A 57,671-nucleotide genomic window follows, 5' to 3' on the forward strand; every position below is an offset into this window, starting at 1 on the left:
GCCATGTCGATCTTGGCACGCAATACCACTTCACCATCAGCAAACTTACCTTCTTTCATATCATTGAAAAGCGCTAAGTTTTCTTCAACGCTGCGATCTCGATAAGGGCTATTTTTACCTGGCTCTTTTAAAGTGCCACGATACTCACGCATTTGCTCGGCATTCAATTCACACACATAGGCTTTACCCACCTCAATCAACTGAACAGCAAAATCGTGCAATTGATCAAAGTAATCTGATGCAAATTTGGGTTCATCTTTCCAAGTGAAACCCAACCATTCGACATCACCTTTAATGGACTCAATGTATTCAACACTTTCCTTTTCAGGATTGGTGTCATCAAAACGTAAGTTACATTGACCTTGATAGCGCTGAGCAATACCGAAGTTAAGACAGATGGACTTGGCATGCCCAATATGAAGGTAGCCATTTGGCTCAGGTGGAAAACGGGTTAATACTTTGCCGCCATGTTTACCTGTTTCGTTATCTTTATCAATGATTTGGGTAATAAAATTACCTGGTTTTGACGTTTCTGACATGTTAACTGCAAGTCCTGATGAATATTCGACTGACGATAAAAAACTTTAACATGCGAGTATATCGTATTTCGTTTTCCATGGGGGATGAGTTATTGAATTTTTTATCTGTAAAAAAATATTTTTTAAGAGATACAGTAACGCGCAATAAAGAAAACCAACACACCAACCACTATGGTTAACAATTGATGCTGACGCCAGATGCCGACTAAAAACGCCGCCACCGCCCCTAACAGCCAAGGGTTATCAAAGTGAAGATCCAATTGCTTATCTGGCATCATCACCATCGGCGTTATAATAGCAGTCAACACCGCTACCGGAACGTATTTAAGCGCTTGTTCAATATACAAGGGCATAGTGACTTTGTGAGCTCTGGCCAACAACACAAAGCGCACACCAAAGGTTACAATGAACATACCAACTATGATCAAAGCCGCTTGACTAAAACTCATGACTCAACCCCTTCAAGAGAGTTTTTCTGATGCTTTGATGGCCGTATTTGCTCCGCCCAAAACCCTACTAACACACCAATAACAGCAGCACTTAACAACCCCAAGTTATTGGGCAAATCAGCCAATATGATGGAAGAAAATCCTGCACTTAACAGACATAACCAAAAGGCGTAGGATTTCAAATAAGGCGTAATAATGCCGATAAAAGTCGCCACCATCGCAAATTCCAAGCCCCATTCACTCATACCAGGAATCAACTCACCGGACAGCACTCCCAAGGCAGTCGTGACATTCCACATCAGGTAAAACGCCAAAAAAGAACCCAAATACGCTTTATAACCACTCTCGTCGTTTAACTTACCTTGAGTGTAAAGAGGCCTTACCGCGGCATAAGTTTCATCAATCAAGCCAAAACCCATAATAAGCCGAATCGAAAATGGCAGATGTTTCACGTATTTCACCAAGTCTGCGGCGTATAATAAATGGCGTAAATTAACGATAAAGGTGGTTGATACAATCACCCAAACAGGAGCATTTAATGCAATGAGCCCTAAGGCTACAAACTGAGCGGAACCAGCAAAGACAATAGCTGACATGGCTAAAGCAAACCAAGGACTCAAGCCATAACTTGACGCCAATGAACCAAATAAAATACCAAAAGGAACACCCCCAACAATCATGGGGATAGACGCCACTATACCCATTTTTACAGAATTCATCGTATTCACTCTTTTCCCTCGAATTGTTTTTCCATATACACATCTGCTCTTTCATAATTCGAGCGCTTAGGTGCCGCCTTTGTCACAAAACCATTTTTTTCATAGAGATGTTGCGCCGCTTTTAAACAAGCGGCCGTTTCTAAAAACACCTTGTTGACCCCATTTTGTTGTGCTTGATCAATGCAATATTGTAAAAGTAACTGTCCTATCCCCTTGCCTTGACAATGATCTGCCACAGCCAATTTCAAGACCTCTGCTACAGAGTTGTCATGCCATTTAATCGCGACAGCACCCACTACGGACTCTTCGCTTAGGTTTTCAATGACACTGCTGCTTACCGTGACCGCAAGATAAACTTCCCCATTGTGCTGCTTCCGCCATTGCTCAGGTTGCGCCAAGATCGCTAAATCGTGATCATTAATTTGATTAGGAAAGTAGCGTGTTAACCAAGCCATATTCAATTGATAAAAGGCGTTAGCATGATGAGGGGAGCTCATCTTAACAATCTTAATGTCAGCCAGCCTATCAATAAGCTGGCCAACCATTCCGTGTGTGAAGACAACCTGCTCCAGCTTTTCCAAAGAAGACATAAAATGTTCACTGGAAAAGCATAGTTGACGTTCCAGTAGTTGTTTCATTTCAAACAGCACAGGCTCTGCTTTCAACATGGCTTGATGACCGAAATCGGACAGCAGTACTACACTGCGCCTTTGGTCTTGTTCATCTACTTCCTTGTCTAACAATCCTTCTTTAAGCAGCTTAGTAATTTGCTTACTGATTGCCGGATGACTCACTTTAAGACGCTCGGCTATTTGTGTAACCGACATACTGCCCTGTTGCTGCAGAAGTCGCAGAATTGGGAAATAAGTTGAAGAAATAGGTACTTCACAAACGCGGTAAATTTCTTGCACCTGAGAAAACAAATAGTCACTTAATCTTTTTAGTCGGCTACCAAGGGTTAATACGCCAAACTCTTCCATACCTTTCACCCTTACTGATTATTTATTTTGCTCTCTTAGCAAGCATTTCAAATTTACGTAACCGGTTACACAATAGTCAATTTACTGGCTATAATCAAGCATCAAAAGAAGCAATAAAAACAAAACCTGATATAATCCGCGCCCAAGTATTACTCAGCCGGGAGCTTTTTATGTCAGACAAAGCCGTCGTGGTTTACTCAGGAGGAATGGATTCTTTTACTGTGTTAAATACAGCCATTCAACAAGGATTAGAGGTTCATGCCATTTCTTTTAATTATGGCCAAAAGCACAGCAAGGAATTGCTTGTGGCAGCGGGAGTTTGCAAGGAACTCAACATCCCTCACAAAGTGGTAGACATTACTGCGATCAACAGTCTCATGGCCAATTCATCATTGACGGGAGATGCTGAGATTCCAGAAGGTCATTACGCCAATGAAAATATGAAGTCTACTGTGGTACCAAATAGAAATATGGTGCTGTTATCTATGGCGATCGCTTATGCCGTGTCATTGGAAGCAAACAAAGTTTTTTATGGTGCCCATTCTGGAGATCATCATATCTATCCAGATTGTCGACCTGAGTTTGTAAAAGCCATGAATGCTGTGGCCAAAATTGCCAACTATCAAGCCGTTGAAATCGTTACGCCATTTTTGCATAACAGTAAAGGCGAAATCCTAAAAGCGGGTTTAGCCATGCAATTGGATTACGCGAAAACTTGGACCTGTTACAATGGCAGAGAAAAGTCTTGTGGTAAATGTGGAGCCTGCAATGAACGCTTGGAAGCTTTTGCTGAACAAGGCGCACAAGACCCATTAACATACGAAATCTAACAAAGCTTAATTTAGTCTGGTTTTTGTTCCACAAATCCCCAGACCTTAAATAAAAGTGATTAACCCTTGCCTCGACTGTTTTCGAGATGTGACAGGTGTAACACATGTACTCTATTAAAGAAGCCTTTTATTCATTACAGGGTGAAGGCGCACACGCTGGTCGTCCAGCACTTTTCTGCCGATTTACAGGCTGCAATTTATGGTCAGGTTTAGAAAAAAACCGACTCTCTTCAGAATGCCAATTCTGTGATACTGACTTTATTGGCACAGATGGACAAAATGGCGGTAAATTTCGACACGCCAGTGACCTTAAAAACCATCTCGACACTTTATGGCCTGATAATCAAGCACACAAATACGTAGTCTTTACTGGTGGCGAGCCAGCTTTACAGCTAGATCAAGTTCTTATCAAAGAAATGAAACAAGCAGGCTATACCATTGCCATAGAAACCAACGGCACATTGACGCTACCCGAGGGAATTGATTGGATATGTGTCAGCCCCAAGACCTCAGCTGATTTAAAGGTGCAAAAAGGCAATGAATTAAAACTGGTTTTCCCTCAAAGCCACTTGCCACCTGAACATTTTGAGCGTTTGGAGTTTGATCATTTTTATCTGCAACCCATGGATCAAAATCACTTAAACCAAAAACTCATTCATACCCCTGACACACAAAGCGCCACTTTAGCTTATTGTTTAGCACATCCGAGGTGGCGTCTTAGCCTACAAACACATAAAATGCTCAACATCGATTAGCTGTCCAATTTCAGACACATATGACAACAAGGAATCTATTATGATTATTTTACACACTAACCACGGCGACATTCAGATCGAATTGGATTACGAAAAAGCGCCAAAGACAGCAAAAAACTTTGAAGAATACGTCACTTCAGGTTTTTATGATGGTGTGATCTTTCACCGCGTCATCAATGGTTTCATGATCCAAGGCGGCGGTTTTGAACCTGGCATGGGCCAAAAAGAAACTCGCGCGTCCATTGAAAATGAAGCAGATAACGGCTTAACAAATGCAGTGGGCACACTTGCTATGGCTCGCACCATGGACCCACACTCGGCTTCAGCGCAGTTCTTCATCAACGTCGCCGACAATAGCTTCCTTAATCACCGCAGCAAAACACCAGACGGTTGGGGTTATGCTGTATTTGGTAAGGTGACGGCCGGTATGGATGTGGTCAATAAGATTAAAGAAGTGAGCACCACTATCAAATCAGGTCATCAAGATGTACCAGTTGATGACGTGGTAATCGAATCGGCTGAATTGGTTTCTAACGTAGACTAATGAAACGTTTCTTCATTTCTGATTTGCATTTAAGTGACAAACGCCCGGATCTTATTCGGGCGTTTGTACAAATGTTGTCGGAACTCAAAACACAATATTCTCCCGCTGAGCTTTATCTACTGGGAGATTTCTATGAAGCTTGGATTGGCGACGATTATCATCCAGATTGGAATCAATCTATCGAGCAAGCGCTTGCAGAGCTTTCAAATGCCGATTGGCAGATCTTCTTTTTGCACGGCAATCGTGATTTCTTAATTGGTAATGCTTGGCTAAAACGTGTTGGTGCCACTCTGCTAGACGAACAAACTCGACTGCAGTTAAGCGAAGGCAATCTACTCTTGTCTCATGGGGATGAATATTGCCTTGCCGATACGGAATACCAGGCATTTCGTCGCACAGTACGTTCCTCAGCTTGGCAACAAGAAATTCTTAGTCTGCCAATAGAACAACGTATTGCTTTGGCTTCACAGTTACGCAATGACAGCAAAAACATGTCCACGGAAAAATCCATGAGCATCATGGATGTTACCGATGACGCAGTCAAAAGTGCACTAACAGAGCATCAATGTAGAGCTATTATTCACGGCCATACCCATCGTCCCGCGGTACATCAAGATGGACAATATGTGCGCTGTGTTCTAGGCGACTGGGATAAGTTTGTTTGGTTCGCAAGCCTTGAGCAAGGTCAATTTGAGCAATCTAGGGCCAAGGTTGACGACTTTTTAGATGAGGGTTTAAAGAGTCTAAAGATGGAACATCGGCTTAATCTGTTTTTCTTATAGTCAGTATCGCTAATGGCGCTAAGCCGCTTGCACAAAAAAGCCAGCAAACAAGCTGGCTTTTATTTTTTTAAAAACAATATTTTACAAATCATCGACCTAACAGCTCCTTAACCCAAGCGGTTTCCTCACTATTACGGGATCTTGTAAACTCTAAATTTCTATGGTGCAACATGGCTACGGCTCTAAAAAACGCATTATTCACCATCACTGGGGACAGCTTAATAGCATGTTCTTGCCACCAAAAATGTTGCGCTTTACTGGTCAACACTTGATACAAGTAATCCAGTTCCATTGAGCCGCGATACATTACATCTAAATCGACGACGGGATCCACCTTGGCGATTTCTAGAGCCAACCAATAGGTGACATCTGGTAAGGTTTCACTTTTTTGCGAACTCATAAGCTTGTTCTCCTAATGAGACAATACTTATAGTTTAGCAGTTAGCCTAGCCATAACTGTTAAAAAGCACGATGGCTTTGTGGCGATTTGTAATTTTACGCTGCTTGTTGAGGCGGCCCACTATGAACACGAAATTCAACATCTGGTTCAGTAATCAACTTGTGCTCTAAATCTCGAAAAAAAGCAACACGATCATCAATCGGTCCATCCGCATACTCTTCTGCCAATGCCAAATAATCTTCAAAGTGACGCGCTTCTGATTTTAACAATGATAGATAAAACTTCGACAATTCATCATCAAGGTGTGGTGCTAACGCGGCAAAACGCTCGCAAGATCGAGCCTCAACAAAAGCACCAATAATTAACGTATCAACTAATCGTGCGGGTTCATGAGTGCGGATATGTTTACGTAAACCATCTGCATAGCGGGATGCCGTCAAATGTTCATAAGCCACATCTCGCTTGCGCATCAATTTATGTACTTGCTCAAAATGCAGCAATTCTTCTCGCGCTAAACGCGACATTTTATGCAACAAGTTATCGCGATCAACGTAACGATACATTAAACTCATGGCCGTTGATGCGGCCTTTTTCTCACAATGAGCGTGATCATTTAGTAATAGTGACTGATTTTCTAAAGCCCAATTCACCCAAGCTTTTGGGGATTGACAAGGAAGAAACTCGACCAGCTCAGGGTACGCAGATAACATTGGTCTACCTTTTTGTGTTAAAAAACGAGATTATACTAGGGAAGGTGCGAATAAAGTAGCGTTAAGCTCGCTTGTAATACCAACACTCTTATTCACACTATCCTTGTCCTTAAAATTCGCCATTTTGGCAGCAAGGTCTTGATTTGGATGTCAATTTTGTAATGAATGAATTTTACCAACCGAATAAATTAAAAATCGGCCAACATGTTGGCGTAGAGCTCGATCCTTACATTCTCAACTATCCTATGGATAGTCATAAAACGACCTGGGTAGCAGATCAAGGTGGTCGACCTTTTGTACTGCGTTTTTATCAAGCTGAAAAAGGCAAGGTAGAAGATTTTTTACAAAATGCCCGTAAGTACGCCAGTATTAAGCATCCAGCTATTACGCCCAATTACCCTCCTTTCTATTCTAATCTGTGGGTTTTCTCTTGCTCTGCTGTATGTGGCGGAGAGAACCTCTACAGCTTTCTTGGTAAGTACCCTGATGGTGCACCGCTCAATGTCGTTATTGGTTTAATGGACAGCATGGCCAAAGCCTTGGATCAGGCGCACAAAAATAACCTCTTCCATGGTCATTTAGACCTCTCCTCCGTTCAAGTGGTGAATGGTATTGGCATCATGACAGGCTTCGGCGCTCATAATTGGATGAAACAGATTGATGAAAAAGAGATGGACAGCCGCTTGTTCCCACCTGAGTATCGCAAAAAAGATCAGAACAAATCTCCTGCCGCCGACCGTTTTGCCTTCATGCGAATTTTAATGGCGGCTTTATTGGGGGAATCCATACTCGACAAAAATTTTGCAGACTTGCCTGAATCGCATCCACAACTAAGCGATTCCACTTGGCAAAAATTAACGAAATGGACAAGGGATAGCGAATCCGCTCGACCTAAATCCCTTACCGAGGTTATTCGATTTATTCGCGCCAACCTATATAAACTTGAAAACGAAGGTGAATCAGCACTAAAAGTCTTTTTGCGTAAGCAAATAAAAAAAATTAATAAAAAAGCCGTGGCTATTGCTTCAGCAGGATTAGTTACTGGAATGTTTGCCATGATATTTTGGCCGCAAAACACACCAGAATCGAATGAAATTACACCAATGGTACAACAAGAAAAACCACAAAACCCTCCCTTCGATGAACTCCCCAAAGTCTTAGAGGAGCCTCTTATTTCTGGTGGCACAGCACCTAAGATTGAAAAAATACCACCTGCGACTTTCTTAATGGGAGACCAAAATCGTTTTGGCGATGATAATGAAAAACCGGTTCATGAAGTAGAAATTCCGAAGGGCTTCTACATCAGTAAATACGAAGTTACCTTTGATCAATATGATAAATTCGCCAAAGCCACTGGCCGTCCTTTACCTCCTGATAATGGTTGGGGCCGAGGCAATCGACCTGTTATTAATGTTAGCTGGTACGATGCCAAAGCTTACACGGCTTGGTTATCGGAACAGACTGGCGAGGAATATCGTCTGCCTACTGAAATTGAGTGGGAATATTCTGCTCGAGCCGATTCTAATACGGCCTTCTGGTATGGCAACCAAGTACAACCTGGTTATAGTGTCTGTGACAGTTGCGGCAGTCAGTGGGACGCTATATCTACTGGACCCGTTGGTAGTCAAGCCAGTAACCCTCTAGGCTTGTTTGACATGCATGGTAATGTGGCTGAATGGGTCGAAGATTGTTATCACGACAACTATGAAGGCGCTCCGACCGAAAACCAAGTTTGGCTGGCCAACCAATGTGACAACCGTGTGTTGCGCGGTGGTTCTTGGTTTGATATTCCACGAGTGGGTCGCAGCGCAACTCGCTATCGAGCCACACCTGATTTAAAAGCCAGTAATTGGGGATTTCGAGTGGTCCGAGTGATTCGAAATATTTGATCTAGGTGGAATTAATCTAAATCAGAATAATTCCACTAAATGTCACCTATTCGAAATTGTTATGGCCTTATATCACTCATGCCACGCTTTTTCCTATACTATATTAGTAGTCATGCATTCAGAGTCAGAATATCAGCATTTTATTTGATGTTAATCTCTCTATGTACCATATCGCGAATAAATGTTCAGAGGTGTTATATGAGCCTGTATCAAGAATACTTGCAAGAAATTGAAGACCGTAAAGGAGAAGGGCTACACCCTAAACCTATTGACAGCGGCGATCTAGTTAAAGAACTAATTGCTCAAATAAAAGACACAAAGCATGAACACAGAGCTGACTCACTTAACTTTTTCGTTTACAACACGCTTCCAGGTACAACCAGTGCCGCTGCGGTTAAAGCTAAATTTTTAAAAGAAATTATCCTAGGCGAAAGTCTTGTTGCTGAAATCACACCAGAATTAGCATTTGAATACCTATCGCACATGAAAGGTGGTCCTTCAGTCGAAGTATTGATTGATCTCGCCCTTGCAAATGACATTACTACTGCCAACTCGGCTGCCGCCGTATTAAAAACCCAAGTCTTCCTCTATGATGCTGACATGAGTCGTCTTGCGGAAGCTTATAAAGCTGGCAATGCCATTGCAAAAGATCTTCTTGAAAGTTACGCACAAGCAGAATTCTTTACTAAGCTGCCTAACATCGAAGAAAAAATCGAAGTGGTTACCTACATTGCTGGCGAAGGAGACATCTCTACTGACCTATTGTCTCCTGGTAATCAAGCTCACTCTCGTGCCGACCGTGAATTACACGGCCGCTGCATGATCTCTCCTGAGGCACAACAAGAAATTGTTGAGCTTAAGGAAAAACACCCAAATGCGAAAGTCATGCTGATTGCTGAGAAAGGGACAATGGGTGTAGGTTCATCACGTATGTCTGGTGTCAACAACGTAGCATTGTGGGCAGGTAAACAAGCAAGCCCATACGTTCCATTCATCAATATTGCACCTGTTGTTGCCGGCACAAATGGCATCTCCCCCATCTTCCTAACAACCGTTGGTGTAACAGGTGGTATTGGTATCGACCTGAAAAACTGGGTTAAGAAAGTTGACTCTGAAGGTAACACAGTAACAGATGAAAACGGTGACCCTGTCCTAGAAGAAGCCTATTCTGTTGCAACAGGCACAGTGCTAACCATAGATACCAAAAAGATGAAACTTTATAACGGAGACAAAGAACTCGTTGACGTTTCTTCATCGTTTACGCCACAAAAAGTTGAGTTTATGAAGGCTGGCGGCTCTTATGCTGTTGTCTTCGGTAAGAAACTGCAAACTTTTGCTGCACAAACATTAGGTATTGAAGCGCCGCAGGTTTACGCGCCTTCTAAAGAAATCTCTATTGAGGGACAAGGCTTAACTGCCGTAGAAAAAATCTTCAATAACAATGCCGTAGGCGTTGCATCTGAGACACCTTTGCACGCGGGTTCAGATGTCCGAGTTAAAGTGAATATTGTTGGTTCGCAAGACACGACTGGTCCTATGACGGCTCAAGAATTGGAAGCCATGGCCGCCTCTGTCATCTCCCCAATCGTTGATGGTGCGTACCAGTCTGGCTGCCATACCGCATCGGTTTGGGACAAAAAAGCACAGACCAACATTCCTAAGCTAATGAGCTTCATGAGTAACTTCGGCTTAATTACTGCACGTGATCCAAAAGGTGTTTACCCACCTATGACCGACGTAATCCACAAAGTATTGAATGACATTACGATTGATGATCGCGCCATCATCATTGGTGGTGACTCTCATACACGTATGTCAAAAGGTGTCGCGTTTGGCGCAGACTCTGGTACGGTTGCCCTTGCGCTAGCAACAGGTGAAGCAGCAATGCCAATTCCAGACTCTGTCAAAGTCACCTTTAAAGGTCACATGAAGAGCTACATGGATTTCCGTGATGTAGTACACGCCACTCAAGCGCAAATGCTTAAGCAATTTGGTGGCGAAAACGTGTTCCAAGGCCGTATCATTGAAGTACACATAGGCACCCTACTTGCTGACCAAGCCTTTACTTTTACAGACTGGACAGCTGAAATGAAAGCGAAAGCTTCCATTTGTATCTCTACTGATGACACCTTGATCGAGTCCTTAGAATTGGCCAAGAGCCGTATTCAAATCATGATCAACAAAGGTATGGATAATGAGGCGCAAACACTTCAAGGTTTGATTGACTTAGCGGACAAGCGTATTGCAGGTATTAAATCTGGTGAACAGCCTGCCCTTGCTCCTGATAACAATGCAAAATACTATGCTGAAGTAGTGATCGATTTGGATCAAATTGCTGAACCTATGATCGCTGACCCAGACGTAAACAACGATGATGTGTCTAAACGCTACACTCACGATGTGATTCGTCCTGTGTCTTTCTATCAAGACAAACCTGTAGATTTAGGGTTCGTTGGCTCTTGTATGGTACACAAGGGGGATATTCAAATCATCGCACAAATGCTGCGTAATATTGAGGCGAAACAAGGCAGTGTGTCTTTCAATGCACCATTGGTAGTAGCTGCTCCAACCTACAACATAGTGGATGAATTAAAAGCAGAAGGCGATTGGGAAGTTTTAGCCAAATACGCTGGCTTTGAATTTGATGACACCAATCCTAAATCTGTTGCTCGCACATCATATGAAAACATCCTATATTTAGAACGCCCAGGATGTAACCTATGCATGGGTAACCAAGAAAAAGCCGCACCAGGTGATACTGTTATCGCCACGTCTACTCGTCTATTCCAAGGACGTGTGGTTGCAGATTCTGCGGAGAAGAAAGGTGAATCCCTACTTGGCTCAACACCTCTAGTTGTTCTGTCAACTGTATTAGGTCGTTTCCCAACAATGGATGAGTACCTGTCCGCTGTAGAAGGCATTGATCTAACCTCTTTTGCTCCACCCGCTGAAGATATGACATCTGAGCCCGAACTCATTGCTGTTAGCAGCAACTAGGATCACTTTTGAACCTGAAAATTTCGCTCATTTGTACTCGTTGTAAATGAGCGAATGAATCAAAAAACCGATGCTAATCTAGTATCGGTTTTTTTGTTGATAGAGCTTATGTTTGTTATAAACTGAATGACGTCTTTGGGGTGGAAAAATGTCCATACTGGCATGACACTTGAGCTTTCTCTAGACATTAAAAAGCCTCGCATTTGCGAGGCTATATTCTTTAAGTGACTGAAGGGTTAAATCACTTCTCTCTCTACGAGTTCATTAAATTCCGCTTGCATTTGCCTCTCGGCAGAGCTCTCGACGTCCTTAGCATTGATGTGATGCAGTCGGCCGGAATGTTTTGCCTTGTGTTTAATTAATTGCTTCTCAAGCTTACTAACAAGCAGGTCAAGGGCAGGTTTCAGTTGCTTATCTGTCTTAACGGTAGCAAATAAGTCATGACCAGGAATGTGAACACTGGCCTCTACAATAAGTTCATGGATCTCATGCTTTTCAGTATTGAGAATCACTTTTATGCTAGTTATCTGATTATTGATACGCGCCAAGTGATCCATTTTTTCTTTGACTACTTGTTGTACTTCTTCACCAGATTGAACATGGTGGCCGCTGATATTCAATGTATACATATAGCATTTTCCTTCTGTTTTGGTCAGACGTTTAATGTGTTTATTATCTATCCTCCTCTTATCTTCCTACTTATTAATCTATGGATGATTGAACCTAAATTCAATCCCCAAAGTGTAAATACTTGCTCAAGATCATGAACAGAAAGGGTGATTTTTCAATCACCCTTTCTTATGAACTTTGCGCCGTTTTTTTGAGCCTCTTCTGCAACCTCTCATTCCAGTGTAGCAGCCCGATCACAAGTCTCCAGATTTTTATGTAACTAAATATTACAATTTGTGATGGACATAAAAAAACGCCACTTTTTAGTGTGGCGTTTAATTGGAAGTAAATCTAACCTATTGAATTAATTATATTAATTCTCAAGCAAAATACGTAGCATACGACGTAATGGCTCTGCCGCACCCCACAACAACTGATCTCCCACCGAGAAAGCACTGATAAATTCAGGCCCCATATTCAGCTTACGAATACGCCCAACTGGAATACCCAAAGTACCAGTGGCAACCGTTGGCGTTAATTGTTCCATTGTTGCTTGCTTATCGTTTGGCACAACGCGAACCCAATCATTATGCTCTGCCAACAAGCCTTCGATATCAGCAACTGGAATGTCTTTATTCAGCTTGATGGTAAAAGCTTGACTATGACAACGCATGGCACCGATACGTACACATAAACCATCAACTGGGATAATGTTAGACGTATTGCCCAAAATCTTATTGGCTTCCGCTTGTGCTTTCCACTCTTCACGGCTTTGACCATTGTCTAGCTGAGCATCAATGTAAGGAATCAAACTTCCCGCTAACGGCACACCAAATTGATCAACAGGCATGTCAGCAGAGCGCATTTTCTCAGCAACCTTGCGATCAATGTCCAAGATGGCACTAGCAGGATCAGCAAGCTCGCTAGCAACAGCACCCTGCAACATACCCATCTGATTAATCAGTTCGCGCATATGGCGTGCACCGCCACCAGAGGCTGCTTGGTAGGTCATGGAGGTCATCCATTCAATATGACCCTTCTCAAACAAGCCGCCTAATGCCAACAACATCAAGCTCACGGTACAGTTACCACCAACAAAAGTCTTAACGCCATCATGCAAACCTTGCTTAATGACATTTTGGTTAACTGGATCAAGCACAATGATAGAATCTTTGTCCATACGCAAAGAGGACGCAGCGTCAATCCAGTAACCTTGCCAACCAGCCTTACGTAACTGAGGGTAAATCTCCTTGGTATAATCACCGCCCTGACAGGTGATAATAATGTCCATCTTCTTCAAGGACTCAATGTCTTTAGCGTCTTGAAGCAATGGAATATCTTTACCAATTTCTGGCCCTTTCTGCCCCGTTTGAGAGGTTGTGAAAAAAACCGGATCAATGTGATCAAAGTCCTTTTCCGCCATCATACGTTGCATCAATACGGAACCTACCATTCCGCGCCAACCGACTAAACCTACAGTATTTTTTGACATGGTTTTATTACCTTTTTTGTGGGGTCACTCATACCAAGAGCAATATCCCGAATGAACGCCTAACTCTTTATGTGTTAAGCCTTTAATGCTGCTAGTACCGCATCGCCCATGGCTTGCGTACTAACCGTTGTGCATCCTTGTGATGCAATATCTGCCGTTCTTAGACCTTGATCTAAAACACTGCTTACTGCTGCTTCAATGGCGTCAGCCGCTTGCTTAGCATTTAACGAATAACGCAACATCATAGCCACAGATAAAATGGTCGCTAATGGGTTGGCAATGCCCTGTCCTGCAATATCAGGCGCAGAACCATGACAAGGCTCATACATACCACGACCTTCTGCGTTTAACGACGCCGACGGCAACATACCGATAGAACCTGTCAACATAGCAGCAGCATCTGAAAGGATATCACCAAACATGTTTCCAGTAACCATTACATCGAACTGTTTTGGCGCCTTAACAAGCTGCATGGCAGCATTATCTACTAGCATGTGACTTAATTCGACATCAGGATACTCTTGCGCCACTTCTTCCATGACTTCTTTCCAAAGAACCGTCACTTCAAGCACATTGGATTTATCAATCGAGCAGACACGCTTGCCACGTTGACGAGCTGCCTCGAATGCAGAACGTGCAATACGACGAATTTCCGATTCACTGTAAACGTAGGTATTAAAACCTTCACGTTCACCATTTTCCAAACTACGGATACCACGAGGTTGACCGAAGTAAATACCGCCTGTGAGCTCACGCACAATCAAGATATCCAGACCAGCAACAATCTCAGGCTTCAAACTTGAGGCTTCTGCCAACTGCGGATATAAGATCGCAGGACGTAAATTGGAGAAAAGCTCTAGATTAGAACGCAAACCCAACAACCCCTTTTCAGGGCGAACGGCCATGTCTAAGCCGTCCCATTTAGGTCCACCTACTGCCCCCAATAAAATGGCATCTGCAGCTTTGGCTTTAGATAACGTCTCTTCTGGAAGAGGCGAACCCGTTTCATCATAAGCCGAACCGCCCACTAGAGCAGATTCATGCTCAATGCCCAGTGAATAACTGTCATTCACTGCATCAAGAACACGAACAGCTTGCTCAACGATTTCTGGACCTATGCCATCACCCGGCAATACCAATACTTTTTTAGACATGTTAAATCCTTACTCTGTAAATTATTGTTCGCGACTCATGAATAACCAAGGAGCCTGCTGCATACGCTTTTCTTCAAAGCGACGAATACGCTCTTCTTCCTGTAAGGTTAAACCAATATCATCCAAACCATTCAGCAAACAATGCTTACGGAAGGGGTCAACCAAAAATTCAAAGGTCGCACCAGAAGGTGAAGTCACCGTTTGGCTTTCTAAATCAATATCAATGGTCGCACCCTCTGTGGCCGTCACTTCAACAAATAACTGATCCACTTCTTCTGCTTGCAAAATAATCGGCAACAAACCGTTTTTAAAACAGTTGTTATAAAAAATATCCGCAAAACTTGGCGCTATGATGGAACGAATCCCATAGTCATCCAACGCCCATGGCGCATGTTCACGACTAGAGCCACAACCAAAGTTTTGACGTGCCAGTAATACACTAGAACCCGCATATCTTGGTTGGTTTAAAACAAAGTCTTCACGTAGAAGACGACCTTCGCATGATTGATCAGGTTGTCCTTCGTCTTCGTAACGCAACTCATCAAAAAGATTCTTACCAAAACCGGTACGTTTGATCGACTTCAAAAATTGTTTCGGGATAATCATATCCGTATCGACGTTTGCCAAATCCAAAGGAGCCGCCAAACCTGTGTGCTTTGTAAATGGACGCATAATTACTCCTAGTGTTTAACCAATTCGCCAACGTCAACAAAGTGACCAGCAATCGCTGCTGCTGCGGCCATCGCAGGACTAACCAAATGCGTACGACCACCAAAGCCTTGGCGACCTTCGAAGTTACGGTTGGAGGTAGAAGCACAGTGTTCGCCATTACCTAACTTATCTGCATTCATCGCCAAACACATAGAACAACCAGGTTCACGCCACTCAAGACCGGCCGCTTCAAAAATTTCATGCAGACCTTCTTTTTCAGCTTGCGCTTTCACCAAACCAGAACCTGGCACCACAATGGCTTGTTTCAAGCTGGATGCGACCTTACGCCCTTTCACTACTTCTGCGGCGATGCGCAAATCTTCAATACGTGAGTTGGTACAAGAGCCAATGAAAACGCGATCCAAAGTCACATCGGCTAACGTGGTCTTGCCTTCCAAGCCCATGTATTTCCAAGCACGAGCGTAACCTTCTTTTTTCACAGGGTCAGTTTGATCTTCAGGGCGTGGAATCGGTTGATCAATGGCAATGACCATTTCAGGAGAGGTTCCCCAAGTCACTTGGGGTTTGATGTCTTCTGATTTGATTACCACCACTTCGTCAAATTTAGCATCCTCATCTGACACCAAATCTTGCCAAGCCGCGACAGCCATTTCCCATTGCTCACCTTTTGGCGCATATGGACGTCCTTTAACGTATTCGATAGTGGTATCATCGACAGCGATCAAACCAACACGAGCACCCGCTTCGATGGCCATGTTACATACCGTCATACGGCCTTCCATTGACAAAGATTGAATGCCAGTACCACCAAATTCGATGGCATAACCTGTACCACCTGCGGTACCTATGGCACCAATGATAGCCAACACCACGTCTTTCGCTGATACCCAAGGAGAAAGCTCACCATCAACACGCACTAGCATATTGCGGCTTTTCTTTTGCACTAGACATTGTGTCGCCAAAACATGCTCGACTTCAGAAGTACCAATACCGTGTGCAAGCGCTCCAAAAGCACCGTGAGTTGAAGTATGAGAATCACCACATACCACAGTCATACCCGGCAATGTCGCACCTTGCTCTGGCCCAACAACGTGCACAATGCCCTGACGAATGTCTTTCATGTTGAATTCAGTGATACCAAATTCAGCGCAGTTTTCATCCAGTGTCGTCACCTGAATTTTCGAAACAGGATCTTCGATACCATCGACGCCTGAAATACGCTCTTTCTTAGTGGTTGGCACATTGTGATCTGGGGTGGCCAAACTGGCAGAAGTACGCCAAGGTTTGCGTCCCGCCATACGTAAGCCTTCGAAAGCCTGTGGTGAAGTCACTTCATGCAATAGCTGCAAGTCGATATATATCAACGCACTGCCATCGTCTCTTTGCTGTACAAGGTGGCTGTCCCACAACTTGTCATATAGGGTTTTACCGACCATAAGTTCTCTCCTAAAAATCTTATTGCGCTATGCTAAAACTTTGGCTTAAATTACTCAAATTCATATTTTTCATATTTTGGATTATTTTTTGGAATGATTGATATTGCTGAACTACTTACCTTTATAAAAGTAGCTGAAACCGCTTCTTTTTCAGAGGCTGCGGATAAGCTTTTTGTCACACAACCTGCCGTCAGCAAACGCATTGCGGCCTTAGAGAACAATCTTGATGTGAAATTATTTGATCGCATTGGTCGACAGGTCCTGCTTACCGAGGCCGGTCAGAACCTGTTGCCCAAAGCACAAAAAATGGCGGAAGACTTAGAAGACATCAAACGCAGTATGACACTGCAAATGCAAGACGTCAGTGGCGAATTGCGTATTTCGACTAGCCATCATGTTGGCTTACACAGATTGCCTAAAAGCTTGAAACACTTTCAGCTAGAATACCCAGCAGCACAATTAGAAATTGATTTCACCCAGTCCGAACAAGCATATCAGCAAGTACTCAAAGGCCATGCCGAGCTCGCTGTCATTACGCTCTCCAACAAAACCCATGAATTACTAGAGGCGATTCCTATCTGGTCTGACCCATTAACTTGTGTCATAAGTAAAGATCACCCCTTAGCGCAAAACACAAATATTAGCCTGATCGACTTGGCTCAATACCCCTGTGTTTTGCCCAATAAAAATACCTTTACCAGACAAATCGCGGAACAAGTATTTGGCAAACAAGACTTGAAACCTCAAGTCCGTATGAATACCAATAATTTAGAAACCCTCGCCATGTTGGTCAGCATTGGATGGGGGTGGTCGCTATTGCCATCCACTATGGTCGACGACAGACTGTGTGTATTGAACTTTCCTGATTTAAATGTAGAACGTAAATTGGGGGTGTTACATCATAAGCAAAAAACACTCAGTCGAGCTGCCAATGCCTTTATTCAGTTATTGAAAACCGACGCGAACATACCTTTATAAAGAATTGGATCAAATTAAATGAATGTCTAATGGCTACGCTGGCTCATTAACATAATCACTAACGCCGCCGCACTGACCATTCCCGCCGCGGTGAAAGCCCATGCGCCGCCCGCCCATTGCCACAAATACCCTGTGAGCACCATCCCCAGCCCACCTCCTAAGCCTATAGCAAAGGCACTATACATCGCCTGACCTTGCCCTGCATAACGCTCTGGAAATAGGCGACGAATTTGCTCAATCGACACCATGTGAAACAAAGCAAAGGTAATGCAATGCAACATTTGCGTAAAAATCAAAATGACCAGTACATCCGCAAACCAACCCACCAAAAACCAGCGAACCATGCCGCAGACAAAACACAGAATCACCAAATGAACCACATCAAAGCGCTTTACTGTGTTACCAAAAAAAAGAAATAAAATGATCTCAATGACCACACCTAACGCCATCAAAAGTCCGATGGCCTCCCCCGAATATCCAGCGTTTTCTAAATGTACTGCAAAGAAAATATTAAAAGGCGCATGGGACATGAAAGCCAAAAAGGCCAAAACAAAAAACAACATGGATTCAGGTGCTTTCAGCAAGGACATAAATGACACATGTTCCTTATTCTGACTGACTTCATAAGCTTGTTCTTTGACAAAGAAAATGGTGACCACAGCTAATGCTAGAAAGGCACACATAGTGGGAATGACGATCCAAGCACCAAATTGTCCAATCAAAAAACCACCCGCTGCGACAGCAACCACATACCCTATAGAGCCTCCTACCCGTAAGCGTGTATAAGGCACATCAAGACGACGAATACTGCGAACAGCCAGTGAGTCTGTCATTGGTAAAAGCGCTGAATAAAATAAAGCCATGCAGCAAGTCAGTAGCCACAGGCTTTCGAATTCCTTGTTCCAGTTAAAAGGCAAAAGAGCAATAAAACAACCAATAACCGCGACCTGTAAAATACGCTTAGGTAACCCCATCTTAGCGGTTAGCCAGCCCCAAAAGTGCGGAATGACAATACCAGATAAGGTAAAAGTGGACATGAGTCGACCAATTTCAGAAGCCGATAAGCCAATCGATTTATAATAAACCGATATGTAAGGCATCATCACACCAATCAAGCAACAAAAGAAAAAATAAAAGAAAAACAATGGCCAAGCTACAGGTCGAGCTTTTTGCGAAAACATCCTAGCTCCAAAATTTGTGATCAATCACAATGATAATTATGCAAAATCCCTAACCATTGAGTATGCTGCATATAGGACAAAAAAGCACGATCCAACCAAAATAATAACAACCCATCAAACTCTCTGTTTATTCTTATACGTAGGTAAAAACAATGGCGACGAATCAAGCGTGGTGGCGTGGTGCGGTGATTTATCAGGTGTATCCTCGTAGTTTTCTGGATACCAATAAAGATGGCATTGGTGATCTGGCTGGGATTACCCAAAAAATGGATTATTTAACCCAGTTAGGAATCGATGCCATTTGGGTATCTCCCTTTTTCACTTCCCCCATGAAAGACTTCGGCTACGATGTGGCAGACTTTTGTGATGTCGATCCCCTTTTCGGCAGCTTAGACGACTTTGATTATTTGATTCAAGCGGCTCATGATAGAAACATTAAAGTCATCATTGATCAGGTTTTAAACCACACATCTGACCAACACCCTTGGTTTATTGAATCCAGACAAAATCACGACAACCCCAAAGCCGATTGGTATGTTTGGGCTGACGCCAAACCTGATGGTACTGTCCCTAATAATTGGCTCTCGGTATTTGGCGGTCCAGCGTGGCGTTGGGACAGTCGTCGTAGACAATACTATTTGCATAATTTCCTCGACAGTCAGCCCGATCTAAATTTTCATAATCCCGATGTAGTAAAAGGGATTCTAGAGTGTGTTGAATTTTGGCTAAAACGTGGTGTAGATGGCTTTCGACTGGACACTGCAAATTATTATTTTCACGATACAAAATTACGTAACAACCCTCCTAAAGAGAAAGTGGAGGAAGGCAGTATTGGTGTACGTTTAGATAACCCCTATGCTTACCAGCTGCACTTATACGATAAATCTCGGCCGGAAAACTTAGCCTTCTTAAAAGTGCTACGTCAGTTATTAGATCAATATCCCAATACCACCACAGTCGGTGAAGTTGGCTGCGACTTTTCTTTAAAAACCATGGCGGCATACAGTCAAGGTGGTGACAAATTGCACATGTGTTACTCCTTTGATTTGCTGACTCATGACAACACTATGACTCATATTCGCCAAACTATGGAAAGCATAGAAACGGGTTTAGCAGATGGTTGGCCTTGCTGGTCTGTTGGCAATCACGATGTTGAACGTGTGGTCACCCGATGGGGAAAAGATCAGCACAGTCTTGAGAAAGCCAAACTCTATATGATACTGCTACTCTCTTTGCGCGGCAGCGTATGCCTTTATCAAGGGGAAGAATTAGGCTTAAACGAAGCAGAGTTAAACTTTGAACAATTGGTAGATCCCTTTGGGATCAATTTTTGGCCAGAATTTAAAGGGCGAGATGGTTGTCGAACCCCAATGCCGTGGAATCAGAATCAGCATGCTGGTTTCAGCCAAGCAGACAGCACTTGGTTGCCTGTTGCCGAATCTCATTACTCGTTAAATGTGGCACAACAAGAACAAGATACAAATTCCTGTTTAGCGGCATACCGAGCTTTCTTAACTTTCCGTAAAACTCGACCTGAGCTGATTGATGGTGACATTAAGTTTCTTCATGCTGACAAACAAAGTTTAGTCTTCATAAGATACAGCAAAACACAATCCAGTATGATCGCCATTAATCTTGGCGATAATGAATTTCACTATGAATCATCTTGGCTTTTGACCCCCATCGACTTGCCTCACTCTTTGCCAGTCGGAAAAGTCAGTAAGCGTAGCCTGACATTACCAGCTTTCAGTTTTGTGATGGCTGAACTTGCTGTCAAGTCATTCACTCCCCATGAGCTTGTTAAAAAAAACGAGGGGGGTGTTTAAAAATAAGCACACCACTCGTTTTTTTATTCCATTTTACAGTAAAAATTATTCTGCCTTGGATTGTTCCATTATCTCTTTATCGTCTGGCCAAGCATTGATGATGGCTTTGACCAATGTGGCCAAGGGAATCGCAAAGAAAATCCCCCAAAATCCCCAAATACCGCCAAAAAACAATACCGCTATGATAATTGCTAACGGATGCAAGTTAACCGCTTCAGAAAAAAGCAAGGGTACCAATACATTACCGTCCAAAGCCTGAACGACAAGATAGGCAATGACCACATAAAGAAATTCGTTTTGCGTACCAAATTGATAGAAAGCAACCAAGACTACAGGAATGGTCACCGCTGCCGCGCCAATATAAGGAATCAAAACTGATAAACCAACTAATAACGCCAATAATTCAGCGTACCTTAAACCAAATAATAGGAACACCACATACGTCACTACACCCACGACAATCATTTCAATGAATTTGCCACGAATGTAATTGGCAATCTGTTCATTCATTTCATGAGAAATACGTTGCATCATTTTTCTTTCTTTTGGCAACCAAGAAGTAAGATACGTCAAAATGGCTTTTTGATCCTTCAATAAAAAGAAGATCACCAAGGGCACCAGAACCAGATAAATCATAAGGGAAAATAAAGAAGGTATACTTGATAATGAGAAAGAAACAATCCATTGACCAAGATTAGTCGATTCATTTGCTAAAGAGTTGATCACTTCATCTATGGCATCTTGACTGACAATTTCACTGTGCCCTTCAGCAAATTTTTGCACAAAATCCCTAAGATCTGTGAACATTCTTGGTGCATCTTTAAAAAAACGATCAGCTTGTTGCCAAATAATAGGTACCATGACACCGATAAAGACAACACAACTGGTCAAAAAGCCTAAAAACACTATTAATACCGAAGCAATATGCCCAAGCCCGATACCTTGCAGACGCTCAACCAAACCTTGTAACAAAAAAGCCAACACAGTGGCGATCAGAACTGGCGCCAGTATACCGCCCCAGAATGCTAATACCCCTATACAGGTCACTAACAAAAGTAAAAAGACAACGACTTCTTCGTTAGAAAAGTAACGCTTAATCAATCCGTCAACTATTTTTAGCATGATGAATCCGCAGACTCCTTTTGAATAATAAAACAAATTTCATCTTCATCTTGAGACGAAGACAATAGTTGATAACCTTGTTGTTTCACATAGTATGGTACGTCTTTTAAAGACCCTGAATCACAGGTGATCAGCTGAAGAATTTGTCCATTTTGCATTTTACTTAAAGCTAATTTAGCCTTAAGCAATGGCATAGGACATCTGTCTTCTCTTGCATCTAAGATTACGTCATACTGAAGATTCTGTTCGATCATAAATGAAAATTCTAAAATTTGACCGCCTTATTATGAGACTATTTTCTGTCGTTACAACCAAATTGACACTTGTTCTGCTGCTTTTCTTTACTGTTTACACACCTCTTAGTCAAGCCAGCCTCCCAAACCTTGAAGCCAATAAAGACGAAAGATCCCTCTCCAACCCATCTTATGTCTTAGGCCAATATTGGTTTCGCAAGTTAAATGGCAGTCGCGCCCTAATTGATTTTCCACCTGCGTATGATTACTTCAAAGACACACTTGCCTTACTCTTGCCACAAACCGACCTATACAATAAACAAGTGGAGCTCACCTTCTTAAACAGTTCACAGAGCAATGCTTTTGTGATCCCTGGTAATCATATGTTTTTGTATTCCGACATTATGGAGATGATCACTAATGAAGATATGTTACTAGGACTTCTCGCTCACGAATTAGCCCATTTAGATTTACAACATTATGAAAGACAAACACAGCGTTCTAATGAAGAATTGCAAAAAACCTTAGTCATGTTAGGTGCCGGTATCGCTGCCGCATTAGCGGGTGCTGGTGGTGATACAACCTCAGCTCTTTGGCTCGGTGGTATTGCCAATCAAGCCGAAAACAAATTGACTTACAGTCGTCAACAAGAACAAGAAGCCGATCGACGGGGTCGCGATTATTTACAACAAGCAGATTTAAATCCAAACGGCATGACACAATTGTTTCAGGCTTTTTTTAAAAGGGCTCTAGGAAGACCAAAATTAGAGTTTTTATCCACTCATCCATCCCCTGAATCCCGTATGTCAGATACCTTTAGTACAACCACCAAAGAGACCCTATTACACCAGAAAGATCATACGGAGTTTGAGTTCTTTCGTGCCACTTTATTAGCCTATCGTGCAGGATTGGAAGACCAGCCTTATCTGTATTTGGATCAACAAATACACCACAAGGATGCCAGCTACTTCGCTAAAGCTTTGTTTGCCTATTTGGTTCAATCCCCAAAGCGCGCCCTTGGTTATCTTCAGCAAACAGAAGTACACAATCGTTACAGTCAATATTTATTAGCATTAAGTTTGGCCGCTTCTGAACAAATCGATTCTGCTATTCAAGTCACTGAGAAGGCATTAAATTTAGCACCCGAAAACATTTATTTCTCCATGCTCAATGCACAATTAACCCAAACACAACCTAAAAATTTAAAGGCTGAATACTTATACGAGAAAAGAGCAGTGTGGCGAGCCAATATTCAATTTTATCAAAGCATCAATAATAAAAGCATGCCTCTGTACTATCGCGCCCTATTAGACTTTAACCGTGGGAAAGAAAAAACGGCTAAGATCTTATTAGACAGAGCCATTAAAAATTCCCAGAATAATGAATTGGATTTATTAAAATCAGCTAATAAAAAATTTAACAGTATAATTTTAGCTGAAAAATTAGAAGATTTAAAAGAAGAGAAAAATTAGACATTTATTTTATTGATAAATAAAAAAGCCTTGTTCACAATATAAACAAGGCTTTATCATCATCAAACAAATTATTCAGCGTGCAATGCATCAAATTGCGCTTGTAATTCATCATGCTTTTCTTGGTAAACAGCAATTTTCTGAAACGGTGTGTAGGCACCATTTAGATCAACAGAAGCATTAACGTTAGCTCCCATGTTTTCAAGTGTTGTTGCCAGCGCTTCTACACTGCCTCGCGCGCTCATTAAACGGTCTGAAGCTGAGTCATCAGAAGCGGCCATTGCAGCGCTAGAAAATACTGCTGTAGTAACCAATGCTAAAAGTGTTTTATTTAAAGTTTTCATAATAATATCCTTTTTGATTCATTGAGTTTAATCAGAAAAATAATCTTTTAATTTATTCCGCAACTTGATTATGAAGCGCATCAAATTGATCTTGTAATTCAGCATATTTAGCGCTGTAAACAGCTTCTTTTTGAGAAGGCGTATAAGCACCATTCAAATCAACAGAAACATCCACGTTTGCCCCCATGTTTTCCAAAGTATTTGATAAAGCTTCAATGCCTGCCTTGGTACTTTGGATACGATCTGAATAGTTGTCATCTGACGCAGCGAAAGCAGAAGTCATTACCGTTGCAGTTAAAAGGGTTAAAGTGGCTTTAGTTAACATTTTCATATTGAACTCCTTAGAGGTTTTTAATGTATTTAATCTGAAAGCTGTTTTGCTTTGGTTTTTATATAGTAGTCCCTTCAGATAAATTAAAAACCCCTTCATACTCGTTTCCATTTTCTTTCAAAATACGAACAAAAAATCGCACAATTGAAGGGATTTCACAAAAACACGCCCTTAAAATCAGAAAATAAGGAATAAAAAATTAATCCTCTAAAAAAATCATTTTCAAGGAACTTTTTATTCTTCTTGAGATACAAAGCGACTTGATTAAGAATAACAAGACCACTAATGATTGAAGACATACCATGGCACCTATTGCACTGATAGACAATCTAGAACACCTACCAAACCCTTTTACCCAGTTTGAGACGATAGCCGGCTCATTAAGTCAACATAGTGTCCTTTTGCACAAGCCAGAATATCGTCGTGATTTACAGTTAGCTTTGTGCTTTATCTACAGTTACAACGGCTCACAGGCCACTTTTAACTCTTATCGCAGAGAAGTCGAACGATTACTTTTGTGGTCTTGGCATATGGCAAATAGTCCAACTCATGAACTAAGACGCGAGCAAATTGAGGAATTCATTCATTTTTGTATTGAGCCACCAGTAGATTGGATAGGAACCAAAAATGTCGCTCGTTTCAAATTGCACATGGGAGAAAGAACGCCAAATAAGGAGTGGCGCCCTTTTGTCGCTCATGTCAGTAAACTGGCCTTTAAAAATGGTGATACACCAAAAACCAAAACCCACGCTTTGTCACAAGCCGCCATACGCGCAACCTTTTCTATCCTTTCTTCTTACTATGGCTTTTTAATGCAGGAAGATGCGGTGCATCAAAATCCCGTTGCCTTGATACGTCAAAAAAGTAAATTTGTTAAAAAAGAAATCTCACGCAAACAAATCCGCCGTATCTCTAATCTTCAATGGGACTATGTTATCGAAACCGCCGAATTATTGGCTGAAGAAGATCCCCATACCCATGAACGTACTCTTTTTATCATGAATGCTTTACTTGGCATGTATTTACGTATTTCTGAATTGGTAGCGGATGAACGTTCAGCACCGATCATGGGCGATTTTACCAAAGACGCCGATGGGCATTGGTGGTTTAAAGTCTTATCGAAAGGAAACAAAGAACGTTTGGTTGCCGTATCCGATGATATGCTAGATTCGTTAACCCGCTACCGTCGTTTTCGTGGTTTACCCAGTTTACCAACGGTTGCCGAAAACACAGCCTTGATTCCCAAAAATCGTGGCCAAGGTGCAATGACCAGCACGAGACAAGTTCGCAACATAGTTCAGTTTTGTTTTGATCAAGCCTATCAACGTATGTGTGCCGATGGCATGCAAGCTGATGCAGAAGATTTACGAGTGGCTACGGTGCACTGGCTTCGACACACAGGAATTTCAGAAGACGTAAAAATTCGCCCTAAAGAGCATGTTAGAGAAGATGCAGGGCACGCTAGTATGGCGACCACTGACAAATACATAGATACAGAATACCGCGAACGTCATGCCAGTGGACGCAAGAAAAGTTTACGGCCACATTAAGAGTCCAATAACGATGACAACGGTTCCAGCCTTGCTCTAATGCCTTATCTTCATGGAAGAAGTGTGTTCGTTTAGAAGTGATATGGGGGACGAGTCTCTATCATTTATTCCCAACGCTTTAGACTCTGTTCATCTTTTTCTTGCGCTGAAACCCATTGGCTCCGTTCGCCTTGGGTCTCCTTCTTCCAAAAAGCAGCTCGACTTTTCAAATAATCCATAATGAAATCACATGCTTGAAAAGCTTCCGCTCGATGTGATGCACTGACACCAACAAACACAATTTGATCATTAATCGCCAAGCGCCCCACCCTGTGAACCACAGTAACTTTGATCAAAGGCCATCTTGCTCGTGCTTGCTCTACAATGGCTTGTAGGTTGTGTTCTGTCATCCCCGGATAATGCTCCAGCTCAAAATAGCTGGATTCTGTCTCTGCAATAACAAAATCACGTACTAAGCCAACAAACATAGCCACCGCACCCGTAATATTATCGCTGAGCAATCCTCGATAAAGTGTCTCAACACTAAAATCTTCCTGCTGAACTTGGATCATTTACCCTCCCGTTACCGGAGGGAAAAAAGCCACTTCTCTACTGTCATGGGTCACCTTATCGATATCACGACTGAATTCAAAATCAATGGAAGATTGAATACCCTCGGACAACAGCAAACTTCCCTGCTCCAAGTGACTCGCAAGAGCATGCTTCAACTCACTAATTGACATTTCGTCAATAAGATCAAATACATAACTGGAAATGCCTATCTGCTCACGCAATGAAGCAAAAAAAACGACGTTAATTTTTGTCATCATTTGCTCTCCATTCACCGCTCTTGCCACCCGTCTTCTCTAAGAGTTTTAATTCTTCAATGGTAATGCCTTTATCAACCGCTTTACACATGTCATAAAGAGTCAAGGACGCCACACTGGCTCCAGTTAAGGCCTCCATTTCAACCCCAGTTTTGCCTGACAAGGCACAGGTACACAATATTTCTAACTGAGTGGCACTAAGTTGTTTAATATCCACGCTTACTTTCGTCAGCATCAATGGATGGCATAGGGGAATCAGATCAGAGGTTTTTTTAGCGGCTTGTATCCCTGCAATGCGCACCGTGGCTAACACATCACCTTTCGCTAATCCACCTGCCAATATTTTACTCAAGGTTGATGCTTGCATACTCACCAAAGCTTGAGCTGTCGCACTACGCTTGGTTTGATTCTTATCGGAGACATCCACCATGTGAGCATGACCATTATGGTCAAGGTGGGTCAAAGTGTCATTCATAAATGTCCTAAAAAAGTCTACAGATTGGTATTTTTCACCTATATTTTAAGAAACACACTTTGATTGCAAGACTAAACTTGACATTTTGTGTCAATTTTATGAGTCAGTTGTCCGTATGAATTGTATTAAGTCTTTTCTTCTTAGCTGCTTTTTGCTCCTCTTTTCATACCTTAGTTGGGGAAACGATTCCTTCATTGAGCAAACACACTATGCTTATCCAACCTTTATTGAGACATCGTCCATTACAGCACGAGAAGCATTAACACAGTCTTACACATCAGGCCTATATCAAAGGTCACAAGGCTTTTCTGACTCAGCGTACTGGCATAGAATTCGCTTCCCTAAAGCCTACCCTTTTGACACACAAGTTGTTTTTTTAGAGTTAGATTATTATGTGATTGAACAACTAACCTTTTATGTTTTTCATGATGGTCAATTAGTCGATCAATGGCAACGAGGCGCACTGCAAAACTGGAACAAATTAACCAACATTTACGACGGCATTCTCATCCCAATTACTCTTTCACCTTTTAATGAAACAACGGTATTGATTCGCAAGGCTGGTAGTAGCCCCTTACTCACACCACTAAAAATTCTTGACAGCAATGAAGCCGAACAAAGTCGCCAACAAAAGCTCATTTTCTGGACTGCGATTATCAGTGCCTTACTCATTTTATTGGCTCATAATGCCTTAGTATTTAACATGTTAAGACAGCCAGGCTTTGTCTATTACTTAGCACTTAACGCTTTGATCTTTATTGCCATTTCCGTTACCAATGGTTTTAACCGCTGGCTGTTTCCTGAATTTATTAGTCAATGGCTAGTCGCAAACATTTTTTATGTATTTGGTTTGGGCGCATGGGTCTTGTATCGCTTCAGCCTCCTCTTTCTAAAAGAGGTGAACGTACCATCCGCCAAAAGCATCATTTCACGTTACGGTGACTGGATATTCATTCTTTTTCTGGTTTGTGTATCACTATTTAAAACCAAAACCAGTGCATTACTCTTTGCTGGTATTGAAGTCTTTCTTTTTATCTCTTGTACATACTGGGGGATCAAGGCGTTAAACAAAGGCTTTATAGTGGTACGTTTCTATTTATTCTCTTGGCTTTTTCTTATTGCTGGCTCAATTCTCAACACCATGCTGTTCTGGCAGTTAATTCCAATTACCCCAATCACCACGGCTATTTTCCCTATATTCAGTATTATCCAATTGCTAGGCTTCTCATTTGCCTTAGCTGATAAAGCCAAACACAGTGATCGTAATCGTCAATTGCAGTTATTAACAGACCAACCCACTGGATTACCGAATCGCTCTTTTTACTACGACGAATTACCCAACCAGATTGAGATTCGTTTGAACAGTCAGCAGCCTATGGCTTTGATCAATATTGATATCTTTAATCACCAAACATTTAGCCAAGCCTTAGGACCCGCAAAAGCCGATGCTGCCATGCAAGAACTCATGTTGGATATTCATCGGCAATTAGAAGCAATGCCCAACCTTTTGTCTTTCATCTTACCGGATAATAGTCATAAAAAAATGATTCGAATGACGGCAAAAAACATAGCTATCATCAGCTTATCACCTGATCAGTTAGCCTCTCAGATTGTTCGAATTCAAGCCGCTCTCGAATCCCCTATGCTATTAAATAAAATTCAGTTCCGACATCAATATAAAATAGGTAGTGCCTTGTTTCCAAGTCAGGCAACTTCTTTAGATCAGCTTTATCAAAATGCCCTTATCGCTCACAATTCAGTCACTTTTTCTTCTGGTAACTGGGTGGCTTATACAGATGAATTAAAACAAGATTATGCTAAACAATTGACCATTTTAACCTTGCTTAGAGAAGATATTTTATACGCCAAATTGGATTATCAGATACAACCTCAAATTTGCTTAAGGAGCAATCGAATCATTGGTGGCGAAGTATTACTAAGATGGAAGAATGATCAATTAGGACAAGTCTCTCCTGCCGAATTTATTCCTTTGGCTGAACAATCTGGATTAATTTATCCATTAACTGAAATGCTGCTTAACAAAGTTTTCATTTGGGCCAGCCAAAATCAATCGATACTGGCTTATACCAGCTTATCGCTCAATGTGTCGGCACTGGATTTATTGCGCGCTGACTTTGCCGACAAAGTCACCAAAGACGTTCACAGCTTCGCTCTCAATCCACAGCATTTTACAATTGAAATCACCGAAACCAGTATGTTTCATAATGATGACGTTGTGCAAAAAAATGTCGATAAATTGCATGCCGCTGGCTTTAAATTATCCATTGACGATTTTGGAATTGGCTACAGTTCTATGTTGAATTTGGTGTCATTAAAAACCAATGAACTAAAAATAGACCAATTTTTTATCATGGGATTATTCAAACAAGAGTCTAATCAATATCTTTGCCAGAATATGATTCGCTTGTGTCAGCAACTCAATATCAGCAGCGTTGCTGAAGGCATTGAAGATGAAGCCACCTTGAATACACTCAAACAATGGCAATGTGAAGTAGGTCAAGGCTATTTCCTTTTTAAGCCCATGTCACCGGAGCAATACCTCCAGCAATTAATCGAACAAAACCGTATGTAAAACAATCACTCAGATTCTATATGCTCATTTTTGAGATAAGAGTTTGTGCCACTTAATAAATCAGGCATAATGACTTTTTGTGCAGACTGAATACAGACTTAATCAAGACAATGAGCCTAATAGACGATTATCAGCTATTGGAAATACCCACCAATGCGAGCGAACAAGAAGCCAAAAGTGCTTTTCGACGTCTGGCCAGAAAATATCATCCTGACAAAAACCCACAAACCGATACGACAGAACATTTTCAACGTTTGCAAGCTGCCTATGAAAATGTTTTAAATGCCATCCGTCAAGGGGCACAAACCAGTGACTGGAAGCCTTTTTCTTTTTCTGAGGCAGATAGTTATCAAGCAAACTCTTTCCGCTTTAAACAACAATCGGATAAACAACAAGAAGAACTGATTCGTGAACGCCAACGCGCTTATGAAGAAATGAAACGCAACAATGCGCATCAAGAAAAGGTTCGTAATGAAGCCATTAAAGTGGCACGTAACACTCTCAACGAAAAGCGCATCAAAGCAATTTACGAAGAAGCCTTTAAAGCTTCAGAAAACTTTACCGTTGAAGGTTACAAAGAAGCGCCGTATCAGTCTCACAAACAATATGACATTCCCCCTTACCATACTTTTGTTGACGAACCATTCGACTACCAAACGCAAAACTCAGTAAATGAACCCAAAATTCACTCCGTGAAACTCGATGCCGCCAAAGCAGCATTTCGCGCAGCCACATATATTGCCGTTTTCGCAGCCGGGATTTACGCTACCTTGTATTGGCAAAACAGTGAGCAGCAGACCGCAAACGAACAATCAAGCAAGCAGTATGTAGCAGGTTTGTATCCACAATATCGCATCGGAATCAATTACACCTTGGACACAACTAAGCTATTTGCTGAACCTAACGTGTCCAGTCGCGTACTGGAAGAAGTGCCTGCACAAGTGGATGTACAAGTTTTTAATCAGCAAGGTGACTGGCTGAGTGCTCGTTACCAAAACAAAAATGGCTGGCTGATGGCGCAAAACACAGGCTTTGGTAGTATTCAGTTAGCAAGGCAAACTGGCTGTCTTGGTTATCCTGGAGTAGCACCAGATCATGGTGATTTGATTGGTGATGCTCAAGGTAAAAGTCGCTTACGAATACTCAACCAACTGCCTAGCCAAAGTTTGTTGACTTTTCAGTCTTATGACGGAAAGCCACCTTTTTCAATTTTTCTAGCCCGCAAACAGGCCTTCGCCGCTAACTTCATTCCAAAAGGTCAATATCGATTGGTACTAGAGACAGGTTCCCTGTATCATCACGCTTGTCAACAGTTTCTATTTAATGACAAACGCCGTGTTATCCTAGATAAAGTGGATTTTGCCAGTACAGAACAAACCCTGACATTGAGTGATTTCTAACTCTTTTTTAGAGCATTGGAAATAACGAAAAGCTTGATTTACTCTTCATCGCTCACTTAATCAGATTACAAAAACGAGACAGTTAAATTCATGTTAGATAACATTCGCATTGTATTAATCAATACTTTTCATCCAGGTAATGTGGGTGCTATTGCACGGGCCATGAAGAATATGGGGTTAACTAACCTGTACCTGGTTGATCCTAATGATTATCCTTCTGAAGAAGCCACTAGTCGCGCAGCAGGCGCCGTAGATTTACTAGAAAATGCCACGATAGTCGATACCTTTGAAGAAGCCATAGCTGATTGCAGTTTGGTCATTGGCACTAGCGCACGACATCGCACCTTCCAATTGCCTATTATGAATGCTCGAGAATGTGCTGAAACCGTCAGTCCCGAGGCTGTTAATCATCAGGTAGCCATTGTCTTTGGACGTGAAACCACGGGCTTACTGAATGAAGAAATCGCTCAATGCCATCGCCAAGTTTACATTGATGCGAATGATGAGTACCCAGTATTAAATATTTCTCAAGCGGTGCAAATTGTTGCTTACGAAATTTGGATGGCCAATCAAGATAAAAACCTTTACAGCAAAGAAACACCAGAATACCCTCATAAAAAGGACATGGATCTCTTCTATCAGCACTTAGAAGAAACCTTATACGGTATCAATTTTATTATTCGTAACCATCCAGGTAAGGTTCTGGACAAACTGCATCGTTTCTTTAACCGCTCTCGCCCTGAAAAACAAGAACTTGGCATCCTTCGTGGCGTACTAGCGGCAGTTCAAAGGGAAGCGGGGCTAGTGGCAGCGAACGATCATTCAGCCAAAGCTGAAGACCAACAAACTGATTCACAATCAAATCTCTAACATCTTAAGTTATGCAACGAAAAGTATCTTGCCAATTTGTGGGATCCGAAAATACCTACTTGTTGACATGTTTTTTTATTAAAAAATATGTCAACCCTTTATCGTCACAATACTTCTTTAGCTCACACGCGGTAAATCTCGCCAGCAAGTTGTATAACGAGGGGATAAGTAGTCACGTTTCATTGTCCATTGGGGAGAGACACCTTGCGCCGCAAAGAAAACATGACCAATACCACTATGATTAATCTGATCAAGTACCTTCATCATTCCCTTTGCATGACGCTTACTCTCTAAAGGACGAAACAAATCGGCTTGGAAGCTTCCCGGTTCATAAAAATCCGATAAAATCACACCAGCCTTCATATAGCGAAAACCCGGCTGCCAAATACGTCGGAAAATGGCATAAGCAACCGTCAGTAAATCCCGGGTATCATTGGTTGGATAAGGCAGTTCTACCGACAAATTTTTACCATAAAAAGGCGCATTTTTGATAAAAGGGCTAGTACGAATAAAAACACTCATCACGCGGCACAAGCGCTGCTCTGCCCGTAATTTTTCCGCTGCGCGATAGGTATATTTAGATATGGCTTCACGCAACTCTCTAAATTCGGTAATTTTATAACCAAAAGAACGACTGCAAATAATCTGCTGCTTTACTGGTCGCACAGACTCCAAGGCAATGCAGGACTCACCATTAAGCTCTCGCACCGTACGTTCCAATACCACTGAAAACTCATGGCGAATCGTTTTAGGATCGGTATGCGCCAGATCTAAAGCAGTATCAATGCCCTGTTCTCGCAATCGCTTACTTAAGCGTCGTCCTACCCCCCACACTTCTCCCACATCCGTCAAGGCGAGTAGACGTTGTTGCCTATCCCGACTCATCAAATCGACCACCTGGCCCGTTGCTGGATATTTTTTCGCGGCATAGTTCGCCAGTTTAGCCAGTGTTTTCGTCGGTGCAATGCCGATACCCACGGTAATCCCCGTCCATTTATCCACCTTGGCTTTGACACGTTGACCAAAAGACAATAAATCTTCTACTGCCGATACACCACTCAGATCCAAAAACGCCTCGTCAATAGAATACACTTCGACTTGTGGCGCTTCTTGTTCCAACAATGTCATTACTCGATTCGACATATCCGCATACAAAGCATAGTTAGAGGAAAAACACACTACATTATGTTTCTCAATATCCGCTTGCACCTGAAACATAGGAACGCCCATTTTCAACCCTAACGTCTTAGCTTCCTGTGAGCGAGCCACAATACAACCATCGTTATTGGACAAAACCACGACTGGCGTGTTCTTTAAATCTGGACGAAATAATTTCTCACAACTGGCATAAAAGTTATTACAATCCACCAAAGCAAACACGGTTTTCATCACATACGATCTAGTTTACGAATCACACTGGTCACGACACCAAACACTTCAAATTCTGATTCTTCAGTAATGGGAATCGCTTTATAAGCTTTATTTTTTGGCCTTAACAATACATTAGGTTTTAGTTCCAACACCTTAACTGTCATTTCACCGTGCAAACAAGCAATAATAGTATCGCCGTGGGATGCAGATAAAGAACGATCTACCACTAATACATCACCACTGTAGATACCCGCCTCTATCATTGAATCACCTTGTGCACGCACAAAAAAAGTCGCAGCTGGATGCGGAATACATAACTCATTTAGATCCAGAGTTTTCTCAACAAAGTCTTGAGCTGGAGAAGGAAAACCTGCAGATACAGATTCTCCATAAAGCGGAATCAAAATACTGTTTTCCGCAATATATGAAGCGGAACCAGATGCTCCAAGATAAGTTAAACGCATATTAAACACTCAAAATACTGTATATTTACACAGTTTAATTATAGTTTTACTATGCGATTTTTACCAAGTTACTTTTTGTGAAGAAATAATAAAAAAGCCGCTCAATGAGCGGCTTTTCAAGCAGTTAGATACTTAGATTACAAAGTTAAACGACGCACATCACTCAACAAAGCATTCAAGTAAGTCAGGAAGCGACCGGCATCACCACCGTTGATTGCTCTGTGATCGTAAGATAGACAAAGCGGTAACATGGTACGAGGCTCAAACTCTTTACCATTCCAACGAGGCTCGATATCTGCTTTGGAGACACCTAAGATACCGACTTCAGGACAGTTTACGATTGGCGTAAAGCCAGTACCACCAATAGCACCTAGGCTAGAGATAGTGAAACAACCGCCTTGCATATCAGCAGGTTTCAGCTGCTTATCAAGTGCTTTCTTGATCAACTCACCGGCTTCTTTGGCAATTTGTACTACCGACTTCTTATCTGCGTCACGCAGTACTGGAACCACAAGACCCACAGGTGAATCCACCGCAATACCAATGTGCACATAATGCTTCTGTACATAGCTTTCGCCATCGGCCATAAGCGACACATTGAACGCAGGGTTAGCAACCATAGCTTGCGCAACCGCTTTGATTAGGAATGGTAGAGGCGTCAATTTCACACCTTGTTTTTCCATTTCCGGCTTCAAGCCCTTACGGAACGCTTCCAAGTTAGAGATATCCGCTTTATCGAACTGAGTTACCTGAGGCACAACCAAAGCGTTACGCACCATGTTCTGAGCTGTCAAACGCTGGATCTTACTCATCTTAACAACTTCGATTTCGCCGAACTTGCTAAAGTCTTGATCTGGAACCGTTGGCAAACCAGCACCTGACGTCGCACCTGCTGCAGGAGCGGAAGCAGCTTTTTGCACAGCGGCTTTCACATAGGCGTGCAAGTCTTCTTTCAGAATGCGATTACGTGGGCCTGTAGGACGAACCAATGACAAGTCAACGCCCAACTCACGAGCCAACATACGTACCGCAGGGCCCGCATGAACTTTCTTAGAAGGTTCAGCCAATACAGCAGATTGATCTGCTACTGGCGCTGCTTTCTCAGGTGCTTTGGCAGCTGGGGCCGCCTGCTCAGGAGCTTTAGTCGCTGGCTGTGACGAAGCCGCTTGTGGTGCGGCAGCAGGCGCTGCTCCTTCCACTTCAAGCTCAAGAATCAAAGTTCCTTCAGAAACCTTATCGCCTTCTTTAATAGCAAGGGATTTTACCGTACCAGATTTAGGCGCAGGAATGTCCATAGAAGCTTTGTCGGTTTCCAACACTATGATGGAATCACCTTCCGCCACTTTATCACCTACCGCAACAGGCACTTCGATGACATCAACATCCGTTGCCCCACCAATGTCAGGTACGTTAACGACCTCAACACCACCTGCAACAGGGGCTGGAGCCGCTTGCGCTGGGGCAGGCTCTGATGCTGTTTCCGCTGCTGGCGCAGCAGCACCTTCGCCTGAAACCACAAGGATTTCATCACCCTCAGAAACCGTATCACCCTCTTTGATCATCAGCTTAGCAATTTTACCGCTGACTGGAGAAGGAATATCCATGGAGGCTTTGTCTGTTTCCAGCACTATGATGGAGTCACCTTCTTGAACGTCGTCGCCTTCTGCAACGCACACTTCAATAACGTCAACACCCGTCGCACCACCGATATCAGGTACAGAAACCGTTTGTTCAGCCGCAGCAGCTTGCGCCACTGGCTTGTCTTCAGCTGGAACTGCTTCTTGCTTAGGCGCTTCTTGTTTAGCAGGCTCTTCCGATGCGCCAGCTTCTAATTCAATAGTAAGAATCTCATCGCCTTCTGAAACAGTATCGCCTTCTTTGATATGGATAGCTGTTATTTTACCCGCTTTAGGAGCAGGCACGTCCATAGACGCTTTGTCTGTTTCCAACACGATAATTGATTGGTCAGCCTCGATTGTATCGCCAACCTTCACACTGATTTCGATAACATCGACATCAGCCGCACCGCCAATATCCGGTACTCGAATGATTTCAGTACTCACAGAAATCTCCTTTGTCGTTTAGACGCATCAAACATAAAATCTTATCAGGCTTCATCACAACGAAGCCTGATACCTAGCTTGTACAGTAATTAGCAAGTAACTGGGTTCGGTTTATTTGGATCTAAATCGAACTTAGCAATCGCTTCACTAACTACAGATGCATCAATCACACCGTCTTTCGCCAATGCACTTAGTGCAGATACAACCACCCAGTAGCGGTTAACCTCGAAGAAGTGACGCAATTTAGCGCGAGTATCACTTCGACCAAAGCCGTCTGTACCCAGTACATTGTAAGTACCATTAACGAATGGACGGATCTGATCAGCAAACAACTTAACGTGGTCAGTTGATGCAATCACAGGACCTTTGTCATTTAAGCAAGACTCAACGTAAGACAAACGTGGTGTCTCTTCTGGGTGAAGCATGTTCCAACGACTTGCATCCAAACCTTCACGGCGCAATTCATTGAAAGAAGTCACACTCCATACGTCAGAGTTCACACCGTAATCTTTGTATAGAATCTCAGCTGCGGCTTCTACTTCACGTAAAATCACACCAGAACCCAGCAATTGAACTTGCTTCTTATTGGTTTTCTTAGCATGTGATTTTAGCTTGTACATACCCTTGATAATGCCTTCTTCAACACCTTCAGGCATATCTTCGTGAGCGTAGTTTTCGTTCATTACTGTTAGGTAATAGAAAACACTCTCTTTCTCTTTGTACATGCGACGCAAGCCATCTTGAACGATAACAGCCACTTCATAAGAGTAAGTTGGGTCGTACGATACACAGTTCGGAATCGTACCCGCTAAGATGTGCGAGTGACCGTCTTCGTGTTGCAAACCTTCGCCGTTTAGCGTTGTACGACCTGCAGTAGCACCAATCAAGAAACCACGCGCCTGAGAATCACCTGCCGCCCACGCCAAGTCACCAACACGTTGGAAACCAAACATAGAGTAGTAGATGTAAACAGGAATCATCGGCAGATTACTGTTGCTGTAAGAAGTAGCAAGCGCCAACCAAGAAGAGAAAGCACCGGCTTCGTTAATACCTTCTTGAAGAATCTGACCGTCTTCAGACTCTTTGTAGTACATGATCTGAGTATGGTCATGCGGCGTGTAACGCTGACCTTCAGATGAGTAAATACCCAACTGACGGAACATACCTTCCATACCGAAAGTACGTGCTTCGTCGGCAAGAATCGGCACAACACGTGGACCAATCTGCTTGTCTTTTACCATCACATTCAAAGCACGGACAAACGCCATAGTAGTCGAGATCTCACGACCTTTGGTGCCAGCAATTTGTGCTTTAAAAGCTTCCAGAGAAGGCACTTCAAGCGCTTCACAGTCACGACGACGAATAGGAAAATCACCCGCCAGCTCTTTACGACGAGCACGCAAGTACTGCATCTCTGGGCTGTCTTCTGCTGGACGGTAGTATGGCAGATCTTTCAGATCTTCATCGCTGATTGGGATACCAAACTTGTCACGGAATTGAGCCAAAGACTCTTCATCCAGTTTTTTCGTCTGGTGAGCCGTGTTCTGCGCTTCAGCTGCCTTGAACATGCCGTAACCTTTAACGGTTTGCGCCAAGACAACCGTCGGTTGACCTTTGTGAGAAGTCGCTTCTTTGTAAGCCGCGTAAACTTTGTATGGGTCGTGACCACCGCGATTAAGATTCATGATCTCATCGTCGGTCATGTCTTTGACCATTTCTAGCAACTCAGGGTATTTACCGAAGAAATGCTCACGAGTATAAGCACCACCGTTGGCTTTGTAGTTTTGTAGCTCGCCGTCACACACTTCATTCATGCGCTTGACCAGCAAACCTTTGGTGTCTTTAGCGAACAATGGATCCCAATGACGACCCCATAGACACTTAACAACATTCCAACCAGCACCACGGAAGACACCTTCCAGTTCTTGAACGATCTTGCTGTTACCACGAACTGGGCCATCAAGACGTTGCAAGTTACAGTTGATCACGAAGATCAAGTTATCTAGCTTCTCACGACCAGCAAGAGCGATTGCACCTAAAGATTCTGGCTCATCACACTCACCATCACCTAAGAAAGCCCAAACCTTACGATCACCTTGATCGATCAAGCCACGGCTGTGTTGGTACTTCATTACATGAGCTTGGTAAATAGCTTGTAGTGGACCAAGACCCATAGATACCGTTGGAAATTGCCAGTAATCCGGCATCAACCAAGGATGCGGGTATGAAGAAATACCCTTGCCATCCACTTCACGACGGAAGTTATCAAGTTGCTCATCAGTCAAACGTCCTTCGATATATGAACGTGCATATATACCAGGAGAGATATGACCTTGGAAAAAGACCATGTCGGCTTCTTGCTTTTCACTGTTACCACGGAAGAAGTGGTTAAAACCGATATCATAAAGTGTAGCGGCAGATGAAAAACTGGTAATGTGACCGCCAAGAGTGGAATCCTCACGGTTCGCTTTCATTACCATTGCTAATGCATTCCAACGAATGATGGAACGGATACGGCGCTCCATGAAAACATCGCCAGGTAAAGGTGCTTCATCTTCAGGGGCAATCGTGTTGCGATAAGCAGTTGTAATGGAGGCTGGTAGTGAAGTACCCGCTTTGGAGGCTTCACCGTTCAGACGGTTTAAAATGTATTGCGCGCGATCAGGACCTTCTTCGCGAAGGACAGACTCAAGCGCATCGACCCATTCTTTGGTTTCGATTGGATCGATGTCTTCGAGAATATGCTGCTCAGTCATCGTGTTAATAACTCCCGCTATTAGAACAGATACTTAACCCTCGGAGTTTATTTGTTGGTAAACACCGAGAGCTACTTAAACGAGCCAGAAACAAACAATGTGTTACACCATTTTGTTTCAGTCGACCTTGATAAAAGGACACCCTTCTCTTTAGAGGACGGTGTCGTTTTATCTGCATCAATGGTCATGTTTGTTGTTTTAATTTTGTGCCATTGCGTCAACCACCAGCTGAAATACGCTGGTCGGCCCGCTTCCATTTTGGTCTGGTTCAACAGACCTCTTAATAAAAATTCTACGTAGCCTTCACTCCAAGCTCGGGTACGAAAAATTTAAATACAGTACTTTAAAAACGCAAAATAGAAAGCGCAAATGAAGTGTTCTATATCCATACCCGATTACAATAAAACGGGTTCATTTCAATCTTATGCTCTTCTAATTCGGGCGTAAGACTAACACCTAAACAAGAAATCGCCTAGCCAAACAACTCATGTCAAACAAACAAAGCACACTTTTGTAGCTTTAAAACATTGCATTTTATTGACATTAATGGGGTGTAAGTCCGAGCAAATCTGACTCAGTCTAACCACATTAATTTAAATTCACAAAACTTATGGAGACTATAATCTATAAATATAAACTTATTTCTGAGCAAAAAATGTACTACTTTTGACAGCTCACACGAATTTTGTGCCTCATTGACTCATACCTAATTAGAAATGCCTATTGCTGAATCGTCTGTTTCTTTGAATGTGCTACGGAAAGTCATATAAATCAATCATAATAGTGAAATCAGCACTGACGACGTCATAATATAGAGCTACAATAAAGCACTCAAAAAAAAACGTTAACTAGGACATTACATGACCCCTTTGGACGCTCAACTGATTGAGCACATTCAAACTCAGGTTGCTTTTGCACTAAAAGAAGACATTAACAGTGGTGACATCACTGCCCAATTAATTCCTGACGATCAAATCATCACGGCCAACCTCATCAGCCGTGAAGAAGCGGTATTGTGTGGACAACCTTGGGCTAACGAGGTTTTCAAACAGTTAGGGGGCAATGTGTCATTAACCTGGCACAAACAAGATGGCGATCCAATCCAAGCTAATGAAGTCTTTTTGACGCTTAAAGGTCACGCTCGAACCATTTTAACGGGCGAAAGAACGGCACTAAACTTTATCCAAAGCCTGTCTTACACGGCGACCATAACACGCCATTACTGTCAGATGGTTGCAGACACCCAACTGACCATTCTGGATACTCGAAAAACCATACCTGGTATGAGACTGGCACAAAAATACGCGGTGCGAACAGGCGGCGGACAAAATCATCGTATCGGACTATACGATGCGTTTTTAATTAAAGAAAACCATATTATGGCCGCAGGCTCTATTAGCAATGCGGTTGTTATGGCGGAACAAATTGCTCCGGGTAAAACCATTGAAATCGAAACGGAAAGCCTTGCCGAAGTAGACGAAGCGGTAAAAGCCGGCGCTCACATTATTATGTTGGACAACTTCTCTTATGAAGACATGACAACCGCCGTGCAAAAATACCAAGGTCGAGTGAAATTTGAAGCCTCAGGTAACATGGATCAACATGGCTTATTAGAAGTTGCGGCAACCGGTGTGGACTATGTTTCTATCGGCGCTCTCACCAAACACATTACCGCAATTGACTTATCCCTTCGCGTATCTTTGGAGAAATGATGAAAGACAGCATTTTAGTAATTAACTGTGGCAGTTCATCATTGAAATTCGCCATGTTGGCAAACTCTGGCCAAGACACTGTGTTTGAGGGTATCGCAGATCAACTAGGCTCTAATAACAGCACCATTACCTTTAAATATCAGGGACAAAAAGAGCACGCTCCTCTTACAGTCAGCAGTCATGAAAATGCAGTAAAACAGATTAAACTATGGCTTGATCAACATTCAGACATTCGTGATAGCATGATGGGCATAGGCCACCGAATTGTACATGGTGGCGAAACTTTTGCTCAGTCCGTTCTGATCAATGAAGAGGTAATACATGGTATAGGTGAGTGTTGCAGCTTAGCGCCTCTGCATAATCCAGCCCATTTACAAGGTATTCAGGTCGCCATAAACTTCTTCCCAGACCTCCCTCAAGTCGCGGTGTTTGACACCTCATTCCACCAGACACTGAGTCAAGAGCAATACCTCTACCCTATTCCTATGGAATTTTATCGTGAACACCATTTCCGTAAATACGGTTTTCACGGCACCAGTTACCGTTACATTAGTCAACAACTCGCCAAATTAGCCCCAAACAGTGATCAGCAAGGCATTTTAGTAGCACATCTAGGCAATGGCGCCAGTACCTGTGCCATTAATCACGGTCAATCCTCGGATACCAGTATGGGCATCACGCCACTGGAAGGCCTGATGATGGGCACACGCTCTGGTAGTCTGGACCCAAGCTTACTGACCTTTATCATGCAGGCCAAGAATATCAACGCAGAAGAAGCGCTAAACATTCTTAACAAACAAAGTGGCCTATTGGGGGTTTCTGAACTGTCGAACGATTGTCGAACTCTTGAAGAAGCCATGGTATCAGGGGACGAACGAGCCAAGTTAGCGCTGGATATGTTTGCGGTAAGAACGGCAAAGTATCTCGCCAGCACAGCAACCACTTTAGAAAGTATTGATCATTTGGTTTTCACGGGGGGAATCGGCGAGAATTCGAACTATTTACGTCAAGCCATTTGTCAACAATTGAGAGCCTTTAACATCAAACTGGACGTAACACTAAATGACAACGCCACACGCGGTGCGGTCAATAAGATTGCCGCTGCTGATAGTGCTACACAGATCTGGATTATTCCAACCAATGAAGAGCTAATGATTGCGCTGGATGCCATCAGCTTGATACAAGGTTTATAAGAGATTGGACTAACATAGGATTATCAAACATGACAATCAACGTACTTATGACAGTCCCAACAGGGCCAGGTGTCGGCTTAACATCTGTTTCCGTTGGTCTAGTTCGCGCCCTAGAGCAACAAGGTTTAAAAGCCAGCTTCTTTAAACCTGTCGCACAGCCGCAACCCGGTGATAAAGGCCCTGATAAATCAACCGCCATGGTAGCGCAAGGCTCTTCTTTGACGCCAGCTGAGCCTATCCCTCTGCACGAAGCTGAACGCTACTTATACAACGACAATATAGACGAGCTAATGGAAGAGATTGTCGGTCGCTTCCAAGCCAGTGTTGAGCCAGACTCAACCGTTATTGTTGAAGGTCTAGCGCAAATTGCTGGACACCCATACGCAACACGATTAAATAAAGCTATTGCACGAACACTGGACGCCGGTTTGGTTTTAGTGACAGCGCCAAATAATATGCGTGTCAACGAACTGGAACACCATGTGGAAATTGCTGCCGGCTCTTACGGCGGAATCAAAGCCGAAGACGTGATTGGCTGTATTCTCAACAAGACCACTCCTGGTTCCTTAGGGGTAAAATCCTACGGTGACCTCTTCGCACAACGTGGCATTTTCAAACGTAATTTTAGCTTATTAGGACAAATTCCTACCGCCGACGAACTCACCTTCCCGCGAGTAAAAGACGTGGCTGATTTTCTTGGCGCTACCGTGGTAAACGCAGGAGAAATGGACACTCGTCGAGTACAATCCTATACCCTTTGTGCTCGTGGTGTTGAAAATGTACTTGAAGCATTGCGACCAGGGGTTTTGGTATTCACTCCAGGGGATCGTACCGATGTCATCATGGCAACGGCCATTGCTGCCTTAAATGACATTAAGATCGCCGCTTTGGTGGTGACAGGCGGTTATCAACCTAGTGAAGCTTTAATGTCTTTATGTGGTAAAGCCATGGCCAAAGGATTGCCTGTATTATCAGTTAATTCCAATAGCTGGGAGACGGTGATCAACATGCAATCCTTCAACCAAGAAATCCCGCTCGACGATAAAGAGCGTGTTTCCATGGTGAAAGAGCATATTGCTCGTTGCATCGATCATGATTGGATTAATTCCTTCGCCCTCAACCAAGAAGAAAGAAAACTCTCCCCACCAGCATTCCGTTTCCGCTTGATCGAACTGGCGCGCTCTTTAAACAAGCGCATCGTACTACCAGAAGGGGAAGAGATTCGCACTATTCAAGCCGCTTCAATTTGTGCCGAACGAGGCATAGCCCGCTGTACTTTGTTAGGCAATGAAGAAGAGATTCTTCGTATCGCACAAAACAACGGCATTGAATTAAGTCATGGCGTTGAAATCCTCGATCCAGCCAGCATTCGTGAGCGCTATGTAGGCCCTATGGTTACACTTCGCAAAAACCGTGGTTTAACCGACATCGTAGCACGCGAGCAACTAGAAGATAACGTAGTACTTGGTACCATGATGCTGCAAACAGATGATGTAGATGGTCTAGTATCGGGTGCCGTTCACACCACAGCAAACACGATTCGTCCAGCATTACAATTAATTAAAACGTCCCCAAGCGCCAGCTTGGTGTCATCTGTTTTCTTTATGTGCTTACCTGATCAAGTATTGGTATATGGAGATTGTGCAATCAACCCAGATCCCAGTGCTGAGCAACTTGCAGAAATCGCTATCCAGAGTGCCGATTCGGCCGCTGCTTTTGGTATCACACCAAAAGTCGCCATGATCAGCTATAGCACAGGTGGCTCAGGTAGCGGTAATGATGTTGATAAAGTTCGTGAAGCTACTAAGCTTGCCCAAGATTTACGCCCAGATCTATTGATTGACGGTCCGTTACAATACGATGCCGCCATCATGGAAAAAGTAGCCAAACAGAAAGCGCCTAATAGTAAGGTGGCGGGTAAAGCGACCGTCTTCATTTTCCCTGATTTGAATACAGGTAACACGACCTATAAAGCGGTACAACGAAGTGCTGATGTGGTCAGCATTGGGCCAATGCTACAAGGTATTCGCAAACCCGTTAACGACTTGTCTCGCGGCGCCTTAGTAGATGATATCGTTTACACCATCGCCATTACCGCCATTCAAGCCGGTCAAATGGAATCTAAATAGTCGCTATTTGTCCAATCGGATGTTGCAACTAACATCCGATTGGACAATCTCTTCAATTCTGTCTAATATTTAACCATTAACATATTTTTACATATCTAGGTGGTGAATATTATGTCTGGCAGTGTCCCTCATTCTATTGCCGTTTCAAACCATACTCATTCCAGTACAGCCCAACCTGGCTATACTACTTATGACGTACGTTCTGATGAAGACAACAACCTAGCAGCCCTTCATGCACGTAACGCCAAAGCGTCCAGTGATTTAATTGTAACCATTTCAGAGCAGGGACAAGCGTTACAAGGTCAAACACGAAAAAAAGACGAAGAGCTCAAAAATAAAAGAAAAGAAGAAATGAATGACTTCGATGAATTGTTTGACGACGAACACGATTTACCAGTATTCGGAAAGGTTCATGAGTCACCCTATTACTCAGAGCAAACACCTAGAGGTGAAATGCTAGATCAAACTGTTTAACATCTGTCCAAAAAATACCTATAAGTATGACTAAAAATATCGGGCAGGAAGCCTGATACATCTTCAAGGAGTGAAGAATGTCAATGTCTCTTATTTTACAACGGGGATTTACCCTGTTGGAACTGATGGTGGTTATCGCCATTATTTCTATTTTAGCCAGTCTATCAGCGCCATCTTTTACTCGACAAATCGCCAAAGCGAAACTGATTGATGCTCAAAATATCGCCACGCAACACCAAGCCTTAATTGAAGAATTTATTCTACTTAATGGGCACTTCCCCTCAAGTGATGATTTCGAACAAATCAAACGTACCCTAGCGGAAGACTCCATCGTCAAAAATGTGTCGGTCGACAATCAGAACAAAGCGCAAGGTAATGTTGTCATCACTCTGCATGACAGCACTGAAATTGAGGAAGGGCAAACCCTTACCTACCAAAGAGACGCCAATCGTAACTGGGTTTGTATCAGTAATATCAACGCACAGATTTTGCCTCAACAATGTCGCCAACAAAATGAGGAGGCAGAATGACACTTGAAGAAATACTGGCAACTGCCAGTCAAGCTGGTTCCAGTGATATCCATATTGAGCAAAGCCAAAGTGGAATTAGTGTATTGCACAGAAACTATGGTCAATTACGCAAAATGGTGGCCCTACCTGCTACGGAAAAATTGCTCAACCGCATTAAAATGAAGGCCAATTTAGACCTTTCCGAATCACGCCGTGTACAAGAGGGTCAATTCACCTTTGTGGATCAAGACAAAACCTGGTTTGTAAGAGTCAGTATTGTGGCCAGCATACGCGGTGAAAAAGTCGCCTTGCGGCTATTACCTGAAAAACAACAATTAGGCTTGAATGATTTGAATATGCCAGCCTCCATACTCGAGCAGTTGGAGCTTTGCCTACAACAACCCAGTGGTCTGATCCTTGTGTGTGGAGCCACCGGAGCAGGCAAAAGCACGACTCTATATGCCTGCTTGGATGCTCTTAATAATGGAAAAAAAAGTATTTTCACCATAGAAGACCCAGTCGAATACGAACTGGCAGGCATATTTCAATGTGAGCCGAATCTGGCCATTAATTTAGATGCGATTTCTTTATTAAAGGCCTTTTTACGACAGGACCCTGACATTATTATGATTGGCGAAATTCGTGATGCACAAACCGCCAATTTAGCGGTAAATGCTGCGCTTACTGGCCACCTAGTATTCGCAACATTACATACCAACTCAGCACTTGACGCCATTCACCGTTGCCATACCTGGCAAGTAGATTTCTTTTCATTAGTCAGTTCCCTACAGCTCATTATTCATCAATCCATGCATTATGGCGATTCAAAACAACATGCAAAATTCACCGCCATACAACCTCGCTGGCAAGAAATACTACCTTCCAGCTATGCAGGCTTGATTCAATCTAGTGAGCTTTGGCAGGCACTGTAATATTAAAAAAGGAAACAGCATGCCTTGGTATCAAGTAAAAATAGCGAACCAAAAGGAGGAAATACATTACGCTGAATCAGTCACCAGTCTGATGTTTCAGTTTATTCGTCAAAAACAATGGCATGTTCAAATTTGTCCGTGGCGTCCCCACTATCTAAACTACGCCACTCTCTTATTGTTTTATCAAGAAATACAGAACGCACTGACCTCTGGCTTACAACTACACGAAGCAATAAAACATCTTAGCTTGTCATCGAGAAATAAAAAGATGTGCTTAATCAATAAAGCTTTATTAAGCGAACTTAATAAAGGTAGATCCTTCAATAAGTTACTTGCCAGTTTATCCTTAACAATGGCGGCGCCCTATTGTCAATTAATCAATACAAATGGCACTCGTGAAGATTGTATACAAAGCTTGACAATATCCATTCAACAACTGAATGGCTTATTAAGTTGGTCACAGCGTTTATTAAAAGCCTGCGCCTACCCTTTCTGTGTCATTCAAATTGCCTTGCTTATCGCCCTCACTAATAACTATTGGCAAACACCGAATGATAGCGACCTATTTCTCACTATGGTAAAACCCACTCTTAGCTATCTCGCTACCTGCGCAGCACAAATTTATTTCATATCCATTTTGCGTAATGGGACAGCTTGCTTTTGGTTGGAAAAAATCAGCCCTACCTTTCGATTGGCTAAAATATTTTCCATACTCAGTAATGCCCGCAAAACAGGCAATAGTTTGCAGCAGTCCTTATTAAACCTACATACCTTTTTGACCAATCAAAACAGCATAAATCAAAGCTTAGAAATTTATTATCAATTAAAACTGGGGCAGAGCTATGTCGACAGTTTTCCTAAACGTTGGTTTCCTGACGAATCTCATATAGCACTGCATTCAGCCGAACAGGATGGTGATCTAGAACGCGCCTTGCAACTGGCCGCTCGTAAGCATGAAAACCACTGGCAGCAAAAGATTATTTTGTTAGAGAAGCTCATTCCTGCTGTCTGCTTATTAATTGCTGGTAGCTTCGTTGCCAATACCCTTATTGCTATTTATCAGCCCTTGTTTAATGTCAGTTAAGGAAAGGGAAGAACAAGTCCACGGACTACGGCAACCTACTCCTGCCCTATCCTAATGCCCTACATCTATACAGGCCTCCTCCGGGTTTTTCAGAGAAACGCCCTCGCTTTGGTTATTCCTCATCATTTACTAGCCTTGTATTTAATAGGTGAGTTTGTAGGTTTGTTAATAACAAGCCTTATTATGCTGTGCAAAAGATTCGTACTATTGGTTTGGAAGATGCCAAATTAACTGGCGCTTTAACCGCTTGAATAGGTACTTTTCCACTTGATAACTGACAAATTTGTGCATCTTTACTGGGAATCTTATATAGTATTTATCAATCGAAGATGAGAAGGGCTAAATTAGCATTTGGCCCTTTTTCGACTTTTTCAGATATTGATTTATTCTACATACAGGTTTTATGGTAATAGCACCTCCTATCATTGGCTTAGCCGGCGGCATCGGGTCTGGTAAAAGCACAGTTGCAAAATGCTTTCGCGAATTAGGTATTGAAACCGTAGACGCAGACGATGTAGCTCGTTTAGTGGTTGAACCTGGCTCTATCCCATTACAACAGATCCAACAAAGGTACGGCGACGACATTCTTTTGGCTGACGGCTCTTTAGACCGTTCAGCCCTTAGACAGATTATTTTCCATAACGCTGACGAGAAGAAATGGTTAGAAAGCGTCACGCATCCAGCCGTTAGAAAAGAATTACAAAAGCAATTACAAGCAGCCCAATCGGATTATGTACTATTAGTTCATCCTCTATTGTTTGAAACAGGTCAAAATCGCTTATGTCGCTTCGTTGTCGCATTAGATGTACCAAAAGACATCCAACTAAAACGTGTTATATCACGCGATCAAAGTGATGAATCTACCGCGCTGAACATCATTCATTCTCAACTTAGCAATGGTGAAAGGCTAAGCAAAGCCGATTTCAGCCTTGAAAATACTGGAAATATTAACAAGATGAGTGCTAAAGTTTTATCCATGCATGAAAAAATACTAGGTCTGCTCAAATGATACAAAATTCTAGCCTTGTTGCTTGCCCAACCTGTCAAAACAAAACAGCCTGGTCAACCGACAATCCTGACCGCCCATTTTGCAGTGCTCGTTGTAAATTAATTGATCTTGGTGAGTGGGCAAGTGAATCCTATGCCATTCCTCAACAAACCTCCGAAGAAGACGAAATCTTCTCAGAAGACTTAGTAGCCAACCCTAATAAGTCTTTTTTATGATGTATCGAGTGGGAATCTAACGTTTTATGGCTCAACAAGATTTTTCGACCAAGAAAGCCTTATTGATTGAAGACATGGCTGAAGCTCGCATTATGCAGCGCAAAATGCTGACAGATTTTGGCTTTACCTCCATTGATATTGCAATGAAAGCAGAAACCGCCATTGAGTTGCTGCGCAGCAAGTCCTTCGACGTCATCTTGTCAGATTACAATCTTGGTAAAGGCAAGGATGGCCAACAGTTACTTGAGGAAGTTCGCCATTCTCAGCTCATTCCCAACACGGCAACCTACTTGATGGTTACCGCTGAAACCTCCATTGAAATGGTCATGGGTGCTATTGAATATCAACCTGATGGTTACATTACCAAGCCATTTTCTCAGGCTATGCTACAACGCCGATTAAATAAGTTATTGGAAACCAAAGAACGCCTTTTCAAAGTAAATAAAGCTTTGGACGCAAAAAAATATTCAGACGCCATCAAGCACGCTGAAAAAGTCATTGAAAACTACCCTTCATTAGAAGGTAAATGCGAGCGAATTATTGGTGATTGTTTATTAGAGTTACGTGACTACAGGAAAGCCCTTACCTTATTTGACAAGGTTGCCAAAAGCCGCAAGATGCCTTGGGCCTTATTTGGTAAGGCCAAATGCTATTACTCCACAAATGAACTGGACAAGGCAGAAAAACTGCTACGACAGCTTATGCTAGACAATCGCTTTTTCGTTAGTGCATATGATTGGCTTGCCAAAGTACTCATCAAGCAAGATAAGCCAGAAGAAGCTCAAGCCACATTGATAGAAGCCATCACCAAATCCCCAAAAAATATTTTGCGGCAAATGGAATTAGGTCGCATCAGTCTTATGATTGAGGACAGTACCACAGCTGAAATGGCTTATCGTAAAGCCGTCTTTTTAGCAAAACATTCTTGTTACAATACCTCTGAGGTATATTTAAAACACTTGGAATCTTTAGCAAGAATTTCTGACAATGGCACTCTGATTCCACGTCAGCAAGATAACTTTGATAGCACTTTAAAGAAAATCCATGAGAATTTCTTTGAAGAGCCTGAAACACGTGCTAAATCTTATGAATACGAAATGGATATTTGTATTGCCAGTGGAGAAACCAGCACAGCCAAACAAATTTTTGAAGTTTGGCTAAGTGAAGTAGGCTCGGCCACTACCAGCGCTCCAACTAAGGAACAAAATGACCGTTATGCCAAACTTTTTGGAAATTGATCTAAGATGGAAAAAGTCGACATTAGCACCATATTGGCGAGCGCCATTCATGAGAGCAAAAACCAAGTTGGCACCCTGCTGTATCAATTGCAGACGGTGAAAGAAAGTCTTGGTGATAAAGCTCCTCAGAACAAAAAAATCATCCATATCGAAGAATCTTTAAAAAAACTCAATGATGAATGGGTTGAGTACCTGTATCTATATCGCTTAGCATCTGACGGCTATGAATTACACCCAGATACCTTTTTGATGGAAGAATTCTTAGACGATCAAGTATTTGCTTTGTCATCTTCAGCGAACGCAAAACAATTAGAACTCTCTTTTAATTGTCCAACCGGGCTGTCCGGCAGTTTTGATGAAAGACTGATGACAGCTGTCGTCAGTACTGGCGTATACAATGCTTTTCGTTACGCGAAAAGCAATATACTCCTGTCGGCCCACAAAGAAGATGACTATCTTATTTTAACCGTTGAAGACGATGGTCCTGGCTTTAATGAAAACGAAGAACATCACATCGATGCCCTGCTCGATGACAATACTGGATTAGGCTTGTATTTCGCTGAATTATCTGCCAATGCTCATGGCAAAGATAAAAAGCCAGGTTTTACTCGCAAAAGTCAATCGACGAGACTTGGTGGGGCTTGCCTTGCCATTTATATTCCACAAAATCACGACTAATCTTCACTCCTCCTCTTTAAGTGTTCAGTGAGTCGCTGTCCCGCCGCTAAAATATGCTTCTCAAGCAAAGTGATAGCACTCGATTTGTCCTCTCGCTTAATACAATCCAACCAATCCCTGTGTTCTTGCTGACTATGTTGATGATACTCCAAAGGACCAAACTGAAAACCCAAATATCGGCTGGCTTGCTGATTAAGAGAGGCCATATTTCTCAGTAAACTGTTCCGCTGACAAGCATTATAAATGGCACTATGGAAAAACCAGTTCAAATCACCTCGCATCATTAAAGGCAAATTTTTTTGTTCCAGCTTATCCAGATAAGAATGAGCCAGTGAAAGATGTTCTAGTGTTAACTTTGGCCACGCCAACTCAAGTGCTAAGACTTCCAGTTTAGCCCGCATCCAAGCAAGTTCCTCCGCCTCTTGCCAATTCAACTCAGGAATCATCACCCCGGCCTTGCCATGCGGTACCAACCATCCATCTCCTTGAAGCTTCAATAAAGCATCTCGCACCGGTATACGACTAACAGCATATTGTTCTGACAAAACACTTTGTCTTAATGGTACTCCTGTTGGTAAACGCTGATACAATATGTCTTCTTTTATGACGGCGACTAAATCCATTACTCCCCCTTCCTTAAATGACACTTACTGATCAACAAACATGCCGCCCCTAATAAGATTCCCCAAATCGCCGAGGCCACACCGAAGAAGGAGGCACCCGATACAGTCACTAAAAAAGTTACTAAGGCAGCTTCTCGATAACTGTCTTCCTGCATAGCGATTTTCAAATTGGTGCCAATCGTACCTAGCAAAGCAATACCTGCCAAGGCAGCTATCATACTCGCCGGAAACATGGCAAATAAACCGACAATCGATGCCCCTGCCAAACCCGATATAGCATAAAATACCCCCGCAGATAGGCCTGCTATATATCGCTTTGCTGGATTCTTATGACATTCATCACCAGAACAAATCGCCGCTGTAATAGCCGCTAGGTTAAAAGCAAAACCACCCAGAGGGGCCAGTAATATAGAAGCTAAACCGGTTAAGCTCATCAAAGGTGACACAGGAGTTTGATAACCACAGCTTCGCAACACAGCCACACCTGGAATGTTCTGAGATGTCAAGGTAACGATAAACAAAGGAATACCAATACCGATCAAAGCACTAATGTTCCATTCGGGCCACACCCAAATAGGATGCCCAATAGTAAGTGATAGTTCTGTAAAAAAAGCCTGATTAGAACCGCCAACTACCATCATTACACCGACCAAAAGCACACAAAGAACAGCGTATCTCGGTAGCCATTGTTTACTGATTAAATAGACCAATAACATAATCCCTACTAGCCAAAAATCCCCTTGCATGGCAGTAAAAATGCTTATACCAAACTGAAACAACACACCTGCTAACATGGCACAGGCTATGGGTAATGGTACCCAGTTCATCAAACGATCGAACCACCCGGATACACCGGAGATCAGCGTCAAAGCCCCAACAAAAATAAACACGCCAATGGCCTCTGCATAAGAATAGCCAGCCAAACTGGTCGTCAATAAGGCTGCCCCTGGCGTGGACCAAGCGGTAATGACTGGAGCACGAAACCATAAAGAGAGGCAAAAACAGCTAGCCCCCATGCCTAAACCTAATGCCATAATCCATGACACCATAATAGCTTCGTTCGCTCCTGCTGCTTGTGCTGCTTGAAAAACAATGGCTACCGAGCCGGCAAAACCAATCAATACTGCGACAAAACCCGCTACCACAGCACTTAAGCTAACGTCCTTTAATACTGATACCAGCATGTTGTCCACCTTATTTTACAACCCAAAAAAATTACTATGGACTACTATATTCGGATAAGATTAAAATTTGTATACATTTTTTATGCGGAGCTAAATTAGCCACTTTTGAAGTAAAGAAAGGAATCCGTTTTTACTATCAAGCAAAACGAATGAATGTGTGGTTCACACATAAAATGACAATAAAAAAATACGAAGGAACAAGCAAAAAGCGGCTAGATTAGGTATTCACTAAAACATAACCAATAAGACCTAGAGCAAACCCCAAAACAGCACCAAGTGGAGGCCCCCAATGTTTTTCAAGGACCGCTTGCGGCGCTATGTCTTGAAACACTATGTATAAAATACCGCCAGCAGAAAATAACATGATGCCTGATATCACACCGTGCCATTCAGATAACCAGATATAAGCAGCCATGCCAGCAATTGGCCCAGTTAATGCCAGCAAAATAAAAATACCAATAACGCTTTTCACGCCAAATTGACGACTTTGTCGTATCTCACGAAAAGCGTTAAAACCTTCAGGCAAATTCTGCATGATAATTAACAAGGTAATTAAAATAGCGTCTTTTCGCTCGACTGCCACTGCCGCTCCAAGGGCTAAAGATTCAGGAATAAAATCAGACAGCATGGCAATCAGCTGACTCATGGAGGAACCACTTTTGGACAAACGATAATCCAACAGCATAAAAATCACGCCGCCTAACAAAAACAAACTCGCGGATTGCAAAGCATTAAAGTGTTTAATGCCTTCAGGTACCAGAACTAATGACACTGCGGATAATAAAGCACCACCGCCAAACGCGGTGATACCATGCAAGATTTCTTTTTCTAACCAACGAGGTTTAATCTGTAAACAGTGTGCAATGATAGCCCCTAATGGCATGGCCATTCCTGCCATCAAAGTGAGAATCAAGGCCCACTGCATTTGTGTCATTTTAATCCCTCAAGTCCATTTTATTTTAAACCACATTTTCGCAAAAATTTCTTAATGAGAAAGGCTTTCACAGTCACTGTAGTCAACACTCACCCATGCATCCCAACCTTGCCACATTTCAATGTCTGGGTTGTGTTGTTGTGCTGAGCTTCGTATAAAGAGTTTTTTCAACATGCGTTTCACCTTATTTCATTGTATAAGTATTAGGATAAAACACCTTAAAAAAAACCTATATTGAATTAATTTTAACGAGCCAATCAGCAAAATTTATAACCGGAATCCCATGCCATTTTTATTATTTATCATCCTATCCATTTTCGTAGCGACTTTTGCTAATGCTAAAAATTACCAAGTTGAAATGAAAAATCAGGGAGAGCTTGGTTACATGGTATTTGAACCCGCTTACTTGCCAATCAAACAGGGTGACACAGTGACTTTTAAAGCCGTGGATTTGGGTCATAATGCTCAGATCATTCGCTTCATGAAACCACGCAAAGCCAAAGCCATCACAGGCAAATTAAACGAAGAAATCACCATGCAGTTTGATGAAAGTGGATTTTATGGCATCAAGTGCCATCCTCACTTTACCATGGGCATGGTGATGCTAATTAAAGTCGGTGAAGTGGGTATTTCAGAATTGGTCATTCCGCCAAGCTTACCAAAGTACGTAAAACAACGCTTTACGGACATTATTCAAAGCTATGTTTCGCAATAGGCTTCGCTGATCTTCGAGATCTAATCTGAGCTTTCTAGTTCTTGCTCCAAACTAGCACGGTTTACGCCTTCCAAAGTAAGCACATCCATCAAAGCAGTTAGCGTATCCAAGCAAGCAGAATGACTGCTCTCTTCGTCCAGATTAATCGCAACATTGCATAAGGTATTCGTTGAATCAGCATGATCTGCCGTCTCAATCCGTACGACATGGTAAACCAATTCTGTTACCTGAAAAGTACCACGCTTTCCTAACGGAAAATGAAAACCAACTCGACATTTAGTAAATAGCTTGACGTCATCAGAATAAGACAGCTCAACAAGAATGCCCGTTTTGCTAAGATTCTTAATAACCCCTTTATATGGCTTATCTAAATCAAAGGACACTTCCAAATCATGGGCAGGTAAATCGGTAATACGCGCACTGCGCCTTTGCTCTGAACCATACCAAGCTCGACGAATGGCTTCTTCTAATCTTTCTTGAGTAAAGGGTTTAACCAAATATTGGGTCACCCCTTTTTGAATCGCATCTACAACAAATTCCTTGCTGTCTTCTGATGTCATCATGATGAAAGGGGTATTTTTTAATTTTGCATGAGAACGCACAAAGGATAATAACTGGAAGCCATCTAAGTGAGGCATATCTAGATCAGAGATAATCACATCAACGGCTTGCTTTTGTAAAATAAGCTTGGCTGTTAGTCCATTGACAGCGGATAAAATTTTTTGGCTTCCAAGCTGATCATAAATAGTGCTCTTCACCACCGAACGAATAGATTGACTGTCATCAGCAATCAAAAAACTAACATTTTTCACTTATATTCCTCATGCATACGTCTGTAACAGAGAGAAAACTTAGGCGTATATGACTAAAGAATGTTAACAAATGTAAACCACTGGCAGCAAGATATTTTCATAATCACTAATCAAATTAAAAAGTTAACTTTAATCAAAATAAGTCAAGAAAATCAAACTCAACGCTCTAATTCAACTTCTTAACAAAGTGTGCAGAAATAAACATTTCACCAGCCCCATCTACACGACAGTCCAGCTGATGATCTTTAGCTTCTTTAATACGTTTAACTAACGCTTTCGTACCTATCTTCAACACTTGAGAACGACCTTTTACCTTTAAGTCTTTTATAAGAGTTACCTTGTCACCTTCTGCCAATAGGTTACCGTTGGCATCCGTTAGTCTCACACTCTTTTCCTCATCCGGATTCCATTCATAACCGCACTCAGGACAAATTAACAACATTTGATCTTGATAGACGTATTCAGAATGACAACTCGGGCAAGATGGCAGTGACATAACTTCCTCAAATAGACAAAATAGTAACGCGCTCATAGTATCACAGGGCTAGTAATTGATAATGACAGAAACGCCTGCTCACTTTAAATCTCCTTAAACCTCCTCAAACGTCAGTAATCTGTATACATTGCACAAAACGGAACACAATGTTGCAACAACAAAATAGGAATTGATGCAATAATGAGAATAATTAACATTTAAACACTGTAATATTGGATCATTTGGAGTTCCGTTTACCATGAAAAAAACCTGCGTACTGACTTTAACTGCCATGGCGGTAGCGCTTTCTAATGCAGCACTTGCTGAAGAACAATTAGATAACCTTGTTATCACTGCATCCGGATTTGAGCAAGAAACCGCGGAAGCCCCTGCTTCTATTAGCGTTATCACAGCGGAAGACATTGAAAAAGCGGCTTATCGAGACCTTGCAGAAGCCATTGAAAGCGTACCTGGTGTGCAGTTGGCTAGAGCAACAGGCGGAACAAATATCCAAATGCGTGGCTTACAACCTGAATACACTTTATTTTTGATTGATGGACGTCCTCAAACCTCCAGAGACTCTAGGGAAAAATCAGCAGATGGTTATGACCAAGAATGGATGCCTCCACTATCAATGATAGAACGCATTGAAGTCATTCGTGGCCCTATGTCGACACTTTATGGTTCGAGTGCCATGGGCGGAGTAATCAATATCATAACTAAAAAGGTAACCAATTCTTGGCATGGTAATTTGCGCCATGAAATCACCACGGTAGAAGGCAGTGAATTTAATGATACCACCAGAACCTCTCTAGCCTTGTCTGGACCAATTATCCAAGATGTATTAAGCGCTCAAATCAGCGCTGAACTCTTTGACCAAGAAGAAGATGAAATCGATGGCGGCGACCCAGAAAAACAAATCAAACGCTATAATGCCAAGATCAACTGGCAAGCTAATGAAGATCACGATTTTGGATTAGATGTTAGCAGAACGAAACAAGACCGCGTCTTTACACTCAACAAATCCACAACTAGCAGCAATAGAGCTGGCGAGCAAGAAAACGAAAAGACATCCACTGCCATTACACATAGTGGTCGTTATGGTGATATTTCAGAAAACAGCTTTATCCAAATCGATTCAACAGAAAATATAACCGATGAATCTAAAATTAATAATACTCAATTAAGCTCTACTTGGATCTTACCAAGAGAAAACAACACCAGCACTTTAGGTGCCAGTTATATTGATGCCAAGTTAGAAGACCAAGGCAACCAAGCATCTAGTGGGCTGACAGAACTATCCAACAATCAATTGTCTGTATTTGCTGAAGATGAATGGTATATGACGGATCAATTCTCATTGATCACAGGTTTACGCGCCGATAAAAATGAGAATTTCAAAAACCATTTAAGTCCTAAAGTGTATGGCGTCTTTTCAGCCACAGAAACACTGACATTAAAAGGTGGCGTATCCACAGGATACAAAGCACCAAAAATTAGACAACTTTCAAGCAACTGGGCTATCGCTTCTCGAGGTCGTAACACCTATGGTAATTCAAATTTAAAACCTGAATCCTCTGTTAGCACAGAAATCGGCGCCATTTTTGATAATGGTGATGTGTTAGCCAGTATTACCGTCTTTAACAACCACTTCGACGATAAAATCGAAGATGGCAACTGTTCAGAAGCTGAAATTGAATGTCCAGACGAAGCAGCAACAAACGATCGAGGTTATTACAACATCGACGAAGCGGAAACCAAAGGCCTTGAGCTTTCCGGTAAAGCCTATATAACGGACGCGGTATCAGCTTCTCTTAGCTACACCTACACAGACTCAGAAATCCTAACAGGTGATGACAAAGGCTCACCGCTAACCAGCGTGCCACTTCACATGGCAACCGCCTCTTTTGATTGGTCGGTGAACGAACAATTAAAAGTGTGGACCAGCTACACTTACTATGGTGAAGCCAATGAAGAAGATGATCCAACGCCTTCATACAAACTGGTGGACTTAGGTGCTAACTATGTGATCAATAATCACTTAAAAGTCAGCCTTGGTATGAACAACCTTCTGGATGAGGAGTTCACCGACGAAGACTATGGCTTTGTTGATCATGGCCGCGAATACTGGGTGGCTTTAGACGCTTCTTTCTAAGCATTTCCTCCAAAGTTAAATAACTGAACCCTCTGATAACTTCCTTGTCAGAGGGTTTTCTGTTTGGGCAGAGACAGGGCTTTTAAACACAAGATGTTCAGTTAAAATACATGTTTCAAACGTTCAAAAAAAACGGGCAATCAAACTTGCCCGTTTTTCCTATCAAATGGTAAGCATGGTATCACCATGCCCATTGCGCCCATGTTATAATTTAAACTTATCAACTTGGTCTCTTAGGTTCTCCGCCAATTCTTTGAGTTTATTGGCTTGCGCTAATCCCTCACCCATTTCATCTTGTAATTGAGTAGACACTTCACGAATGGCATAGGTATTTTGGCCGATTTCACTGATCACACTGGTCTGTTCTTCCGCCGCCGTTGCAATCTGCGCTGTCATACCATTAATCATATCGATAGACTTTGCGATTTCCGCAAAACTACTACCGGATTTTTCCGTATCCTCCACGCTGGTAGAAGCCAACTTATGACATAAAGCCATCACATCCACAGCTTTCGCCGTTGTGGTTTGCAAACTGGAAATCATGGCAGAAATTTCTTCGGTAGAGGTATGAGTACGCTGTGATAAAACACGCACTTCATCTGCCACTACAGCAAAACCTCGGCCTTGTTCTCCCGCTCGAGCTGCTTCGATGGCAGCATTCAACGCCAATAAGTTAGTCTGTTCGGCGATGTCGCTAATTGTAGAAACGATCGAATTAATTTTATCGCCTTGTTGGTTCAATTCAGTGATCACCTCTGTTGCCAAAGTCACTTCTTGCGCCAATTGATTGATAGAAGACAAACTGGTT

The 57,671-nt window shown here is 42.5% G+C and carries 56 protein-coding genes (2 of these 56 cut by a window edge); 26 read left to right on the plus strand and 30 right to left on the minus strand.

The window, feature by feature from the left end; translation table 11 throughout:
* The 4 genes from ACXAH2_RS04725 to ACXAH2_RS04740 form a co-directional block, all read right to left on the minus strand.
* On the minus strand, window positions 1-539 hold the 5' end (the start) of the coding sequence (locus tag ACXAH2_RS04725; protein ID WP_475077023.1) for a glutamine--tRNA ligase/YqeY domain fusion protein. The gene continues 1,135 nt to the left of window position 1, outside the view; the window shows 539 of its 1,674 coding nt (coding positions 1-539); its start codon is at window positions 537-539; the stop codon falls past the left edge of the window.
* Between the two features lie 122 nt (window positions 540-661).
* On the minus strand, window positions 662-988 hold the full coding sequence (locus tag ACXAH2_RS04730; RefSeq protein WP_475077024.1) for an AzlD domain-containing protein: 327 nt from the start codon (window positions 986-988) through the stop codon (window positions 662-664).
* Entirely contained in the window at window positions 985-1,707 is a 723-nt protein-coding gene (locus tag ACXAH2_RS04735) for an AzlC family ABC transporter permease (protein ID WP_475077025.1), read from the minus strand. Before ACXAH2_RS04735 ends, ACXAH2_RS04730 begins: the two co-directional genes overlap by 4 nt.
* 5 nt (window positions 1,708-1,712) lie before the next feature.
* A complete protein-coding gene (locus ACXAH2_RS04740) occupies window positions 1,713-2,687 on the minus strand; it encodes a bifunctional helix-turn-helix transcriptional regulator/GNAT family N-acetyltransferase (protein ID WP_475077026.1) in 975 nt (324 codons plus the stop codon).
* A gap of 170 nt (window positions 2,688-2,857) precedes the next feature.
* Here ACXAH2_RS04740 and queC point away from each other — a divergent pair, with 170 nt between their 5' ends.
* The 4 genes from queC (at window position 2,858) to ACXAH2_RS04760 (ending at window position 5,598) form a co-directional block, all read left to right on the plus strand.
* Complete coding sequence (gene queC / locus ACXAH2_RS04745; RefSeq protein WP_475077027.1) at window positions 2,858-3,517, plus strand: 7-cyano-7-deazaguanine synthase QueC; 660 nt, start codon at window positions 2,858-2,860, stop codon at window positions 3,515-3,517.
* Between the two features lie 104 nt (window positions 3,518-3,621).
* Window positions 3,622-4,272: a 7-carboxy-7-deazaguanine synthase gene (gene queE, locus ACXAH2_RS04750; RefSeq protein WP_475077028.1), complete on the plus strand. Its 651-nt coding sequence runs from the start codon at window positions 3,622-3,624 to the stop codon at window positions 4,270-4,272.
* A gap of 40 nt (window positions 4,273-4,312) precedes the next feature.
* Window positions 4,313-4,816, plus strand: a complete 504-nt coding sequence (locus tag ACXAH2_RS04755) for a peptidylprolyl isomerase (protein WP_475077029.1) — start codon at window positions 4,313-4,315, stop codon at window positions 4,814-4,816.
* Window positions 4,816-5,598, plus strand: coding sequence for a UDP-2,3-diacylglucosamine diphosphatase (locus ACXAH2_RS04760; protein WP_475077030.1), 783 nt, complete (start codon window positions 4,816-4,818; stop codon window positions 5,596-5,598). Before ACXAH2_RS04755 ends, ACXAH2_RS04760 begins: the two co-directional genes overlap by 1 nt.
* A gap of 88 nt (window positions 5,599-5,686) precedes the next feature.
* Here ACXAH2_RS04760 and ACXAH2_RS04765 read toward each other — a convergent pair whose 3' ends face one another.
* A complete protein-coding gene (locus tag ACXAH2_RS04765) occupies window positions 5,687-5,998 on the minus strand; it encodes a hypothetical protein (protein WP_475077031.1) in 312 nt (103 codons plus the stop codon).
* Window positions 5,999-6,093: 95 nt separating this feature from the next.
* On the minus strand, window positions 6,094-6,708 hold the full coding sequence (locus tag ACXAH2_RS04770) for a MiaE family protein (RefSeq protein WP_475077032.1): 615 nt from the start codon (window positions 6,706-6,708) through the stop codon (window positions 6,094-6,096).
* A gap of 161 nt (window positions 6,709-6,869) precedes the next feature.
* On the opposite strand from ACXAH2_RS04770, the gene ACXAH2_RS04775 reads away from it, so the two are divergent.
* Both ACXAH2_RS04775 and ACXAH2_RS04780 read left to right on the plus strand, forming a co-directional pair.
* Complete coding sequence (locus ACXAH2_RS04775) at window positions 6,870-8,597, plus strand: formylglycine-generating enzyme family protein (RefSeq protein ID WP_475077033.1); 1,728 nt, start codon at window positions 6,870-6,872, stop codon at window positions 8,595-8,597.
* 198 nt (window positions 8,598-8,795) lie between these two features.
* On the plus strand, window positions 8,796-11,594 hold the full coding sequence (locus ACXAH2_RS04780; RefSeq protein ID WP_475077034.1) for a bifunctional aconitate hydratase 2/2-methylisocitrate dehydratase: 2,799 nt from the start codon (window positions 8,796-8,798) through the stop codon (window positions 11,592-11,594).
* A gap of 236 nt (window positions 11,595-11,830) precedes the next feature.
* Here ACXAH2_RS04780 and hpf read toward each other — a convergent pair whose 3' ends face one another.
* The 5 genes from hpf to leuC all read right to left on the minus strand — a co-directional run bounded on the left by hpf (window position 11,831) and on the right by leuC (window position 16,957).
* The gene (gene hpf / locus ACXAH2_RS04785; protein WP_475077035.1) at window positions 11,831-12,223 is read right to left on the minus strand and encodes a ribosome hibernation-promoting factor, HPF/YfiA family; all 393 of its coding nucleotides are present in this window, start codon (window positions 12,221-12,223) and stop codon (window positions 11,831-11,833) included.
* 353 nt (window positions 12,224-12,576) lie between these two features.
* Window positions 12,577-13,695, minus strand: a complete 1,119-nt coding sequence (gene asd, locus ACXAH2_RS04790) for an aspartate-semialdehyde dehydrogenase (protein ID WP_475077036.1) — start codon at window positions 13,693-13,695, stop codon at window positions 12,577-12,579.
* A 74-nt stretch (window positions 13,696-13,769) separates the two neighbouring features.
* Window positions 13,770-14,849: a 3-isopropylmalate dehydrogenase gene (gene leuB, locus ACXAH2_RS04795; protein ID WP_475077037.1), complete on the minus strand. Its 1,080-nt coding sequence runs from the start codon at window positions 14,847-14,849 to the stop codon at window positions 13,770-13,772.
* A gap of 21 nt (window positions 14,850-14,870) precedes the next feature.
* Window positions 14,871-15,521, minus strand: a complete 651-nt coding sequence (gene leuD, locus ACXAH2_RS04800) for a 3-isopropylmalate dehydratase small subunit (protein WP_475077038.1) — start codon at window positions 15,519-15,521, stop codon at window positions 14,871-14,873.
* A gap of 8 nt (window positions 15,522-15,529) precedes the next feature.
* Window positions 15,530-16,957: a 3-isopropylmalate dehydratase large subunit gene (gene leuC, locus ACXAH2_RS04805; RefSeq protein ID WP_475077039.1), complete on the minus strand. Its 1,428-nt coding sequence runs from the start codon at window positions 16,955-16,957 to the stop codon at window positions 15,530-15,532.
* A 93-nt stretch (window positions 16,958-17,050) separates the two neighbouring features.
* Between leuC and ACXAH2_RS04810 the strand changes: the two genes are divergently transcribed.
* A complete protein-coding gene (locus tag ACXAH2_RS04810) occupies window positions 17,051-17,935 on the plus strand; it encodes a LysR family transcriptional regulator (RefSeq protein ID WP_475077040.1) in 885 nt (294 codons plus the stop codon).
* 26 nt (window positions 17,936-17,961) lie between these two features.
* Here the strand turns inward: ACXAH2_RS04810 and ACXAH2_RS04815 are convergent, their stop codons facing one another.
* A complete protein-coding gene (locus ACXAH2_RS04815; protein WP_475077041.1) occupies window positions 17,962-19,116 on the minus strand; it encodes an MFS transporter in 1,155 nt (384 codons plus the stop codon).
* Window positions 19,117-19,268: 152 nt separating this feature from the next.
* Between ACXAH2_RS04815 and ACXAH2_RS04820 the strand changes: the two genes are divergently transcribed.
* Window positions 19,269-20,942, plus strand: coding sequence for an alpha-amylase family glycosyl hydrolase (locus ACXAH2_RS04820; RefSeq protein WP_475077042.1), 1,674 nt, complete (start codon window positions 19,269-19,271; stop codon window positions 20,940-20,942).
* Window positions 20,943-20,987: 45 nt separating this feature from the next.
* Here ACXAH2_RS04820 and ACXAH2_RS04825 read toward each other — a convergent pair whose 3' ends face one another.
* Window positions 20,988-22,064, minus strand: a complete 1,077-nt coding sequence (locus tag ACXAH2_RS04825) for an AI-2E family transporter (RefSeq protein WP_475077043.1) — start codon at window positions 22,062-22,064, stop codon at window positions 20,988-20,990.
* Window positions 22,058-22,318, minus strand: coding sequence for a sulfurtransferase TusA family protein (locus ACXAH2_RS04830; RefSeq protein ID WP_475077044.1), 261 nt, complete (start codon window positions 22,316-22,318; stop codon window positions 22,058-22,060). Before ACXAH2_RS04830 ends, ACXAH2_RS04825 begins: the two co-directional genes overlap by 7 nt.
* 32 nt (window positions 22,319-22,350) lie before the next feature.
* Here ACXAH2_RS04830 and ACXAH2_RS04835 point away from each other — a divergent pair, with 32 nt between their 5' ends.
* Entirely contained in the window at window positions 22,351-23,769 is a 1,419-nt protein-coding gene (locus tag ACXAH2_RS04835) for a M48 family metallopeptidase (protein ID WP_475077045.1), read from the plus strand.
* Window positions 23,770-23,840: 71 nt separating this feature from the next.
* On the opposite strand, the gene ACXAH2_RS04840 is transcribed toward ACXAH2_RS04835, so the two are convergent.
* Together ACXAH2_RS04840 and ACXAH2_RS04845 are read right to left on the minus strand one after the other, a co-directional pair.
* Window positions 23,841-24,113, minus strand: a complete 273-nt coding sequence (locus ACXAH2_RS04840; RefSeq protein WP_475077046.1) for a hypothetical protein — start codon at window positions 24,111-24,113, stop codon at window positions 23,841-23,843.
* 52 nt (window positions 24,114-24,165) lie between these two features.
* Window positions 24,166-24,444, minus strand: a complete 279-nt coding sequence (locus ACXAH2_RS04845; protein WP_475077047.1) for a hypothetical protein — start codon at window positions 24,442-24,444, stop codon at window positions 24,166-24,168.
* Window positions 24,445-24,746: 302 nt separating this feature from the next.
* On the opposite strand from ACXAH2_RS04845, the gene ACXAH2_RS04850 reads away from it, so the two are divergent.
* Entirely contained in the window at window positions 24,747-25,994 is a 1,248-nt protein-coding gene (locus tag ACXAH2_RS04850; protein WP_475077048.1) for a tyrosine-type recombinase/integrase, read from the plus strand.
* 104 nt (window positions 25,995-26,098) lie between these two features.
* Here the strand turns inward: ACXAH2_RS04850 and ACXAH2_RS04855 are convergent, their stop codons facing one another.
* The 3 genes from ACXAH2_RS04855 to moaC are packed head-to-tail and all read right to left on the minus strand — an operon-like array spanning window position 26,099 to window position 27,275.
* Window positions 26,099-26,545: a molybdenum cofactor biosynthesis protein MoaE gene (locus ACXAH2_RS04855; protein ID WP_475077049.1), complete on the minus strand. Its 447-nt coding sequence runs from the start codon at window positions 26,543-26,545 to the stop codon at window positions 26,099-26,101.
* Window positions 26,546-26,803, minus strand: a complete 258-nt coding sequence (locus tag ACXAH2_RS04860) for a MoaD/ThiS family protein (protein WP_475077050.1) — start codon at window positions 26,801-26,803, stop codon at window positions 26,546-26,548.
* Complete coding sequence (moaC, locus tag ACXAH2_RS04865; RefSeq protein WP_475077051.1) at window positions 26,787-27,275, minus strand: cyclic pyranopterin monophosphate synthase MoaC; 489 nt, start codon at window positions 27,273-27,275, stop codon at window positions 26,787-26,789. The genes ACXAH2_RS04860 and moaC overlap by 17 nt, the downstream gene beginning before the upstream one ends.
* Before the next feature lie 151 nt (window positions 27,276-27,426).
* Between moaC and ACXAH2_RS04870 the strand changes: the two genes are divergently transcribed.
* The 3 genes from ACXAH2_RS04870 to trmJ all read left to right on the plus strand — a co-directional run bounded on the left by ACXAH2_RS04870 (window position 27,427) and on the right by trmJ (window position 32,138).
* Window positions 27,427-29,868, plus strand: a complete 2,442-nt coding sequence (locus tag ACXAH2_RS04870) for an EAL domain-containing protein (protein ID WP_475077052.1) — start codon at window positions 27,427-27,429, stop codon at window positions 29,866-29,868.
* A gap of 110 nt (window positions 29,869-29,978) precedes the next feature.
* On the plus strand, window positions 29,979-31,268 hold the full coding sequence (locus tag ACXAH2_RS04875) for a J domain-containing protein (protein ID WP_475077053.1): 1,290 nt from the start codon (window positions 29,979-29,981) through the stop codon (window positions 31,266-31,268).
* A gap of 90 nt (window positions 31,269-31,358) precedes the next feature.
* A complete protein-coding gene (gene trmJ, locus ACXAH2_RS04880; RefSeq protein ID WP_475077054.1) occupies window positions 31,359-32,138 on the plus strand; it encodes a tRNA (cytosine(32)/uridine(32)-2'-O)-methyltransferase TrmJ in 780 nt (259 codons plus the stop codon).
* Window positions 32,139-32,255: 117 nt separating this feature from the next.
* On the opposite strand, the gene umuC is transcribed toward trmJ, so the two are convergent.
* The 4 genes from umuC to aceE all read right to left on the minus strand — a co-directional run bounded on the left by umuC (window position 32,256) and on the right by aceE (window position 38,792).
* The gene (gene umuC / locus ACXAH2_RS04885) at window positions 32,256-33,527 is read right to left on the minus strand and encodes a translesion error-prone DNA polymerase V subunit UmuC (protein ID WP_475077055.1); all 1,272 of its coding nucleotides are present in this window, start codon (window positions 33,525-33,527) and stop codon (window positions 32,256-32,258) included.
* Window positions 33,527-33,973 (minus strand): translesion error-prone DNA polymerase V autoproteolytic subunit, encoded by a 447-nt coding sequence (gene umuD / locus ACXAH2_RS04890; RefSeq protein ID WP_353668259.1) that lies wholly within the window; start codon window positions 33,971-33,973, stop codon window positions 33,527-33,529. Before umuD ends, umuC begins: the two co-directional genes overlap by 1 nt.
* Window positions 33,974-34,110: 137 nt before the next feature.
* A complete protein-coding gene (gene aceF / locus ACXAH2_RS04895; protein ID WP_475077056.1) occupies window positions 34,111-36,036 on the minus strand; it encodes a pyruvate dehydrogenase complex dihydrolipoyllysine-residue acetyltransferase in 1,926 nt (641 codons plus the stop codon).
* 89 nt (window positions 36,037-36,125) lie between these two features.
* On the minus strand, window positions 36,126-38,792 hold the full coding sequence (gene aceE / locus ACXAH2_RS04900) for a pyruvate dehydrogenase (acetyl-transferring), homodimeric type (RefSeq protein ID WP_475077057.1): 2,667 nt from the start codon (window positions 38,790-38,792) through the stop codon (window positions 36,126-36,128).
* Between the two features lie 860 nt (window positions 38,793-39,652).
* On the opposite strand from aceE, the gene nadC reads away from it, so the two are divergent.
* From nadC to ACXAH2_RS04955, 11 genes are all read left to right on the plus strand, one after another.
* The gene (gene nadC / locus ACXAH2_RS04905; protein WP_475077058.1) at window positions 39,653-40,504 is read left to right on the plus strand and encodes a carboxylating nicotinate-nucleotide diphosphorylase; all 852 of its coding nucleotides are present in this window, start codon (window positions 39,653-39,655) and stop codon (window positions 40,502-40,504) included.
* Complete coding sequence (locus ACXAH2_RS04910; protein WP_475077059.1) at window positions 40,504-41,697, plus strand: acetate/propionate family kinase; 1,194 nt, start codon at window positions 40,504-40,506, stop codon at window positions 41,695-41,697. Before nadC ends, ACXAH2_RS04910 begins: the two co-directional genes overlap by 1 nt.
* A 29-nt stretch (window positions 41,698-41,726) precedes the next feature.
* Window positions 41,727-43,826 carry a phosphate acetyltransferase gene (gene pta / locus ACXAH2_RS04915; protein WP_475077060.1) on the plus strand — a complete coding sequence of 700 codons (2,100 nt, stop codon included), beginning with the start codon at window positions 41,727-41,729 and terminating at the stop codon, window positions 43,824-43,826.
* Between the two features lie 111 nt (window positions 43,827-43,937).
* On the plus strand, window positions 43,938-44,300 hold the full coding sequence (locus ACXAH2_RS04920) for a hypothetical protein (protein WP_475077061.1): 363 nt from the start codon (window positions 43,938-43,940) through the stop codon (window positions 44,298-44,300).
* 77 nt (window positions 44,301-44,377) lie between these two features.
* On the plus strand, window positions 44,378-44,830 hold the full coding sequence (locus ACXAH2_RS04925; RefSeq protein ID WP_475077062.1) for a pilin: 453 nt from the start codon (window positions 44,378-44,380) through the stop codon (window positions 44,828-44,830).
* Complete coding sequence (locus ACXAH2_RS04930) at window positions 44,827-45,741, plus strand: GspE/PulE family protein (protein ID WP_475077063.1); 915 nt, start codon at window positions 44,827-44,829, stop codon at window positions 45,739-45,741. The genes ACXAH2_RS04925 and ACXAH2_RS04930 overlap by 4 nt, the downstream gene beginning before the upstream one ends.
* Window positions 45,742-45,760: 19 nt before the next feature.
* Entirely contained in the window at window positions 45,761-46,825 is a 1,065-nt protein-coding gene (locus tag ACXAH2_RS04935) for a type II secretion system F family protein (RefSeq protein ID WP_475077064.1), read from the plus strand.
* A gap of 403 nt (window positions 46,826-47,228) precedes the next feature.
* Window positions 47,229-47,834: a dephospho-CoA kinase gene (coaE, locus tag ACXAH2_RS04940; protein ID WP_475077065.1), complete on the plus strand. Its 606-nt coding sequence runs from the start codon at window positions 47,229-47,231 to the stop codon at window positions 47,832-47,834.
* Window positions 47,831-48,049 (plus strand): DNA gyrase inhibitor YacG, encoded by a 219-nt coding sequence (yacG, locus tag ACXAH2_RS04945; RefSeq protein ID WP_475077066.1) that lies wholly within the window; start codon window positions 47,831-47,833, stop codon window positions 48,047-48,049. Before coaE ends, yacG begins: the two co-directional genes overlap by 4 nt.
* 26 nt (window positions 48,050-48,075) lie before the next feature.
* The gene (locus tag ACXAH2_RS04950) at window positions 48,076-49,287 is read left to right on the plus strand and encodes a response regulator (protein ID WP_475077067.1); all 1,212 of its coding nucleotides are present in this window, start codon (window positions 48,076-48,078) and stop codon (window positions 49,285-49,287) included.
* A 6-nt stretch (window positions 49,288-49,293) separates the two neighbouring features.
* Complete coding sequence (locus ACXAH2_RS04955) at window positions 49,294-49,965, plus strand: sensor histidine kinase (protein ID WP_475077068.1); 672 nt, start codon at window positions 49,294-49,296, stop codon at window positions 49,963-49,965.
* On the opposite strand, the gene ACXAH2_RS04960 is transcribed toward ACXAH2_RS04955, so the two are convergent.
* The 4 genes from ACXAH2_RS04960 to ACXAH2_RS04975 all read right to left on the minus strand — a co-directional run bounded on the left by ACXAH2_RS04960 (window position 49,962) and on the right by ACXAH2_RS04975 (window position 52,880).
* Window positions 49,962-50,588, minus strand: coding sequence for a GntR family transcriptional regulator (locus tag ACXAH2_RS04960; RefSeq protein ID WP_475077069.1), 627 nt, complete (start codon window positions 50,586-50,588; stop codon window positions 49,962-49,964). The genes ACXAH2_RS04955 and ACXAH2_RS04960 overlap by 4 nt on opposite strands.
* Window positions 50,588-51,772: a benzoate/H(+) symporter BenE family transporter gene (locus ACXAH2_RS04965; RefSeq protein WP_475077070.1), complete on the minus strand. Its 1,185-nt coding sequence runs from the start codon at window positions 51,770-51,772 to the stop codon at window positions 50,588-50,590. The genes ACXAH2_RS04960 and ACXAH2_RS04965 overlap by 1 nt, the downstream gene beginning before the upstream one ends.
* A 217-nt stretch (window positions 51,773-51,989) precedes the next feature.
* Window positions 51,990-52,706 carry a ZIP family metal transporter gene (locus tag ACXAH2_RS04970; RefSeq protein ID WP_475077071.1) on the minus strand — a complete coding sequence of 239 codons (717 nt, stop codon included), beginning with the start codon at window positions 52,704-52,706 and terminating at the stop codon, window positions 51,990-51,992.
* A 51-nt stretch (window positions 52,707-52,757) separates the two neighbouring features.
* The gene (locus ACXAH2_RS04975; RefSeq protein ID WP_475077072.1) at window positions 52,758-52,880 is read right to left on the minus strand and encodes a hypothetical protein; all 123 of its coding nucleotides are present in this window, start codon (window positions 52,878-52,880) and stop codon (window positions 52,758-52,760) included.
* A 109-nt stretch (window positions 52,881-52,989) separates the two neighbouring features.
* Here ACXAH2_RS04975 and ACXAH2_RS04980 point away from each other — a divergent pair, with 109 nt between their 5' ends.
* Window positions 52,990-53,421 (plus strand): pseudoazurin, encoded by a 432-nt coding sequence (locus ACXAH2_RS04980; RefSeq protein WP_475077073.1) that lies wholly within the window; start codon window positions 52,990-52,992, stop codon window positions 53,419-53,421.
* Window positions 53,422-53,441: 20 nt separating this feature from the next.
* Here the strand turns inward: ACXAH2_RS04980 and ACXAH2_RS04985 are convergent, their stop codons facing one another.
* Both ACXAH2_RS04985 and ACXAH2_RS04990 read right to left on the minus strand, forming a co-directional pair.
* Window positions 53,442-54,233 (minus strand): response regulator, encoded by a 792-nt coding sequence (locus ACXAH2_RS04985; RefSeq protein WP_475077074.1) that lies wholly within the window; start codon window positions 54,231-54,233, stop codon window positions 53,442-53,444.
* A 166-nt stretch (window positions 54,234-54,399) separates the two neighbouring features.
* The gene (locus ACXAH2_RS04990) at window positions 54,400-54,729 is read right to left on the minus strand and encodes a zinc ribbon domain-containing protein YjdM (protein ID WP_475077075.1); all 330 of its coding nucleotides are present in this window, start codon (window positions 54,727-54,729) and stop codon (window positions 54,400-54,402) included.
* A gap of 238 nt (window positions 54,730-54,967) precedes the next feature.
* On the opposite strand from ACXAH2_RS04990, the gene ACXAH2_RS04995 reads away from it, so the two are divergent.
* Window positions 54,968-56,863 (plus strand): TonB-dependent receptor domain-containing protein, encoded by a 1,896-nt coding sequence (locus ACXAH2_RS04995; RefSeq protein ID WP_475077076.1) that lies wholly within the window; start codon window positions 54,968-54,970, stop codon window positions 56,861-56,863.
* Between the two features lie 204 nt (window positions 56,864-57,067).
* Here ACXAH2_RS04995 and ACXAH2_RS05000 read toward each other — a convergent pair whose 3' ends face one another.
* Window positions 57,068-57,671, minus strand: partial view of a methyl-accepting chemotaxis protein gene (locus ACXAH2_RS05000; RefSeq protein ID WP_475077077.1) — the end only. It continues 1,286 nt past the right edge of the window; only the last 604 of its 1,890 coding nucleotides appear in the window; the start codon falls outside the window, past its right edge; it ends in the stop codon at window positions 57,068-57,070.

The sequence above is a fragment of the Marinomonas sp. ABL3_031 genome (assembly GCF_056161265.1).

Excerpts from the sequence above, each read along its gene's own strand:
- ACXAH2_RS04730 (WP_475077024.1), bottom strand. The coding sequence starts at position 988 with ATGAGTTTTAGTCAAGCGGCTTTGATCATAGTTGGTATGTTCATTGTA.
- ACXAH2_RS04735 (WP_475077025.1), bottom strand. The coding sequence starts at position 1,707 with ATGAATTCTGTAAAAATGGGTATAGTGGCGTCTATCCCCATGATTGTT.
- ACXAH2_RS04740 (WP_475077026.1), bottom strand. The coding sequence starts at position 2,687 with ATGGAAGAGTTTGGCGTATTAACCCTTGGTAGCCGACTAAAAAGATTA.
- queC (WP_475077027.1), top strand. The coding sequence starts at position 2,858 with ATGTCAGACAAAGCCGTCGTGGTTTACTCAGGAGGAATGGATTCTTTT.
- queE (WP_475077028.1), top strand. The coding sequence starts at position 3,622 with ATGTACTCTATTAAAGAAGCCTTTTATTCATTACAGGGTGAAGGCGCA.
- ACXAH2_RS04755 (WP_475077029.1), top strand. The coding sequence starts at position 4,313 with ATGATTATTTTACACACTAACCACGGCGACATTCAGATCGAATTGGAT.
- ACXAH2_RS04760 (WP_475077030.1), top strand. The coding sequence starts at position 4,816 with ATGAAACGTTTCTTCATTTCTGATTTGCATTTAAGTGACAAACGCCCG.
- ACXAH2_RS04765 (WP_475077031.1), bottom strand. The coding sequence starts at position 5,998 with ATGAGTTCGCAAAAAAGTGAAACCTTACCAGATGTCACCTATTGGTTG.
- ACXAH2_RS04770 (WP_475077032.1), bottom strand. The coding sequence starts at position 6,708 with ATGTTATCTGCGTACCCTGAGCTGGTCGAGTTTCTTCCTTGTCAATCC.
- ACXAH2_RS04775 (WP_475077033.1), top strand. The coding sequence starts at position 6,870 with ATGAATGAATTTTACCAACCGAATAAATTAAAAATCGGCCAACATGTT.
- ACXAH2_RS04780 (WP_475077034.1), top strand. The coding sequence starts at position 8,796 with ATGAGCCTGTATCAAGAATACTTGCAAGAAATTGAAGACCGTAAAGGA.
- hpf (WP_475077035.1), bottom strand. The coding sequence starts at position 12,223 with ATGTATACATTGAATATCAGCGGCCACCATGTTCAATCTGGTGAAGAA.
- asd (WP_475077036.1), bottom strand. The coding sequence starts at position 13,695 with ATGTCAAAAAATACTGTAGGTTTAGTCGGTTGGCGCGGAATGGTAGGT.
- leuB (WP_475077037.1), bottom strand. The coding sequence starts at position 14,849 with ATGTCTAAAAAAGTATTGGTATTGCCGGGTGATGGCATAGGTCCAGAA.
- leuD (WP_475077038.1), bottom strand. The coding sequence starts at position 15,521 with ATGCGTCCATTTACAAAGCACACAGGTTTGGCGGCTCCTTTGGATTTG.
- leuC (WP_475077039.1), bottom strand. The coding sequence starts at position 16,957 with ATGGTCGGTAAAACCCTATATGACAAGTTGTGGGACAGCCACCTTGTA.
- ACXAH2_RS04810 (WP_475077040.1), top strand. The coding sequence starts at position 17,051 with ATGATTGATATTGCTGAACTACTTACCTTTATAAAAGTAGCTGAAACC.
- ACXAH2_RS04815 (WP_475077041.1), bottom strand. The coding sequence starts at position 19,116 with ATGTTTTCGCAAAAAGCTCGACCTGTAGCTTGGCCATTGTTTTTCTTT.
- ACXAH2_RS04820 (WP_475077042.1), top strand. The coding sequence starts at position 19,269 with ATGGCGACGAATCAAGCGTGGTGGCGTGGTGCGGTGATTTATCAGGTG.
- ACXAH2_RS04825 (WP_475077043.1), bottom strand. The coding sequence starts at position 22,064 with ATGCTAAAAATAGTTGACGGATTGATTAAGCGTTACTTTTCTAACGAA.
- ACXAH2_RS04830 (WP_475077044.1), bottom strand. The coding sequence starts at position 22,318 with ATGATCGAACAGAATCTTCAGTATGACGTAATCTTAGATGCAAGAGAA.
- ACXAH2_RS04835 (WP_475077045.1), top strand. The coding sequence starts at position 22,351 with ATGAGACTATTTTCTGTCGTTACAACCAAATTGACACTTGTTCTGCTG.
- ACXAH2_RS04840 (WP_475077046.1), bottom strand. The coding sequence starts at position 24,113 with ATGAAAACTTTAAATAAAACACTTTTAGCATTGGTTACTACAGCAGTA.
- ACXAH2_RS04845 (WP_475077047.1), bottom strand. The coding sequence starts at position 24,444 with ATGAAAATGTTAACTAAAGCCACTTTAACCCTTTTAACTGCAACGGTA.
- ACXAH2_RS04850 (WP_475077048.1), top strand. The coding sequence starts at position 24,747 with ATGGCACCTATTGCACTGATAGACAATCTAGAACACCTACCAAACCCT.
- ACXAH2_RS04855 (WP_475077049.1), bottom strand. The coding sequence starts at position 26,545 with ATGATCCAAGTTCAGCAGGAAGATTTTAGTGTTGAGACACTTTATCGA.
- ACXAH2_RS04860 (WP_475077050.1), bottom strand. The coding sequence starts at position 26,803 with ATGATGACAAAAATTAACGTCGTTTTTTTTGCTTCATTGCGTGAGCAG.
- moaC (WP_475077051.1), bottom strand. The coding sequence starts at position 27,275 with ATGAATGACACTTTGACCCACCTTGACCATAATGGTCATGCTCACATG.
- ACXAH2_RS04875 (WP_475077053.1), top strand. The coding sequence starts at position 29,979 with ATGAGCCTAATAGACGATTATCAGCTATTGGAAATACCCACCAATGCG.
- trmJ (WP_475077054.1), top strand. The coding sequence starts at position 31,359 with ATGTTAGATAACATTCGCATTGTATTAATCAATACTTTTCATCCAGGT.
- umuC (WP_475077055.1), bottom strand. The coding sequence starts at position 33,527 with ATGAAAACCGTGTTTGCTTTGGTGGATTGTAATAACTTTTATGCCAGT.
- umuD (WP_353668259.1), bottom strand. The coding sequence starts at position 33,973 with ATGCGTTTAACTTATCTTGGAGCATCTGGTTCCGCTTCATATATTGCG.
- aceE (WP_475077057.1), bottom strand. The coding sequence starts at position 38,792 with ATGACTGAGCAGCATATTCTCGAAGACATCGATCCAATCGAAACCAAA.
- nadC (WP_475077058.1), top strand. The coding sequence starts at position 39,653 with ATGACCCCTTTGGACGCTCAACTGATTGAGCACATTCAAACTCAGGTT.
- ACXAH2_RS04910 (WP_475077059.1), top strand. The coding sequence starts at position 40,504 with ATGAAAGACAGCATTTTAGTAATTAACTGTGGCAGTTCATCATTGAAA.
- pta (WP_475077060.1), top strand. The coding sequence starts at position 41,727 with ATGACAATCAACGTACTTATGACAGTCCCAACAGGGCCAGGTGTCGGC.
- ACXAH2_RS04920 (WP_475077061.1), top strand. The coding sequence starts at position 43,938 with ATGTCTGGCAGTGTCCCTCATTCTATTGCCGTTTCAAACCATACTCAT.
- ACXAH2_RS04925 (WP_475077062.1), top strand. The coding sequence starts at position 44,378 with ATGTCAATGTCTCTTATTTTACAACGGGGATTTACCCTGTTGGAACTG.
- ACXAH2_RS04930 (WP_475077063.1), top strand. The coding sequence starts at position 44,827 with ATGACACTTGAAGAAATACTGGCAACTGCCAGTCAAGCTGGTTCCAGT.
- ACXAH2_RS04935 (WP_475077064.1), top strand. The coding sequence starts at position 45,761 with ATGCCTTGGTATCAAGTAAAAATAGCGAACCAAAAGGAGGAAATACAT.
- coaE (WP_475077065.1), top strand. The coding sequence starts at position 47,229 with ATGGTAATAGCACCTCCTATCATTGGCTTAGCCGGCGGCATCGGGTCT.
- yacG (WP_475077066.1), top strand. The coding sequence starts at position 47,831 with ATGATACAAAATTCTAGCCTTGTTGCTTGCCCAACCTGTCAAAACAAA.
- ACXAH2_RS04950 (WP_475077067.1), top strand. The coding sequence starts at position 48,076 with ATGGCTCAACAAGATTTTTCGACCAAGAAAGCCTTATTGATTGAAGAC.
- ACXAH2_RS04955 (WP_475077068.1), top strand. The coding sequence starts at position 49,294 with ATGGAAAAAGTCGACATTAGCACCATATTGGCGAGCGCCATTCATGAG.
- ACXAH2_RS04960 (WP_475077069.1), bottom strand. The coding sequence starts at position 50,588 with ATGGATTTAGTCGCCGTCATAAAAGAAGACATATTGTATCAGCGTTTA.
- ACXAH2_RS04965 (WP_475077070.1), bottom strand. The coding sequence starts at position 51,772 with ATGCTGGTATCAGTATTAAAGGACGTTAGCTTAAGTGCTGTGGTAGCG.
- ACXAH2_RS04970 (WP_475077071.1), bottom strand. The coding sequence starts at position 52,706 with ATGACACAAATGCAGTGGGCCTTGATTCTCACTTTGATGGCAGGAATG.
- ACXAH2_RS04975 (WP_475077072.1), bottom strand. The coding sequence starts at position 52,880 with ATGTTGAAAAAACTCTTTATACGAAGCTCAGCACAACAACACAACCCA.
- ACXAH2_RS04980 (WP_475077073.1), top strand. The coding sequence starts at position 52,990 with ATGCCATTTTTATTATTTATCATCCTATCCATTTTCGTAGCGACTTTT.
- ACXAH2_RS04990 (WP_475077075.1), bottom strand. The coding sequence starts at position 54,729 with ATGTCACTGCCATCTTGCCCGAGTTGTCATTCTGAATACGTCTATCAA.
- ACXAH2_RS04995 (WP_475077076.1), top strand. The coding sequence starts at position 54,968 with ATGAAAAAAACCTGCGTACTGACTTTAACTGCCATGGCGGTAGCGCTT.